Below are 57671 nucleotides of genomic sequence, written 5' to 3'. Positions count from 1 at the left end.
GGCGGTGTACCATTTGATAAAATTGAGAAAAATATTGAATTAATTGCTACTGAAATATTACCAGCCGTTAGAAAACATACAGCAAAATAAATAAAAAAACTGGGAGTCTAATTGACTCTCAGTTTTTTATTTGTTATGGAAAAAATGACAAAAAAATGAACTTTTAGTCGAGGGAGAGGGAAGTTATTTTCTATTTTTGAATAACATTATTTCGAGTTTGAATTTTGAAAATACATTTTTCTCTTGACAAAAAATAAGCATTTATCGAGGGTAGTTTCGAGGACATTTTTTCGGTTGAAAGTCAAGTGTATGAAGAAAAAATGATTGTTTTATAGATATAAAAGTAAGCCGTATATTGAAAAAACACATTTTGCTAATGAAAAAAATCTGATTCAAAAAAATGACAAAAGACATATTTCAGACAAAATGATGTCAATAATACGTCAAAAATAACCTGAATTTACTATGCAGGTATATTATACAATTCGATTAACGAATAAAACACTACAGAAATAGTGAAAAGGTAAAAAATAGCATTACAATAGTTTGAAAAACTGAAACTTCATATTTTTCGACAATACATACAAAATGTTTTTGTCTTTTCGTATTTCTTAATAATTGAGTTTGATAAGATTGCTCAATTAACTTTTATTATAAAAACTATGAAGGAAGTGATTTTAGTATGGAAACGCTCGAATTGGCACGAATACAGTTCGCATCAACAACGATTTTCCATTACTTTTTTGTTCCGCTGTCAATTGGTTTAGCTTTTATTATTGCGATCATGCAAACGTTGTATGTGGTAAAAGGGCAAGAAGTATATAAGAAGATGGCAAAGTTTTGGACGCAATTATTCCTTATTAACTTTGCAGTAGGTGTAGTAACAGGTATTTTACAAGAATTTCAGTTTGGTATGAACTGGTCAACGTATTCACGTTTTGTAGGTGATGTATTTGGTCCCTCGCTTGCAATTGAAGGATTACTGGCATTTTTCATTGAGTCTACATTCCTAGGTTTATGGGTATTCGGTGAGGATAAATTACCGAAGCGAATTCACTTAATGTGTATTTGGCTCCTTTCAATTGGAACGATGTTATCAGCATTCTGGATTTTAACTGCAAGTGCATTTATGCAGTCACCTGTCGGGTATGAAATGGCAGCTGATGGTCGTGCACAAATGAATGATTTCTTAGCCATTATTCAAAACCCACAACTATGGGTACAATTCCCGCATACAATTACAGCAGCAATTGCAACAGGTGCATTCTTTATTGCGGGTGTAAGTGCATGGAAAATTACAAAAGGACAAGAAACTGTAGTATTTAAAAAATCTTTCCGCATTTCTATCATTGTTGGAACAATTACAACGGCGCTTGTATTATTCTTCGGTCATGCACAAGCGCAACAATTAATTAAGACACATCCAATGAAGATGGCGGCAGCTGAAGCGCTATGGAATACAAGTGAGGATCCAGCGCCATTTACAGTATTTTCGAAAATTGATACAGAGAAGAAAGAAAATTCGTTTGAAATTCAAATCCCTTATATGCTAAGTCTATTATCGTATGATAAGTTTAGCGGTCAAGTTGAAGGGATGAATCAAATTCAAAAACAATATGAAGAAAAATATGGACCTGGAGATTATATTCCTCCAGTGCATACAATGTTTTGGAGTTTTAGAGCGATGGTAATGAGTGGAACATTCATGCTTCTTCTAGGAGCTTACGGATGGTTCTTATCAAGAAAAGATCGTTTAGCTGAAAAAACGTGGTATTTAAAATTAATGGTGTATGCAATTTCTCTTCCATTCATCGGTAATACAGTAGGGTGGATTATGACTGAAATGGGTCGTCAACCTTGGGTTGTATTTGGTGTAATGAAAACAGAAGATGCTGTATCACCAAATGTAACATTCGGTGAAGTATTATTCTCACTTATTTCATTCACATCAATGTATTTAATTATGGGTGGAATTTGTGTGTACTTATTTGTTCGTACCATTAAGGGCCACAAGAATAAGAAAACGAAAAAGGATTATCAAAGCCATGATCCATTTGATAAGGAGGAAGAGTATGTTATCTCTTAATGAGTTATGGTTTTTAGTTATTGCAATCTTATTTGTTGGATTCTTTGTACTGGAAGGTTTCGACTTTGGGGTAGGAATGGTTTCGAGGTTTTTAGGAAAGAATGATTTTGAAAAACGAGTTTACTTAAATACAATAGGACCGTTCTGGCACGCGAATGAAGTATGGCTTGTTTGTGCTGGTGGAGCCATGTTTGCGGCATTTCCGCACTGGTATGCAACTTTATTTAGTGGTTTTTATATTCCGTTTGTATTTATGCTTCTTGCTTTAATTTTAAGAGGTGTTTCCTTTAAATTTCGTGCGAAAATAGATAATCATAAATGGAAGAGTGCGTGGGATTGGGGGATGTTTATTGGAAGTATGTTACCTCCTATCCTTTGGGGAGTTGCGATTGCAAACTTTATGATAGGTGTACCTATTGATGAGAGTAAAAATGTTGTAGGTGGATTCCTGCAATTACTTCATCCATTTGCGTTACTTGGGGGAGTAATGTTTCTCCTACTATGTATTGTTCACGGATTACAATTTCTTACGATACGTACAACTGGTAAATTGAGAGAACGTGCACGAATTGCTGCAATAAAAATTGCACCATTTTCATTAATTACACTTCTTGTTTTTGCTGGTGTGGGGTTATGGAAAACCGACATTTTCACTGCTCATGGAACAGAATGGATTATGGTACCAATCGGAGCTTTTGTAGCACTATTAGTGTCCACGTTATTAAATAAAAGAAGAAGAGATGGTTGGGCTTTCTTTATGACGAGTTTAACAATCATTTTACTAAGTGCGAGTGTATTTATCGGTATGTTCCCACGTGTTATGATTAGCTCTTTAGGAGCAATGAATGATTTGACAATTTACAACGCAGCATCAGGAGCTTATGCATTAAAACTTATGACTTACTTTGCGATTGCTATTTTGCCTTTCGTTATCGGAAGTCAAATATGGAGTTATTATGTATTTAGACAACCTGTTAAGTCAGACAACGATTTGGAGTACTAATGAAAAGAAAAAGAGGACTTCCGTCTTATCCCGGTAGCCGTATTTTATATGTAGCGTTAACTATTATTAGTATTTTAGAAGCTTTTAGTATTATTGCGCAAACAATCTTTTTAGCACGAGCTATTACGTTTTTATTTCATGGAGAGACAGTACAAACAATATTAAGTGAAATTGTTTATTTTGGTATCGCGTTTGCAGCGCGTAACATAGTAGTTCGAACATCACAAATATTAGTGGAACGTTTTGCCGAAAAAACAGGGTCGTTACTAAGAAAACAATTGATAGAGGCATATTTCACATTAGGTCCAAGGTATGTTCAAACTGTTGGAACGGGTCATCTGGTTACCTTATCAATTGAGGGGATTGAGAAATTTAAAACATATATTGAATTAACGATTCCTAAAATGATTAGAAGTAGTATCGTTCCAGGTCTAATTGTACTATATGTTTTTACGCTAGATATTGAGTCTGGAATCATTTTAGTTGTAACGATTCCTATCGTGATTATATTTATGATTCTTCTCGGATTAGCAGCGCAAAAAATGGCAGATAGTCAGTATGAGATATATCGTGTACTTTCGAACCATTTTGTAGATACGTTAAAAGGTTTAGAAACATTAAAGTATTTAGGGAAAAGTGAACAGCACGAAGGAAAGATTGAAAAAGTAAGTAAAAGATATAGAAAAGCAACGATGCGTACTTTGCGAGTTGCTTTTCTTTCTTCTTTTGCATTAGATTTCTTTACGAGTTTATCAATCGCGTTTGTGGCAGTTGGATTAGGGATACGTTTAATAGATGGAACGATTATACTATTACCAGCCCTTACAATTTTGATTTTAGCTCCGGAATATTTTCTGCCGATTAAACAAGTGGGAGCAAATTATCATGCGACATTAGATGGACAAATTGCGATGGAGCAAATAGAAGAGATTTTGCAACAACAAAAAGGAATACAAAAGAAAGATTTAAATGAAGATATAGTATGGAATGCCTCTAGTAGCTTGAAATTACAAGATATCAAAGTTAATAATGCTGAATCTGAAAAGGCTATATTAGAAGGGATTAATTTTACTTGGGAAGGTAACGGTGCTATTGGTGTTATTGGTGAAAGTGGTGCAGGGAAATCGACGTTAATCGACGTATTAGCAGGTTTTTTATCTTCTTCGAGTGGAAAGATGTTAGTAAATGGTGTAGAAGTTGATGGATCTACTCGTGAAGATTGGCAAAAAAATATTGCTTATATTCCGCAGCAACCCTATATATTTCCGCTTTCATTAAAGGATAATATTCGTTTTTATGAAACAAATGCAACAGATGAAGAAGTTGAAAGAGTTATTAATGAAGTCGGCCTTCGTTCACTCGTTACATCACTTCCAAATGGGATACACGAAAGAATTGGAGAAGGTGGACGTATGCTAAGTGGCGGACAAGAACAGCGTGTTGCTATGGCGCGTGCGCTTTTAAGTAAAAAACCAATCATTTTATTAGATGAGCCTACGGCACATCTTGATATTGAAACCGAATTTGAAATAAAGCAAGCGATGTTACGTCTATTTAATGGAAAGTTAGTATTTTTAGCAACTCACCGTCTACATTGGATGAAACAAATGGACCATATCCTTATTTTAAATAAAGGGGAAATGAAAGAAAGTGGGACGTATGAAGAACTTTTAGAGAATGAGACATTACATTTCCATAGGGAAGAGAGGGGAGAGAAATGAGTAACTGGGTTAAACCTTATATAAAACAAAATAAAGGTAGAATGACTTTAACTATTTTCCTTGGTCTTCTTGGAGTTAGTTCAGGAGCGATGTTACTTTTTATTTCAGGTTATTTAATCTCAAAATCTGCCCTTAGACCAGAAAATGTAATGGCTGTATATGTTCCTATTGTTGCAACAAGAGCGTTTAGTATAGGGCAAGCTGTGTTTCATTATATAGAGCGCTTAGTCGGACATGATGTCGTACTACGTATATTAGAAAAAATGAGAACGAAGCTATATAGAATAGTAGAACCACAGGCGTTATTTTTCCGTTCTCGATTTCAAACGGGTGATATGTTAGGAGTGTTATCCGAAGATATAGAGCATTTGCAAAACCTATATTTACGTACAATATTTCCTAGTATATTAGCGCTAGTTGTTTATAGTATCTTCGTACTTGTTATCGGTGCATTTGACCTTGTGTTTGCACTTATTGTAGGTTGTATGTTAGCTATTATCGTGTTTCTTCTTCCATTTGTATCATTACTTTTGATGAAGAAACATCATGTTACTTTAAAGCAAGGCAGAAGCCGTTTGTATCAACAACTGACAGATGCTGTTTTTGGATTATCTGATTGGCAAGCAAGTGGTCGTAAAGATGAATTTATTAATGAGTATGTAAAACAAAATGATCAGTTGTTAAAAATCGAAAAGAGAGTGAAACGCTGGTATCATATTCGGGACAGTATCATTCAATTAGTAGTAGGTATTGTAGTTATTTCGATGATCATATGGACTGGGAATGGAGCGGCAAGTGAACAAATTGCTCCTACAGTTATCGCAGCTTTCGTATTAATGACTTTATCTGTAACGAACGCGCTTATTCCTATTGCAGATGCCATCGATCGAATACCGTCGTACGTAGAATCTACCCATCGTCTTAATGGCGTAGAAAGTGATAGTGTTTTACATGATGAAACGGATTTGCATGGAGAGAAAGATTATATTGAACCAAAACATGTAGATATTGAACTGAATCACGTATCGTATAGTTATCCAGATAGTAATGAGATTGTATTAAAAGATGTATCATTACAAATAAAAGCAGGGAAGAAAATTGCTATTTTAGGGAGAAGTGGGACAGGGAAATCTACTTTACTAAAATTGTTAACAGGGGCGTTAAGCCCAGTAAATGGCCAAGTTGTATTGAATGGTGAACGAGCTCATACGAATCTTTTATCTAAATATATTTCTGTATTAAATCAAAAGCCGCATTTGTTTGATACGACAATTGGAAATAATGTACGAATTGGCAAACCAGAGGCGACGGATGAAGAGATATGGAAAGCTTTAGAGAAAGCACAACTAGCTTCACATGTTACTTCTCTTCCAGACGGATTACAAACAAAAATGCATGAAATGGGAAAGCGGTTTTCTGGTGGGGAAAGACAAAGAGTTGCTTTTGCTAGAACTCTTATGCAAGAAACACCAATTATTGTACTTGATGAACCGACTATCGGTTTAGATCCAAAAACAGAATTGTCTTTAATTGAAACAATGTTTTCTGCAACGGAAGAAAAGACGGTTATTTGGATTACGCATCATCTTGTAGGAATAGAACATGTAGACGAAGTTATATTCCTTGATCGTGGCCAAATTGTCATGCAAGGTAGTCATAAACAACTTCTGAAAGAAAATGAAAAGTATCGTAAACTTTATGAGTTAGATAAAGGAATATGATTTGAATAAGCAATAATTGTAAAAATAGCTACGCCTAATGGTGGAGCTATTTTTTTGTTAGATTGAAGGTGTATATGATTGTTACGAATTAAAAATGAATTTCATATTATACATATAATGGAGGGGATGTACATGAAGGAGCAATATAAAATCATTGTTTTAAGTGATGAATTATCAGGGGATAGGATTCGAAATACATTAGACAAAAATAAATGTAAAACAATAGTTCATGTTGTAGACGTTTCAGATGTTGTTCGTATAGAAAGTTCTTTTCAATATATAGTCATTTGGAGAGTGGACGCAGAAAAACTTACAAATGACTTGATAAATAGGGGCGTGCAAAGTTCAAAAATTATTAATTTAACAAAATACATGTATGAATGGAAGGATAAATTAATTTCTATCTATCAAATAAATCCGGATCTTATGTCTTTATACATTTCTATGAAAAAAGCAAAGAGTGATCCGACGTATGAATTGTTTGCTACCGGTTTGTCTTATCCACATTGTGGCATAAGTACGGAGCTTCTCTCAAAAAAGTCAATAAAATTAACACTTCCATCGCAAGATCTATACTATGATTATTTAATAGCGTCACAACTTTTATCAAACAATCATTCATTTCAATATTGTTTAATAGGAATAGCCTATTTCTCGTTTTACTTTGATATGTCGTTATCATCTGAATCATATAGAATTCACAAAGTATATTATCCATTGTTTCAAGATGGTCATCATACTGTAGTTCACTCTCCTCTACCCACTGATGGATTCTCACATCTAAATACTCCGAAACCACTTCTTTCTATTTTTAATTTGCATTTTGAATATATTTTATTAGACGAACTAAAAGATGAATCATTGATACTGCCTTGGATAAATGCTGAATGGAATACTACTTCTCTTCATATTCCTTTTGAAGAACACGGGAAAATAAGAGCAGCTTCACATACTAAATTGGTGTATCCTCATACTTTAGTTGAAAATAAAATGATTTTTAAGAAATATTTAGAATTACTGTTGAAAAACGATATAAAGCCATTAATTGTTGTATTCCCTGTTACTTTACATTATTTCAATTGTAGTAGTAAGAAATTAAAAGAAGATTTTTATAAAGTTATAAATGAGTTTCAAACTCAATATTCTTTTCAAATCATAGACCTATTTGATTCGCCATTATTTTGTGAGGCTGATTTTTATGATAGTGATCATATGAATAAAAAAGGTGCAAATAAAATGTCCGCTTTATTAAATATGTTTATTCAGGAACGAAAAGTATGATATTTTGTTTCATGTTTGCATAAAAGTATATAGGCTCCATACAGTTAAAGTAATGTGATTTTTGTGTCGCGTATATAAATAATATGCGAAGAGGTGAGAGAGTTAAAATGAGAACTCGTATTGAAAGAACTGAAGAGGTGGTAGAGCAACTTCCATTGGTAAGTGTATTAATTCCTACGTATAATCGTCCTCACTACTTTGAAAAGGCTTTATGTAGTGTGTTAGAACAAACGTACCCTAATATAGAAATTATAGTTGGAGATGACAGCACGAATGACGAAACAGAAAAGATGTTACAAAAATATTTATGTAATCATTCAAATATTATTTATATAAAAAACAGATCAACTCTCGGACAGTTTGAAAATGCGTTAATGTTATTTCATGAAGCGAATGGTGAGTATATAAATTTTTTAATGGATGATGATATATTTCATGTGAATAAAATTGAAAAGATGATGAAGTACTTTTTCAATGATCTAGATAATGAAATTAAGCTAGTAACATCTCATCGTCAAGTAATTGATGATAAAGGGAAAGAACTACGACATATTTATTCAACTGTCCGTTTATTTGAAGAGGATACGATTATAGAGGGGACAGAATTAGGAAATAAGGTAATTGTGGAGCAAAAAAATTATATTGGAGAACCGACAACAGTTTTATTTCGTAAAAATGATTTGCAAGAACCGTATGGGATTTTTGATAAGAGGCGGTATTTATGTAACGTAGATATAGCTTCATGGTTATCTTTATTAAGTAAAGGAAAAGCAGTATATATAGCAGAGACACTTAGTTACTTTCGATTACATCCAGATCAACAGTTAAATGAATCTAATAAAATGATGGATGGGTTAGAAGATTTTTCACACAGTATTATAGCAGGAGAACAATATGGTTTCTTATCCACCGAAAAAGAGTTAGACAAAGCGATAACTAATTTTCTAGATTATGCAAGAAGGATAGTTCCATCATCCATATTATATACATTAGATTATTACCAAAAAATTAGAGAGAGGAAAATAAACATAGAAAAGAAAAAACAACATATAAATAATAATTCTTCTTTACCGAAAGTAAGTATACTTATTCCTGCGTACAATAGACCTTATTACTTGGAATTAGCACTCAACAGTGCTCTGAATCAAACATATGAAAATATAGAAATTATTATTTCTGACGACAGTACAAATAATGAAGTCAATGCTATGATTCAACCGTACTTACGTGAATATGAGTGTATTACATATGTTAAAAATGAAACGCCGTTAGTTGCCGAAAACTTTAATAAGTGTGTAGAACTTGCGGATGGGGACTATATAAACTTTTTATTAGATGATGATTTATTTCATCATGAAAAGATCGAGAGAATGATGCAATACTTTTTGACGTTAGAAAATATTTCATTTGTGACGTCATATCGTGAACTGATTGATGAGAATGGAGAGATATTACCACCTTCAACATTGAATATGAAAATCGCGAAAGAAACTACACTTTTTGAAGGAAAAGAATTAGGGAATTATATGTTAAAAAACTTAAAAAATGTAGTTGGTGAGCCGACAACTGTTTTATTTAATCGTGATTTGTTTGACGGGAAGTTTGGGTATTTTAAAGGAAAGGCTTATTCTGCTATTAATGACATTGCAACTTGGCTAGATATGATGAGGAAAGGAAAAGTAGTTTATATACAAGAACCTCTTAGTTATTTTAGACAACATAGTGGCCAAAATCAAAAACAAATGCATTTTATTTTAATGACAATTGAAGAGTGGATTGAATTAATTATAGATGCATATAATAGTGGATTTTTAAGCTCCGAAAGTGAGTATAAAGAGAGTTTATCTTATTGTTTAGAAAATGCGGGATTTATAGTTAAGGATGCAGTAAGAAATGGCGAACTAGATCAAATTTATAATGAAAAGATAAAAAAAGGATTAAACAAGTTAGTTGCTCATATGTTCGAGAAAGAATCTTGTTATTGTCAATATTGCAATAAACAATTTGAAAAATTTTCACCTTGGCCAGCGCATTATGATTTTCCAAAATACAAATTTGAGATGTGGAATAAAGATACAGGGATATGTCCAGTTTGTAATTCGATGGATCGTGAAAGATTGTATCGTGCGTACATTGAAACGGAAACGGACTTGTTAAATAGAAACTATACAATGCTTCATATTGCACCTGAAGCGAAGTTAAGAGATTGGTTTAACGAGTATAAAAATATTACGTATGTATGTGGTGACTTAGAACCAAAGGATCCATTAATGAAGGAAATTGATGTTACAAGGATTACATATGATAGTAATACTTTTGATGTAATATTATGTAGTCATGTGTTAGAACACGTTCCTGATGATGACAAAGCAATGCGAGAGTTATATAGAGTGTTAAAGCCAAATGGATGGGGAATTATTCAAGTACCAATCGTAATGAATGTAGATTTTATTGTAGAGAATGAATTAATTGTAACACCACAATTGAGGAAACTAGCTTTTGGTCAAGAAGATCATGTGAGAATTTATAATCAATCGGGATTTATTCAACGATTAATGAATGCAGGATTTAAGGTAGAATTATATAACATAGCAGAAAAACAAGGAATGAAAAGTGCTAGGAAATTTGGATTATCTGAAACAGATATGCTCTATATTGTCCGAAAATGATAGGAAGGAATAGATAGATATGGAGAATATTCCTTTTTTACGTGCTTCAACTGTACCTGTAAGTGAGTATTTGGACGAATTGAAGGAAATTGATACATCTCACATATATACGAATTATGGACCTATAAATCAACGTTTTGAGGAAACAATTATGTCGTCATTTTTTCAAAACAGGGGAGCTGTTACAACAGTAGCAAACGCAACGTTAGGGTTAATGGCGGCTATTCAACTAAAGAAAAGAAGAAAGGGAAAGTATGCTCTCATGCCTAGCTTTACATTCCCTGCGACTGCCTTAGCCGCTATTTGGTGTGGATTGGAACCTTACTTTATTGATATTTCAATAGATGATTGGTATATGGATAAAACGGTACTTTTGGATAAGATAGAAGAATTAAAAGAAGAGGTTGCGATTGTTGTCCCATACGCCACCTTTGGATCATGGATGAACTTAGAAGAATATGAAGAATTAGAGAAGAAGGGGATTCCGGTTGTCGTAGATGCGGCGCCGGGATTTGGATTAATGAATGGAGGGGTGCATTACGGTCAAGATTTTAGTGGAATGATCGTATATAGCTTTCATGCAACAAAGCCGTTCGGAATTGGTGAAGGAGGGCTCATATATAGTAAAAACGAAGAAGATATACAACGTATTAAAAGAATGGGGAATTTCGGATTTGATAAAAATCGTGAATGCACGATGATGGGGTTTAATTGTAAAATGTCTGAATACGCAGCAGCTATTGGGATTGCGACTGTAAAAAAGTGGGATCAAAAATTAAAAGAACGCACCCGTATTTCTGAATGGTATAAACAGTTGTTACAAAATACTGGGTTAATGAAAAAAGGGTGGGAAGTCCAAAAGACAGAAGCAGTTATTCACCAATTTATGCCTATCATCTGTCCAGAAGAAGTTCGCAACATACAAGTAATAGAAGAACTGAAAAAACAGAAAATAGAAGCTAGATTATACTTTTCACCATCTTGCCACCAACAAGTTCTTTTTAAAAACTATAAGTCTACAGATTTAACAAAAACGAATAAAATAGCAAAACGAATCGTAAGTTTACCTTTATGGGAAGGAATGACGAAAGAACTAGTAGAGCAAATTGTAATCTGTTTAGAGCAGAAGGTGGTGTCGGTAGATGAATAGTTTTTATAGTCAAGAAGAACTAAAGAAAATTGGATTTTTATCTGTTGGGAAAAATGTATTGGTTAGTAAAAAAGCAAGTATATATAATCCGAGTGCTATATCAGTTGGCAATCATGTAAGAATTGATGATTTTTGCATTTTAAGTGGTAAAATCACAATTGGAAGTTATTCGCACATATCAGCGTATACAGCGTTATATGGAGGGGAAGTTGGGATTGAAATGCATGATTTTGCAAACATCTCAGCTAAAACAATCGTATATGCAGTACTTGATGATTTCAGTGGAAATACATTAATGGGGCCAACCGTCCCGAATCAATATAGGAATGTGAAAGCAGAAAAAGTTATTTTAAAAAAACATGTGATTATTGGTGCTAATTCTATTATTTTTCCAAATGTAACGGTAGGAGAAGGAACGGCAGTCGGCGCGATGAGTATGGTAAAAGAGAGTTTAGATGATTGGTATATTTACGCTGGAGTTCCCGTAAGGAAAGTAAAACCTCGTCAAAAAAAGATGCTAGAGTTAGAAATTGATTTTTTAAAAAGCATTCATTCTTAACAAAAAAGAATGAATGCTTTTTATTTTTATCCCGCTATTTGCTGGTAAAGATTCGACTGGTGAGGGCTAATTAAAGTTTCACTTTATGATAGAGCGGAGTGTATCTTAACTTATTATGTTTTAAATTTTGCTGACCAAGGCAATACTGAGCCATAGTGAATGTAAAGTTGGAGGGCGAGCGTATATGTTTGATGAGGATGGGATTGTTTTAATTATGGAACCAGCTGATGAAAGAAACTTGAGGAGATTTATTTTTTCAGTGCCAAAGTCAGTGTATGAAAAGAAGGGGCTTACATTACACTATGGAACAGCTATAGGACAAGGATATATGGATATAATTGAAGATATTATAAGCGTACATATAGAAATAGATGTTGTAACGATAATAGGGCATGTAAGAGGATAAATAGCTATTTGAAAAAGGTTATAAACAATTTAGCTAGAAGTTATGTATAGAGAAAATTACAGACAATGATAAAGACGAAGGGAGTCTAAAATGAAAATAAAATCAATTTTATTAGTATTTATAGTTTCAATTGGTTTAATGGGATGTTCAATAGTGGAAGAAGGAAAGAACTCCATAGATTATGCTCAAAAGGCGACAGACTATGTAAATGAAATAAGTGCATTTGCAAACGATGCACCAGCATTAGCAGAAAAGGCCGTTAATGATAGCGAGGCTCGAAAAGAATTAGAAACGAAGCTTAGTGAAATTAAACAAGATATACCCGCATTCAATGAATTAACGCCACCTGATGTAGCAAAGGATCTTCATCAACAAATCGTCGGATATAACGAAAAGTTAAATACGTTAATTGATACGGCGATGACAAAGATAGAAGAAGGAAAAGTGGATGTAGAGCAATTTAAAAACTCAGAGCTTATGCAGACGGTAGATCAAGTTCGAGATTTGAAAGATAAGGTGCAAAATTTAGGTCAATAGTAAAAAGCTCCGTTTGTGATAAACGGAGCTTTTTATTATTGGATACAATAAACGATTACACCAACGATAATAATAGCTGCACCAAGTAAATGATTCCACTAAATCGTATCTCCAAATAGAAATACTGACCAAAGCATTGACCATAGTATAATAATCCCGCGATGTGAATATGCTTTTGAAATTTCGAAATGTTTAATTACTTGTTGCCATAAAATTGCATATCCGAATAAAAGTACAACTAGTCCGAAATAAGCAACAAAAAATGAGATGGAAGCAATGGGAAACTTAGCTGCATGGATTTTATTGTAAAACAATAGAAGCCATGCATTCATTTTTTCCAAGGTTCTACAATATGTATTGTTTTATTTGTTGCATCCAACTCTACTTGAACACCGATAGGTATAGTAATCATTGGATGTGTATGACAACAATCGAAGTCAGCTAGAAAAGGAATTTTTTGATTTTGAAGTACTTCTAACAGTATTTCAAAAGGTTTTCGATTTGTACCACAATCATCAAATTGCTCATGTTTTCCAAGAATGATAGCTGAAATTTTATCGAATACACCGTTAATTTTAAGGAATGAAAAGCTTCTTTCGATAGTAGCTGCATCTTTTGAACTGTCCTCAATAAAGAGAATATCGCCTTCTTGAATATGTGGCATATAGGGGCTAGCCCAAATTCCTTGTATCGTGTTTAAATTCCCGCCAATAATACGACCAGTAGCTTTTCCGTCAATTACTGAAATCCAATTGTTTGGTCGAAGTTCTTTCTCCTTAGTCTTTTCTTCCCAATTAATAAATTCATCTGACCAAAATAATGGTTGTTTTATATGATAAGGAAGAGATTGATGATGTAGTAAAGTTTCTGCAAAATATTTGTATGTACAATTAACAAAAGGTTCAAATTCGCCAAAGGAAGGGACGAGAGCTGGCCCATAAAATGTAGGGATTCCTGTTTTAGCATAAATTCCTAGTAATAAAGCAGTTGCATCTGAATATCCAATCATTATTTTAGGGTTATTTAGAAAAGCATCATAATCAATATAAGGTAATATTGAATTTGAATTCATCCCACCAATTGTTGACATAATACAAGAAATATTAGGGTTTCTTATCAAGGCATTTAGTTCATCAGCACGCTCCTGTATACTACCAGAACGATAAAAATCATATCGACCTGTTAATGAACCTTCTAATATATGAAACCCTTTCTGTTGTAAGTAAGATTTTGCTCGTTCAAATCTATTTGGGGAAGTGTAGGTTACTGGTGAAGAAGGGGAGTAGATCCCAATTGTGTCTCCATATTTTAATGATTTTGGAAGTAGCATTTGTATGAATCCCTTCTATTAAATAGTTTATTTACAAGATTTTATTGTTGAATATTCTTATATTTCAGTATTATTAGTGTAACATAAACAAATTAAAATAATAATTACTGTATATGAATAAATATACTTTTTACCTTGACTGTATAAAGGAATTGTTGTTAAGGTTAAATGTGAGTGTATAAAAGGTTTGCTAAAGGAGTTTTGAAATGAATCGGTTAAAATGGGGAAGGATGACAGTCCTATTAGTCATTATTTTAGGGATATGTTGGTTCTTATTCCAAGGAAATCAAAAGAGCGTAGCGAATGTAGAAGGACAACTTTTGCAAGTGGCAGAACTACCTAAAGCAGGATTTACTGAAAAAGTAGTCCCGCCAAAGTACATCCCACCAGAAATTAACGCAAAAGCGGCTATGATTATCGATGCGAGTGATGGAGATATTATTTATCAATATAATGAAAATGAAGCTTTTGCACCGGCTAGTATGTCTAAGATGATGACAGCGTATCTCCTACTAGAGAGTATACATAACGGGAAAGTTCGCTGGGAAGATCCAGTTAAAATGAGTGCGAAGGCGGCACAAACAGAGGGAGCGAGAATCCCAGTACAAGTTAATGACACATTAACTGTTAAAGATTTATATCATGCATTAATGATTGAGTCAGCTAATAATTCAGCTGTGGCTTTAGCAGAACATATGGCAAAATCGGAGAAAGATTTCGTTCAGCTTATGGATGCAAAAGCGAAACAGTTAAAAATGTCGGAACATGCTAAATTTGCAAATGCTTCTGGATTACAAGAGCCAGATGGAAGTGAAACAAAAATGACGGCTGGTGATGTAGCACAATTGGCGTATCATCTTATAAAAGATTATCCGGAAATATTAGAAGTGACTCACTTACGTCAAAGTCAGCTAGCATTTAATAATATTAATGTTATAAGCACAAACGACATGTTAAATAAAAATAATAAAAGTTTATATATAGAAGGAATGGACGGACTAAAGACTGGATTTACAGATAGCGCAGGATACTGTTTTACGGGGACTGCAAAGCAAGGTGATAATCGAATTATTACAGTGGTCATGGGGACATCAAGTAAAACAAAACGTTTTACAGAGACAAATAAGTTAATGTCGTATGCATTTGGATTAGTTAATTAAGTAAGTAAAATACGAATCTAGATCGCTACATAAGTAAGACTGTTTGTTGTTACTAATTTTAGATAACAACAAACGGTCTTTTTATTTTAACTTTAAAAAGGAAAAAGATTCTAAATACAAGTGTTATCATTTGAGTTTATTTGTTGCTGTGATATTATAAAGTTATAAGCTTATTAATAATAAGTTTGAGGGGCGTAATATGACATATACATATGAAATAGCCTCAATTGAAAATTGGAGGGAATTATGATGGCAAAAGATTTTTACTCAGCAATTGAAGACAGAAGATCTATTTATGCAATTAGTAAAGAGCAAGTAGTTTCTGATGAAAAAATTCAAGAAGTGATTTATCATGCTGTAAAACATACACCTTCAGCTTTTAATTCTCAAAGTGCTCGCGTTGTTGTTTTATTAGGAGAACAACATGATAAATTATGGGATATTACGAAAGAAACATTAAGAAAAATTGTACCTGAAAATAACTTTGCACCTACTGAAGAAAAAATGAATGCATTTAAAAGTGGTTATGGAACGGTTTTATATTTTGAAGACAGTGAAGTTGTGGAAGGCCTTCAAGCAAACTTTGCATTATATAAAGATAATTTCCCAACTTGGTCTCAGCAATCATCAGGAATGTTACAATTTGCAATTTGGACAGCTTTAGAAATTGAAGGGTTTGGTGCTACGTTGCAGCATTACAATCCGCTAATTGATGAAGAAGTGAGAAAAGAGTGGGATGTTCCAGCAAATTGGAAGCTCACTGCGCAAATGCCATTTGGTAAACCGGTAGTACATGCTGGTGAAAAAGAATTCCAACCGTTAGAAAACCGTGTGAAAATTTATAAATAAAATAATTTGATAAAAGGTGAACAGGAATATAACCTGTTCACCTTTTTTATACGTAATAAGGGTTTTTTTGTCCAGCATTTTTCATCTGATTTTTTAATTCATTTTTACGTATTTCAATAGCTGATACTTTTTGTAATGTTATCATTGAAACGAATTGAATAAAAGCATAGTATGGCTCTATATTTTTTTGTATTGGATCATCTATTATATTTCTCACAAATATGCCTCCTCTTTTTATTCCAATAAAATTCCGCATTAATGGGTAGCCCGAGTAGTGAGGGTTAATAATTAGCGGGGGGATAAAACCTTTACTAATTAAAGTTTTATTATGATATATAATACTATGATTATCCTATAAATTCCATTATCGGAAAAGAAAACAGTTGGTATAGTGTGTGTTTTCTTTAAAGGAGAAATGGTTTTTGTGAAATAAATCTTACAATTCGTCAAATTATTTCAAAATTGTAGATAGTATAGAAATTTAGTTTTCTAAAAATATTATACTATTGATAAATAGAGTGATTTTTGTCATGATGAAAGTATACTTCATGTAAGGAGCTTTATAAGGAAATACATAATGTGGTTTGTATTAGGTTAATAGAATTTTTTATAGAAGATAGAAAAGGGATGTTTTATATTGAGATATTAAATGAAATGTCGAATTTTTATGCGATATATAAGAAATTTGAAAAAATCATTGCAAAAACACTATAATTAATGATAAAGTTCACATGAAGTTCACACGGATTTCACTTTGTTCATTTAAAATGAACTCTGTGTGAAAAATAAAACTCTTGCTAAAAAATGGAACTGGATGAATATTTTACTTTGATAATATTGTAAAGTATTAAAGTTTTAAGTTTTTTTTAAGAGGATAGTAGGGAAAGGAAGTAAAGACAACTTATGAAAAAAGTAATTGCAGGTTTAGCAGCAGCTTCTGTAGCTGGCGTTGCAGTTCCAGGAATGGATTCTGCTCATGCACAAGTTTCAAATGAAGCGCTAAAAGAAATTAATGGACAAACTCAAACTCAAACTCAAACGACTGTAACTGAAACAAAAACTGTAGAAACAACTTCTGAATTAAAATACACAGTAACTGCTGATGTATTAAATGTTCGTTCAGGTGCTGGTACAGGACATAACGTTATTTCTAAAGTGAAATCAGGTCAAGTGCTACAAGTAGTTGGACAAGAAAACGGTTGGTTCAAAGTAAACGTAAATGGTCAAACAGGTTATGTAAGTGGTGACTTCGTAACGACTGGTGGCAAAACAGGAACGACTGTTCAACAAGGAACAGGTACTTACACAGTAAACGTTTCTTCACTTAACGTACGTACAGGCCCAAGTACATCTCATACAGTATTAGGTTCTGTAAACAAAGGTAAAACAGTACAAGTTGTAGGTGAAGTACAAGATTGGTTTAAAATCAACTTCAATGGTGGAACTGGATACGTAAGCAAAGACTTCGTAACAAAAGGTGGTTCTGCTGTATCTAACCAAACACAACAACCAACTACAAACAACAATACTACAACAGTTCAAACTGGTGGTTCTTATGTTGTTAACACTGGTGCTTTAAAAGTACGTACAGGCCCAGCTACATACAACGCTGTAATCGGTGGAGTAACAAATGGTAAAGTACTAAACGTTACTGGCGCTGAAAATGGCTGGTACAAAATTAACCATAACGGCCGCACGGGTTACGTAAGTGCAGACTTCGTTAAGTTTGTAAAAGGCGGAGTAAACAACGTTACAAATAACAATAACAATAACGTTACAAATAACGTTCAACAACCAGGTAAAGACGTACAAAAACCAACAACAGGTGGAGATACATCTTCAATCGCTGGATTCGCTAGATCTTTAAATGGTTCACCATACAGAACTGCTGGTACAACACCTGCTGGTTTTGACTGCAGTGGATTCATTCACTACGTATTAAATCAAACTGGTCATAAAGGCGCTCGTCAAACAGTTGCTGGATACTGGAGCTCTAAAACAAAAACTAGCAATCCACAACCAGGTGATTTAGTATACTTCCAAAATACTTATAAATCAGGTCCTTCTCACATGGGTGTTTACTTAGGAAACGGTCAGTTCATTAGTGCAGAAACAGATGCAACTGGTGTACGTATTAGTTCTGTAAGTAACTCTTACTGGAGCAAGCACCTATTAGGTTACACAAAAGCATACTAAGAAAAAGTAGTTTTATATACTTTTCGTATAGAGAAAAGGCTTTCCAAGGAAACTTGGGAAGCCTTTTTATAGTTGTATAAATTGGAAGTTTAATAGTTTTTATTTTAAATTTCCATTTAAAAATCGATCATATAAGTCATGGAAATAGTTAGGACGAAATAAGTTCGCTGCATGTCCTGCTAAAGGTATTTCCTTATATAGAACGTTAGGTAAAATAGATTTCAAATCAAATAGACAAGATTTATAGAGATGATCATGCTCTCCCATTACCCATAGTATAGGGTGAGGAAGTGATTTTAATTTAGACTTTAAATCGAATTCTAACCGATGTCGTAATGACTGGGCAATAATGGATGAATGTAATTGTAATCCGAAACGGTAGTAAATATTTCTTGAAATGACTGCAAACGGATTTGCTTTTAGTATACCACTTGGAAAAATAGTATTTGCGTATTGAGAGAGCCATTTAGAGTATTCATCCCCTCGCTTCTCCCAAAAATTTTGGAATACGCTATATAAGCGAGAAGGGTTATTGTAATGTCCTCCAATATGACAAATACTTAATACTTTTTCTGGATGCATTTGTGCAAAAATTGTAGAGATGTAACAGCCGTAACTTAGCGCACAAATATGAGCTTTTTTAATACCTTCTTGTTCATATAAGTTTAATAATTGATCTACGAGACGCTGTAATGAAAAGTCGATTGCTTCTCCTTTATCATCACCGTGACCTAATAAGTCATAAGTTATAATGTTGTAGGAGGCAGAAAATCGTTTTTGCTCCTTTTTGAAGGCGCGACGATTGCCAACTAATCCATGAATAAAAATAATTGTTTCCTTTTCAGAATGTATATTTGTTTGCAAAAAGGATACTCCTTTCACTAACTGGAGATTTATATCGTGTTTTAAATTATTTATCTATAATTCACATAGAATAATATTAAGTACCAGGTAATAATATCAGATGTTTATATCTGTTGTAAAGATGAGTTTTTATGTATATTTTGTAAAAATAGAAAAAGTGTGTTTACATTCAGTTTACATTTGTATCGTATTCTAATTTTAGAAAGAATAGTTTGGTTTAACATGAGGAGATGAACAGGAATGGAAGTTAGAAATGAAATGAAGAAAAAAGGGAGCTGGAGGCAGTTTTTACGCCTTATTCAAGATACAAATCCTCCGAAAGGAATTTTAATTTTTGCGTTATTAATGAGTTTGCTTTCTACGGGAGCGAGTTTATTTATTCCTATGCTAACAAAAGGATTAGTAGATAATTTTTCGCTTTCTTCAATTAGTGCAGGACAAATTGTTGGGTTAGTTGCTTTCTTTGTAATGCAAACTATTGCGGCAGGGTTGTCTATATATTTACTAAATTATATTGGGCAGAAGATTGTAGCGGGACTAAGAGAACGTTTGTGGAAAAAGGTACTTATCTTGCCGGTATCTTATTACGATCAAAATAGAACAGGTGATACCATTAGCCGTATGACGAATGATACAGGTGTTGTGAAAACGTTAATTTCTGAGCATTTGTCAAACTTATTAACAGGTGGTATTTCAATTGTTGGATCGTTAATTGTATTATTTGTGTTAGATTGGAAAATGACTGCTTTACTTTTAACGGTTATTCCGTTGTCTGTATTAATTTTAGTTCCACTTGGACGAAAAATGTATAAGATTTCAAAAGCGCTTCAAGATGAAACGGCATCTTTTACAAGTGTGTTAACGCAAGTGTTATCAGAAATTCGTTTAGTGAAATCTTCAAATACAGAAAAAAGAGAATATGAAACGGGTAATACAGGCATACAAAAGTTATTACAATTTGGTTTGAAAGAAGGAAAAGTGCAAGCATTAATTTCGCCAGTTATGTCGTTTGTTTTAATGGCACTACTTGTTATTATCGTAGGATATGGCGGGATGAGAGTTTCTAGCGGTGCATTAACAACTGGTGAACTTGTAGCGTTTATTTTGTATTTAGTTCAAATTGTAATGCCGATGAGTCAATTATCTATGTTCTTTACACAATTCCAAAAGGCAATTGGTGCAACGGAAAGAATTAGTACGATTTTAGAATATAAAGTAGAAGATCATGAAACTGGTGTGAAAGTGACAAATGCTAAGCAACCGATCGTTCTTGAAAATGTACATTTTGAGTATAACGAAGAAGAGCAAGTTTTGAAAAATATTGATTTCACAATTGAATCTGGAAAAGTGACAGCGATTGTAGGACCAAGTGGTAGTGGGAAAACAACGTTATTCTCATTACTGGAACGTTTTTATGAGCCAACTAGTGGTGCTATTAAATTAGGAAAAGAATCAATTACGAGTTATTCATTACAGTCATGGCGACGTCAAATCGGTTACGTATCACAAGATAGTCCGTTAATCGATGGAACGATTCGTGATAATATTTGTTACGGCGTTGAAGGTGAAGTAACGGATGAAGAAATTGAAAAAGTAGCAGCAATGGCATATGTTGATGCATTTATTCATGACTTACCAAACGGTTATGCAACAGAAGTTGGAGAACGCGGTGTGAAGCTTTCTGGTGGACAAAGACAGCGAATTGCCATTGCCCGAGCGTTACTTCGAAATCCGCAAATTCTTATGCTCGATGAGGCAACTTCAAGCTTAGATAGTAAATCTGAGTCTGTCGTTCAAAAAGCGTTAAATAACTTAATGAAAGGCAGAACAACGTTAGTGATTGCGCATAGACTTTCTACTGTTGTAGATGCAGATAAAATTATCTTTATTGAAAAAGGAAATCTTACAGGTAGTGGTACGCATGATGAATTATTACAGACGCATGATATGTATCGTGAGTTTGCAACGCAACAATTGAAAATTAAAGAGGGTGCATTTTAAAAAAATATATTAGATGCTAAGTAGAAAGGAAATGGTTCCTTTGATACCTAAAATTTTAATAGTAGACGACGATCCACACATTAGGGAACTCGTTTCTGTATTTTTAGAACGAGAAGGTTTTCAAACATATGAGGCAATTGATGGAGTAGATGCACTTCGGAAAATGGATGACGTAAAAGTCGATATGGTTATTCTTGATATCATGATGCCAAATATGGATGGATTTGATGTATGTTTTGAATTAAGAAAATACTATGATATCCCGGTTCTGATGCTAACTGCCAAAGGGGAAACATCACAAAAAGTAAAAGGATTTCACCTTGGGACAGATGATTATCTTGTAAAGCCATTTGACCCTATAGAACTAGTAGTGAGAGTAAAGGCATTATTGAAACGTTACCAAATTACAGTTTCACAATCGATTCAAGTTGGAAATGTATTATTAAATCGTAAAACATTCGAAGTTACATCTGGAGAACAAACGGTTATGTTACGGTTAAAAGAATTTGAGCTGCTTTTTACTTTAGGGTCTAAATCGGGAAGAACTTGTTCGAGAGAGCAATTAATTGAAGAAATATGGGGATATGATTTTGAAGGGAATGAACGTACACTAGACGTTCATATTAATCGGTTACGTGAGAAGTTTCAAGAAGAGCAGTCGAAATTTAGTATTAAAACAATAAGAGGATTAGGGTATCGCTTAGAGGTAAGTAAATGAGAAAAAGAAAACGAATGAGTAAGTTGAAGATGCTGAAAGTATTTGGAGCGGTATTAGCGCTCTTTTCTTTTCTTACTATCATTTGGTCTATCGCATTTTATGTAGCAACTAGTATATTGAATGCTTTTGACGTAAACGTATCGCCATTTGTTGCCTTTCTAATTAGTGATATGGTCGGTTTTGTATTTATTATTCTTATTTGGACATTAATTGGAATATTAATGAGGCCAAAACGAGAGGCAATGATTTGGACTATTATTGAACCGATACAAAAAATTGCAAAAGGAGACTTCTCCGTAAAAATACGAAATGAAGAAAAGTATGATGGAGAAATTGGTGTGCTCGTAAAAAGTATAAATGATATGACAGATGAACTGAATACGATGGAGAAAATGAGACAAGAATTTGTATCGAATGTTTCTCATGAAATACAGTCACCATTAACTTCTATAAAAGGGTTTGCTAGAGCACTACAAGACGATAATCTTTCTGAGGAAAAAAGAAAACATTATCTTACCATTATTGAAACTGAAACAACGAGATTATCTAAACTAAGTCAAAACTTATTGAAGCTAACTCTTTTAGAATCAGAAGAGTATATACCAGAAAGAGTGAGTTATCGATTAGATCAGCAGTTAAAGCAAATTGTGTTAAATAGTGAACCACTCTGGGCTGAAAAAGAAATCGAGTTAGAACTAGATTTAGAAAAAGTACATGTTATTGCTGACCAAGAAAGTATGAGTCAAGTGTGGATTAATTTAATTCATAATAGTATTAAATTTACTCCAAGCGGTGGCACGATTACTATTCAGTTAAAGGAACATGAAACAGTAGTGGAAGTGCGCATCCGTGATTCGGGAATCGGTATATCAGAAGAACAGAAACAACATATTTTTGAGCGTTTTTATAAAGCGGATTCTTCACGAAATCGTGCCTATGGAGGAAGTGGCTTAGGTTTAGCTATTGTAAAAAAAGTACTCGACCTTCATCAAGGAGAGATAAAAGTAGAGAGTGAAGAAGGAAATGGAACAGAATTTATTGTGTGTATTCCTAATTATGAAGAAAAATAGTGTTAGAAGGAGAACCTTCTAACACTATTTCTCTTTAAAAATGCATTTACCGTTACTGCAATTATATTGAAAAGCTTTTCCTTCGCTTTTCATACTCATACACTCCCCTATGCTGGATTTGTTTTTATTTTACATGAATAATGGTAAAAAAATGAAACTTATAAATAAAAACTTTCTATAGTTACCTACAAGTAACCTACGCACATGAAAGTGCATCATTGCCTTTTTACATAAACATAGATACAATTTTAATATAATACATAACTGAGATGATTAAGGAGTGTTATACTTGGCAGAATTATTACAAGGCAAAAATGCTTTAATTACAGGAGCAGGTAGAGGGATTGGTCGCGCTGTCGCAATCGCATTAGCGAAAGAAGGCGTAAATGTAGGACTATTAGCTCGTTCAGAAGAAAACTTAAAAGCTGTAGCGAAAGAAGTAGAAGCAGAAGGTGTAAAAGCTGTTATTGCAACTGCTGATGTTTCTTCATACGAAGAAGTGACTACTGCGATTGAAACGTTAAAAAATGGTTTAGGATCTATCGATATTTTAATTAATAACGCTGGTATTTCTAAGTTCGGTAAGTTTTTAGAATTAGATGTTGCTGATTGGGAAAAAATCATTCAAGTAAACTTAATGGGTGTATATTATGCAACTCGTGCTGCTTTACCGAGCATGATTGAACAACAATCTGGTGATATCATTAACATTTCATCTACAGCAGGACAAAAAGGTGCACCTGTAACAAGTGCATATAGTGCTTCTAAATTTGGTGTCCTTGGCCTAACAGAATCGTTAGCGATGGAAGTTCGCAAACATAACATTCGTGTAACAGCTTTAACTCCAAGTACAGTAGCGACTGATATGGCTGTAGATTTAGGATTAACTGATGGAAACCCTGATAAAGTAATGCAAGCAGAAGATATTGCAGAATTTATCGTAGCGCAGCTGAAATTAAATAAACGTACATTTATTAAATCTGCTGGGCTTTGGTCTACTAATCCATAGGAAGTAAATTTAACTTTAAAAGAAGGGATATCTATTCTGTAAGGGGTAGATGTACCTTCTTTATTTTTTGTATTGGAGACAGAATTTTCGGTATAATTAAAAGTGAATGGTAGAAAGCATTGGGAAATTGAAAGGGATGGTATTTACATGAGTACAATTGAGAAATGGACGGCTGTTGATCAATATATGAGTGATGTATTAATACCGAAAGATTCTACATTAGAAGGGGTTCTTCAAACTAATGTTGCAGCTAATTTGCCAGCACATGATGTATCACCAATGCAAGGGAAGTTTTTACAACTGTTAGTACAAATTCAAGGGGCTCGTAATGTTTTAGAAATTGGCACGCTAGGCGGGTATAGCACGATATGGCTTGCTAGAGCATTGCCATCTGGAGGCCGAGTTGTTACATTGGAAGCAAGTGAAAAACATGCTGAAATTGCACGTAGCAATATTGAGCGTGCTAATTTGACTGATAAAATTGAAATACGAACAGGATTAGCGTTAGATTCTTTACAACAAATAGAAAACGAGAAGTATGAACCGTTTGATTTTATTTTTATAGATGCTGATAAACAAAATAACCCTGCTTATTTTGAATGGGCACTAAAACTATCACGACCGGGTACTGTAATTATTGGGGATAACGTAGTACGTGAAGGAGAAGTTATTGACAATACTAGTACCGATCCTCGTGTACAAGGGATACGTCGTTTCTATGAATTAATAGCTGCTGAGCCACGTGTTAGTGCTACAGCGCTTCAAACTGTCGGAAGTAAGGGATACGATGGATTTGTAATGGCAATCGTAAAAGAATGAGGTAAGGAGATAGATAGAATGAAAAAGATGTTTGAAAAATTATAACATGTATCTTGTATAACGAGATTAGCTCGTGGGCCTCCGACATACATAACGCTATATTATATATCAAAAAATTGGAGGCTATAAGTAGATGAGAACTGAAAAAGAAATGCTAGACTTAATTATTAATACAGCAAAAGAGGATGGAAGAATTCGAGCAGTTATCATGAATGGATCGCGTGTAAATCCAAATGTGAAAAGAGATTGTTTTCAAGACTATGATATTATGTATGTTGTAAATGATATACAATCTTTTACGTCTAATCATAATTGGGTTCATAGATTTGGAGAAATAATGATAGTACAAATGCCAGAAGAAATGTCGTTAGTTCAACCAGATGAAGATGGGAAGTTTCCGTATTTAATGCAGTTCATGGATGGGAATCGGATTGATTTAACGCTAGTTCCAGTTGAGTTAATAAAAAAGTTCGTTGGACAAGATAGTTTAAGTAAATTACTTCTCGATAAAGATAATTGTATGGAAGGATTCCCGCCAGCAAGCGATAAAGATTACTTAATAAAAAAGCCTACAGAAAAAGAGTTTTTGGATTGTTGTAATGAATTTTGGTGGTGTAGTACGAATGTGGCAAAAGGGCTATGGAGAGAAGAGCTTTCTTATGCAAAAGGAATGCTGGAGGGACCAGTGCGAGATATGTTCATCGTAATGCTAGAATGGTATATTGGTATGAAAACAGATTTTACAGTTAATGCAGGGAAGTTTGGAAAGCATTTCGAGCAATATATTGAAAAAGATATGTGGGTGCAATTTAAAAGAACATTTTCTAATGCAGAATATGAAAACATATGGGAGTCATTCTTTGTCATGGGTGATTTATTTAGGGAAGTGGCGAACGAAATCGCTAACAAATATGAATATCAATATCCGCAAGATGATGATGATAAAGTGACGAACTATTTAAAACATGTGAAAGCTTTGCCAAAAGATAGTACATCGATTTATTAATAATAGTAAGCAGTAAGACTGTCCTAATTAAGGACAGTCTTATTTTTGTTTATGAATAACAATTTCTCTAACAAAGTGCAGATGAATCACATATGAAAATTTAGGGAGGTTTTTTATCATGTATTATTTTTATTCGCCAGAAATGTTTGCTCCATATCAATGGGGACTAGAACGAGATGTTTCGTATGCTTATATGCCATATAACTCATTTTATTATGGAGACTATATAAGCGCATTGCCATACGCATATATCCCTCAAAGCTATGAAGTACAAATGAAAGTAGATGATCGTGGATCGTGGACACCATTTACATGGGTTGAAAAATATGCGTACGCATTTTCAGGACCGTATAATAAAGCGGAAGTAGCTCTTACATTTGATGATGGACCAGATTCAGAATTCACGCCAAAAATATTAGATAAGTTAAAACAACATAATGTAAAAGCTACTTTTTTCTTACTTGGTGAAAACGCAGAAAAATTTCCGAATGTAGTAAAGCGTATTGCAAATGAAGGGCATGTAATTGGTAATCATACGTACAGTCATCCGAATTTAGCGAAAGTAAATGACGCTGAGTATCGTAATCAAATTATAAAAACGGAAGAAATATTAAAACGTTTAGCCGGCTATGCTCCTAAATTTATACGTCCACCGTATGGTGAAATACTTGAAAATCAATTGAATTGGGCAACTGAGCAAAATTTTATGATTGTACAGTGGAGTGTTGATACAGTTGATTGGAAAGGTGTAAGTGCCGATACGATTACAAATAATGTGTTAGGGAATTCATTTCCAGGTAGTGTCATACTGCAGCATTCTACTCCAGGTGGGCATTTACAAGGATCTGTTGATGCACTAGACAAAATCATTCCGCAGTTAAAAACGAAAGGGGCACGTTTTGTAACACTTCCAAGTATGTTCCAGACATCGAAAGAAAGAAAGTGAATGTGTTATAAATTGGAAAAAATAAGGGTTGTGTCGTATAATGAAAGTGTAAGTTAGGGGGGATATAATTGATTGATGCACTAGTAAACATAGGAATAAGCATATTGATTGGTATTATTTTTATACTTGCGGCAATTATTCTTCAAAAAAATCCACCGACCGATATTAATGCGGCATATGGTTATCGTACGAAACGATCTATGAAAAATAAGGAATTATGGGATGCGGGTAACAGGTATAGTGCAGAAGTGATGAAGCAAAACGGATTTATCATGCTGTTAATTGGAAGTGTTATTAGTATACTGTTTAGATATCCACATACAATAATAGCGATTATAGTGGTTATGCTGTTATTAATCATTCGTTTATTTATACAAGTAGAGAGTAGATTAAAAATACTTGAACAATAATAAAAAAATAGGACTCTACGCAATATTTTGCTAGGAGTCCTATTTTATTTATTAACTATTATTTTTTAATAATTCTTTTCCTTGCTCTATAACAAATTCATAGTATGCAAGATCATACGGATAAATATCTTCAAATGTTATCGTAATCGGTGTATTGTTTAAGACTGAAATAGTCGTTAAAGATGAAATCTCTCCTTTTAATAGTTGTAGAAAAGAAGTTGCATGTACTTTCATCACATCGTCTACTTCTTCACCTGGTGCGAATGGAAGTGGATTGATGACGTTGTGAAAATACATATGACAAAACTCGCGATCAGTAAGATTTGAAATTTCATAATCTATTTTAAAGATTCCCTTGTATGTTAAATCATTAGTTTGAAAGGAAAGCCCTAATTCTTCCTCAATTTCACGAAGGCCACCAATTTGTACATCTTCATCATGCATAATATGTCCAGCTGAAGTAATATCCCATATACATGGAGCTTCTTTTTTATTTTTAGAGCGTAATTGGAAATATAAAAACATATCTTCATTATCTTTTTCTACAAACCAGCAATGAAATGTTTCGTGCCAATCGCCGTCACGATGCACTTCATCACGTAATTTCTTCCCAAGTGTATTTCTTTCAGGATCAAATATTCTTAACCACTCTGTCATTTTAATTCCCCTTTCCTCAAATTTTATTATACAATATTTGTATTGAATTTTGGGAAAATAAAGAAAAAGGAGTGGTTATAAGTGGGGATAGAGCGTACGGAAATAAAATCGATTATTTCAACAGAGGAAGAGTTACGGAAAATATTGGGGCAACCAAGTGAGCGAGCATTGAAAAAAGTTATTTCATCATTAGACCACCATTGTGTAGATTTTCTTTCTAAATCTCCTTTTCTAGTATTATCTACTGCAAATAAGTTGGGGGAGTGTGATGCCTCGCCGCGAGGAGACGCACCTGGATTTGTATACGTACTCAATAATAATAAAATTATCATTCCAGAAAGACCAGGAAATCGTCGTATAGACTCCATTTTGAATATTATTTCAAATCCACGTGTAGGACTAATCTTTTTTATTCCAGGTCTTGGGGAGACACTCAGAATAAATGGCCGAGCGTATATTATAAACGACGAAGAAATTTTGAAAGAAATGCAGGCGAATGGACGCAATCCGTTGCTTGGAATTGTTGTTGAAATAGAAGAGTGTTATATTCATTGTGCAAAAGCTTTTATTCGTTCTAAGATGTGGGATCCAGAATCTTGGTTAAATAAAAAAGAGTTACCTTCAGCAGCAAAAATGTTGCTGGAGCATGCGAAAGTGAATACTTCAGAAGAAGATGTTGCACGTTCTTTAGAAGAAAGTTATACAAAAAGATTGTATTAGAAATTTTATTAATATAGTTTTGTAGAGCGGATATGTACGGGTTTTAGAATGGGGAATTTATATATGAACCGTTGATTTATAAAATGGAGAAATAACAAAATAGGTAAATTGAGTGGCGGTTGCATAATGCTATTGTAAAATATTATAAAAAAAATTCTTGAAAATAGTTAGTAAAAATAGGCTTGCTTTTTAAAAAGTTGATAACTATAATAAGTTAACAAATAGACATGAACGAAAAAGTAACGATAAGGACAAGAAATCATTTTTACGGTTTACAGAGAGGGAAGTCTAGGGTGTGAGCTTCCTAACACGAGAAATGGTTTTACCACCTTTGAACTTCAATAGTGAACGAGTAATCTAGTAATTATTGACGGTATCAGCCGTTATCTGAACTTGAGCAATCTAGGAAGAAATACGTCTAGGTTGGAACAAGGGTGGAACCACGAAAACACATTCGTCCCTTTCCTAGGGATGAGTGTGTTTTTTTACGGTTTTAGGGATTGAAAATTTAAAATAATTAAAAAATAGTGTTGATTTTGTTTTTTATGCGAGTATAATGAGTTAACAAATAAACATGAACGAAAAAGTAACGATAAGGACAAGAAATCATTTTTACGGTTTACAGAGAGGGAAGCCAAGGGTGTGAGCTTCCTAACACGAGAAATGATTTTACCACCTTTGAACTTCAATAGTGAACGAGTAATCTAGTAATTATTGACGGTATCAGCCGTTATCTGAACTTGAGCAATCTAGGGAGAAATACGTCTAGATTGGAACAAGGGTGGAACCACGAAAACACATTCGTCCCTTTCCTAGGGATGGGTGTGTTTTTTTATTACTTTGAAGGGAGGTGCGGTAACATGAAACTATTTATAAGTACGGAAATAACCACCACCTGCATGACAAAAAAGCAGAGTAAGGTGATTTATAGGTGTAACAATTAAACTTTTAGGAGGAGATTAGAAGATGAATAACGTTATAAATGTTGGGGTATTAGGTTTAGGCACGGTCGGAAGTGGTGTTGTTCATATTTTGAAAGAACATTATAAAAAAATCGCTCTTGATACAGGATACGAAGTGAAAGTGAAAACAGTCGTTGTACGTGATTTGGAAAAAGAACGCGATGTTTGTATTGACGGAATTGCAGTCACAAGTCATGCAGATGAAGTTCTAAATGATTCAAATATTGATATTGTAGTAGAGGTAATGGGCGGAATTGAAGAAGCAAAACAGCATATTGTTAAGGCTTTAGAAAATAAAAAACATGTCGTAACAGCAAATAAAGATTTAATGGCTGTATATGGTGCAGAGCTTCTTCAACTGGCAAACGATAATGATTGTGATTTATGTTATGAAGCGAGCGTAGCAGGCGGTATTCCAGTGTTAAGAGGACTAACTGACGGGCTAGCATCAGATCAAATTGAAAAAATAATGGGAATTGTAAATGGTACAACAAATTATATGTTAACAAAAATGAGTCAAAATGGGTGGTCTTATGAAGAGGCTTTACAGGAAGCACAAAAATTAGGTTTTGCAGAATCGGATCCGACAGCAGATGTAGATGGACTAGATGCGGCGCGAAAGGTAGCAATTCTTGCAAACTTAGGTTTTTCGATGAATGTTTCATTAGATGATGTGCAAGTAAGAGGGATTCGAAAGGTTGAAAAAGAAGATTTACAAATGGCTGAAAAGTTAGGATTTACTATGAAGTTAATTGGGAAAGCAGAAAAACAAGGATCAGCCATTCATTTAAGTGTAGAACCGACACTTTTACCAAGTCGTCATCCATTATCGAATGTAAATAATGAATTTAATGCAGTATATGTTCACGGTCAAGCGGTAGGAGAAGTAATGTTTTACGGACCTGGAGCTGGAAAGTTGCCAACTGGTTCTGCTGTAGTAAGTGATATTATTTCCATCGTTAAAAATATGAATCAAGTGCCGAAAAATAAAAGTGCGTTAAAAGAACCAGTTCCTTATGAATTACAAGGTGATGAAGAAGTAGTTTCGAAATATTTCTTGCGTATTTCATTACGAGATGAGCCTGGGATGTTACAAAAAATAACAGAATGTTTCGTTAATTACTCTGTAAGTTTAAAAGAAGTTATTCAATTACCTTTAAACCGTGAACTGGCAGAAGTTGTTGTTGTGACACATCGAACTTCCAAGTATCAATTCGAACGAGTTTTAGGAGCGATAGAAGCTGTTGCAAGTGAAATAAACAGTTACTACATTATTGAGGAGGAAAAACAATATGTATAAAGGACTATTAAAACAATATGCTTCTTATTTACCGGTGAATGAAAACACACCTGATGTCAGTTTAATGGAAGGAAACACACCTCTTATTCCGTTATTAAATATATCAAAGCAATTAGGGATTCAGCTATATGGTAAGTACGAAGGAGCGAATCCGACAGGTTCTTTTAAAGATCGTGGTATGGTGATGGCAGTTGCTAAGGCGAAAGAAGAAGGTTCAGAAGCAATCATTTGTGCATCAACAGGTAATACATCAGCATCAGCTGCAGCATATGCGGCACGTCTTGGGATGAAATGTATAATCGTAATCCCTGAAGGAAAGATTGCGCATGGAAAATTAGCGCAAGCGGTCGCTTATGGAGCTGAAATTATTTCAATAGAAGGGAATTTCGATGATGCACTTAAGGCTGTAAGAAATATTGCTGCAGAAGAGCCGATTACATTAGTAAATTCAGTGAATCCTTATCGAATTGAAGGACAAAAAACAGCAGCATTTGAAATTTGTGACCAATTGCAAAATGCACCAGATGTTCTAGCTATCCCTGTTGGGAACGCAGGGAATATTACAGCATATTGGAAAGGCTTCTGTGAATATGAGAAAGAAAAAGGTTATAAGAAGCCAAGAATTCATGGCTTTGAAGCAGAAGGAGCAGCGGCAATTGTAAAAGGGCATGTAATTGAAGAGCCTGAAACAATTGCAACAGCAATTCGCATTGGTAACCCAGCAAGTTGGTCGTATGCAGTAGAGGCTGCCGAGCAGTCTTGTGGTGAAATAGATATGGTATCAGATGAAGAAATTTTACATGCGTATAGGTTATTGGCAAAAACTGAAGGAGTTTTCGCTGAACCAGGATCAAATGCTTCATTAGCCGGCGTAATTAAACATGTTAAATCTGGAAAAATCAAAAAGGGAGAAACAGTTGTTGCAGTATTAACTGGAAATGGTTTGAAGGATCCTGATATCGCTATTTCTTCAAATCAACTAGACATCGCAAGTGTGTCAAATGATATAGAACAAATTAAAGATCATATTAAAGGGGTGATTATGTCGTGATACCATTAAGTGTTCGTGTCCCTGCTAGTACGGCGAATGTTGGTCCTGGATTTGATTCAGTTGGAATAGCTTTGTCATTGTATTTAGATGTGGTGGTTAAAGAAAAAGCTGATAAATGGCAAGTAATCCATTCCTTTGAAGAATCAATTCCGACAGACGATAAAAATTTAATCGTTAGCACGGCATGTAAAGTATGTCCTTCTATATCACCCCATATAATAGAAGTTACTAGTAATATCCCATTAACAAGAGGGCTAGGAAGTAGTGCATCAGCGATTGTAGCTGGGATAGAGCTTGCGAATCAACTAGGCAATTTGAACTTAACTGCTGATCAAAAAGTTCAAATTGCTACAAATTTTGAAGGACATCCTGATAATGTTGCTGCTTCTATATTAGGTGGAACTGTAATCGGAGCACTTGATGGAAAGGATATTTCCGTCGTAAGAATTGAGAGCAAGGAATTAGGGGTAATTTCTCTTATTCCGAATGAAGAATTAAATACAGATGAAAGTCGCTCTGTATTACCAAAGATGTTTCCGTTTCATGAGGCAGTTAAAGCTAGTGCGATAAGTAACGTATTAGTAGCTGCATTATGTCAAAAGCGGTGGGAAGTTGTAGGTGAAATGATGGAGAGAGACCATTTTCACGAGCCATATCGTTTAGAACTCGTACCGTTATTACCATCTATTCGTAAATGCGCAAAAGAATTTGGTGCGTACGGTACAGCACTTAGCGGTGCGGGACCATCTATTTTTATATTAACGCCATATGAGAAACGTCAAGAAATCGCTGAGCAATTAGCGAGAGTATTTACAGATATGAAAGTATGTGAGCTTGAAATCGACCATAAAGGTATTATTGTAAATAAGGAAGAGCATATTGGATCGTAAAGAAAGCTGGCATGGCTAGCTTTCTTTACGTTGCAAACCTATTTTAAATTAGGTTTTTTCGGAAAAAAATATAAAACAAATGTTGATTTTGAATAATGTAAGTAAAGAGTGCATTCATTTTGGAGGTGATTAAATGAATAAAGAGTCACCAGAAGAAAAAAGAGAGCGTATGAGACAAAGTGAATTAAAAAGTAATCCTACGGGTTCTTTACATGACGGACTCAATAGAGCGGAAACAGGTAGTCCAGTTGTTATAGCAGGCGGTATGAATTGGAAAGGTACAGGGATAATCATTTTAGTACTACTTTTAGGATACATTGTATACACTTATTTTTTCAGTTAAAGAATGCTTGTTAAAATTTTGATTTGTTTAGTTTCATAATTGTTGAGAAAAAATGCAGTTACTGTATTACATATCTTCTAAGCGAATTATAGTTGTTCATATCAATTTTTAATACTCCAAATAGAGCTAGCAAAATGCTAGCTCTATTATTTTTTGCCACATTCCTGTAACAAACCACCTGTATATTCATTGGTGGAGGTGCAGAGGATGAAAAAAATGATAGCGATATGTCTTCTAACAACTATGCCATTTTCGACTTTAGTCGGTTGTGACGTAAAAGGTAGTAATGCTGTACAAGAGTCTAAAATAAAGAAATCGACGTATAAAGATTTTACTTATGATGTAAATCCAGAAACATTCACATTAACTGTAGAACATGAGGGGGTAAAGGAACAGGCATCACAACCCCTACCGAAAATGAAGGTATCGAATGTAAAAAAAGAAAAGGATCGTACATCGTGGGAATATCCAGATCAAAAAGTAAAAATAAAATTAGAAAAGAAAAAAGACCACTTAAACATTGAAGTGGAATCGACTGGTGCAGAAAGCTTTACATGGCCGAAAGTAGAAGCTGAAAATTATACACTTCCGTTATGGGAGGGTAAGCAAATTCCGAGCAATGATGAGAATTGGAAGAAGTTTTTAAAGGATGATGCATATTCATTTGCTGAATCATTTTCTATGAAGTTTTTCGCTTTAAATGGTTCGAAATATTCAATTGTATATATTGCAAACAATATGTTTAATAATGAATTGAAATTTCATTCGGATCCGAAAATAGGATTTGATTTTACACATGAATTTCCGAGCATAAATAAAAATAAAACATATGGATTTCAATTATATGTGACAAATAATGATGCGGTAAGCATTGCTAAACTGTATAAGGATGATATTGTTCGAAAAGGTGAATTTAAAACATTACAAGAAAAGGCTAGAAAAAATAAAGAAATCGAAAAGTTATATGGAGCGGCGCATTTTTATTTTTGGAATCAAAATGGTTTATCAGAAAATAATATAAATTGGCCAAAACTAAGGGAGCAAATAAATAGCCCGCTGTTTAGTCATATAAGAGAACTTATTCAAAAGAATAGTTCAGAGCCTGGGGAACTGAATGTATTAGATCAAGTAAGTAAACAAGATTTCATTGATAAGTATCAAAAAAATGTTATTTTACGTTATATAAACGAAGTATTATCCATGAAGGAATTTTATAAAGAGGATATTTTTCAAAACGTTGATCAGGAAGCTAGTGTGCTATTAAAGAAAGGTGTAGGTCACTTAACGAACACAGAATTGTATAGCTTAAATAAGCATTTATTAAAGTCGCTACTTGGTGATGCGGTTGAAGAGGTAAGTAAATGGGGTAATGCAGATGGAACGGACATACTAAAGGAAATGAAAGAGGTAGGAATAGAAAAAGCGTGGATTGGTCTGCCGAATTGGGAACAAGGATTTATGCAACCTAATTTCGTGACAAAAGCGAAGGAAATGGGGTATTTAGTTGGTCCGTATGATTCATATCATTCCATTCACGAAAAAAGTGATAAAAATTGGAACACAGCATCCTTTAATGACCCATCATTATATGAAGAGGCTACTGTAACGAAGAAAAACGGAGAAAAGGTGCAAGGCTTTTTAGGCAGAGGTCGCAAGTTAAACCCGACTTTATCGCTGCCTAGTGTAAAGGAACGCATGAATGATATATTACAAAATGGTCCTAAATATAATTCATGGTTTATTGATTGTGATGCGACAGGTGAAATTTACGATGACTATTCAGCGAAACATATAACGACACAAGAGCAAGATTTAAAAGCACGTTTAAAACGAATGGACTACATTGCACAAGAAAAGGGTATGGTCGTTGGTTCTGAAGGTGGAAATGATTTTGCTAGTAGTACGATTGCATTTGCACACGGAATTGAAACACCTGTTATTAAATGGGACGATGAAGATATGCGGAAAAATAAAACAAGTCCGTATTATGTCGGTGGATATTGGTCACCAAATCAAAATGTTCCCGAAAAATATGCAAAACAAGTACCATTGAAAGAAGAATATAAACAAGTGTATTTAAACCCAGTATATTCGGTACCATTATATAAATTAGTATACAATGATTCCGTTATTACAACGCATCATTGGGAATGGGGAAGTTTAAAGGTAAAAGATGAAGTTGGAAATCGAATGCTGTCTGAATTATTGTATAATGTTCCTCCGTTGTACCATTTAGATGAAGTAGAGTGGAATAAACATAAAAAAGAAATTACAGAGCATCTAAAAGTTTGGAATGAAGTTCATGAAAAAGCAGTAAAAGAAGAGATGACGAATTTTGCGTATTTGTCAGAAGATAAGCTAGTACAATCTGTTTCTTATGGAAAAAATATTAAAATCATTGTGAACTTCTCAAATGAAGACATGGAAGTAGAAAAAACGAAAATAAAAGCAAAGTCGGCTTTTATTGATAATCAGGGGAAGAAAAGCATGTATACGCCGTTTGAGAAATAATAACGTGAAATATACTGTACTCATAGAGGTTTTATCATTAGCTGGACTCTTTATTCATATCGTTTATCTGGAAAAAGATATCCTAATTTAAAATGAAAGAGTTAATGAATTTATAAATTTGCATGTTGCGAAGTGCTAAATTTTTGAAATTGGTAAATAGTGACTTGCCAAAAATAAGTACGAGAGTATAATGTGAAATGGAATACATATTGGGTTTTAGTAGTAACCTTACAAAATTGTAAGGTTAATGAAAGGAAATTCAATATGAAGATAAATAGACTTACATTATACTTGGTAAAGAGAAAGAGAGGCGAATGGGTATGAGCTCTGAATTAGAACAAAATACGAGAAGTAATAAAAAGCGTTCTAAAAGAAAGTCAATAAAATGGTTCATATTAATTCCATTTTTCCTACTTATTTTTGGAGGAGTAGGATATGGTTCGTTTATATATAATAAAGCAAAAGCTGTTGTAAATGATGCGTATGCGAAAATTGAAAAGTCATCAAAGCGTGATAAAGAAGTTGAACCTTTAAAGGATAATATTTCAATATTAATCATGGGTGTAGATGGAAGTGAAATGAGAAAAAGCCAATATGGCGAAGCAGTTCGAACAGATGCACTTTTATTAGCAACAATTAATAAAGATGATAAGTCTGTTAAGCTAGTAAGTATTCCACGTGATTCACGTGTTTATATTCCAACTAGAAAAAAATTAGATAAAATTACTCATGCTCACGTATTTGGTGGCGTAGAAAGCACACGCGATACGGTGGAAAGATTTTTAAATGTCCCTGTTGATTATTATGTGAAGTTTAACTTTGAATCATTCGTACAAATTGTCGATTCAATTGGTGGTATTGATATTGATGTACCAGTTACTTTCACTGAACAAGATAGTAAAGACCAAGCTGGTATGATCCATTTAGAAAAAGGTTACCAACATTTAAATGGAGAACAAGCACTTGCACTTGCAAGAACGCGTAAAATTGATAGTGACGCAATGCGTGGACAGAGACAGCAACTTGTAATAGAAGCAATTGCCAAAAAAGCGATGTCTGTTCAATCAATTAGCAAAATGGGCTCTTTACTAGATGCGGTTGATAAAAACATGAAAACGAACTTAACATTTGACGATATGCTTGCCATTACAAAAAATATGGCAGGATCTAATTTGGAAATGGAAAAAATGCAAATAGAAGGTACAGATAAACGTATCGGTGGTATTTATTATTACATTCCAAATGAAAAAAATGTAAAAGATATTTCAAAAAAATTAAATGATCATTTAGGTGTAACGCCAAAACCAGTTCGAAACGAATAATAAAAAAAGATTGGCTTTTGCCAATCTTTTTTTTGAAGTGGATTAGCAACTTTTTAATAACGTTTTTTTGTTGCGGAAAAATTATACTAAAATCATTTTAATTTATATAAACAAAAGGTGTAATTATACGATATACTAGAGGGGACTATTTGGAAATTAGCTCCTAAAGTTGAAGGGAAGGAAATTCAATTTATCACTATTTATAGAACAATTGAATTGGTGGAAATTGAAACAGGTTAAAGAAAGACTGTTCAAAATGCAATTACATATTCATACACAATGAAGCGATTAAGGTGAAAGACGAAGAGATAGTAATTGCGAAAGATCATGTATCATATATTGACCAGCTATTTTAGCAGATAAATAATCATACAATAGGTGCTTAGCTATCGTCAAAAAAATGGTGGACCTTCATGGAGATATGTTTAGTCGTATAAACACATGGAACAATACTTTTGATAAAACTCCCATTATAATACAAAAAAATCTGTTTACATGGTGAAATAAAAATAAATAGATGTATAATTATATTGGGCGATTTATATATAAGATTAATAGGGAGAGGAATTCGATAGAATGGAAAAAGCTTTAAAAATTAAACAAATAGTAGTCGTTTTAATAGCGATTGCCGCAGTAGCTATTGGGTATTACATGTTTCAATCAATTACTTCACCAGCAAAAGCTGTTGCGAAACAAGAAAATGTAGTGCAGCTTGCAAGTGAACAGCCGAAAGTTGAAATGAATAAAACGGCACCAAGTCGTTTTAATGGAAAAGAAAGAAAAGTTGCTTATCTTACATTTGACGATGGGCCAGGGAAATATACGGCTGAATTATTAAATACGCTAAAACAACATGATGCGAAGGCGACGTTCTTTTTAATTGGAGCGAATGTCAAAGAATTTCCTGATTTAGTGAAACGTGAAAATGCTGAGGGTCATTATGTAGGCATGCATAGTATGACACATAATTTCGCAAAGTTATATAAAAATGGCGAGTATGTAAATGAGATGAAAGAAGATCAAGGTTTAATCGCTAATATTATTGGGAAATCACCTAAATTAACACGTCCTCCATATGGTTCGATGCCTGGATTGAATGAAGGTCTTCGAAATAAAGTGGTAGAAGGCGGATTTAAAGTATGGGATTGGACAATTGATTCATTAGATTGGAAATACAATAAAATGCCAGTTGATGCAGCTGCAGCACAAATTGCTCAAAACGTATTAACAAATGCAACAAAACCGCAGGAAGTAATTTTAATGCATGATATTCACCCGCAATCAGTTGCTGCTGTGCCAGCAATTTTAAAGGGGCTAAAAGAAAAGGGTTATGAGTTTGAAGCTTATCATGAAGAGAGTCACTTCCCAGTGAACTTCTGGCATGATAACCGTATGTAATGGAGGAATGAACGTTGAAGTATGGAAAAGTAGCAGTAGTTGGAGCATTATCAGTAGGACTTTTAACAGGTTGTTTCGGTGAAAAGCCAGAAGAAAATCTATATACAGCTTTTGAAACAGCAGCAACACAAGAAAAATCTTTAGTGGATGAAGCAAAAAAATTAGAGCAGTTAGAGAAACAAGGGCAAGAATTATATGCTCAAATTTTGCAAGAAGGTAAAGATCATAATGAAGCAGTTGTGAAGAAAATAGAGCAAGCTACTGCAAATGTAGATGATCGTGAAAAAGTATTGAAAAGTGAAAAAGAAATGCTAGAAAAAGCACAGAAGGAAACGAAATCTGTTCAAAGTAATATAGAGAAGATTGAAGATAAGAAGTTACAAAAACAAGCAAAAGCAGTAGAAGAGTCGTATAAAAATCGTTATGATGCATTCAAAAAGATGAATGAAAATTACACGAAAGTGTTAGCGACTGAAAAAGAACTGTATGAAAAATTAAAAGTAAAAGAAACGAAATTAAAAGAAATCGGTGAAAAAGTTAAAACTGTTAATGAATTAAATGTGGAAGCACAAAAGTCCAAAGAGCAGTTTAACAAATTTACAAAAGAGTATAATGACAGTAAATTAGCATTCTACAAAGATGCAGAAATTAAGATTAAAGATCAGAAATAAAGAAGAATCTAAAGTGTAATAAAAAGCCGGAGAAACATCGTTATAAATGTTTTTTCGGTTTTTTACGTTAAATGAATAGAAAAGACTGGAATTGATATCATAAAAGAGTTATAGTGAGTTATTCTAAGGGAAACATTGTAAAGTAAGGAGAATGGAAATATGTCATATGAATTTTTACTCAAATTAGGTTTAGCACTCTTTTTAGGATTATTCATCGGGATAGATAGGCAGCTAAAGAATAAACCACTTGGTGTGAAAACAAGTATGGTTATTTCTGTAGCAAGTTGTTTAATTACGATGGTTTCAATTGAATCTGTGCATGTATATTCTGTTCCAGGACATACAAATATGGATCCGATGCGACTGGCCGCTCAAATTGTTAGTGGAATTGGTTTTCTTGGCGCAGGTGTCATTTTACGAAGAAGTAATGATGTTATTTCTGGATTAACAACAGCTTCTATGGTGTGGGCTGCTTCAGCTTTAGGGATCGCAATTGGTGCGGGATTCTATTTACAAGCGACAGTTGCTATGGTTTTAATTATTTTAGCGATTAATGTACTTCCGCAACTTGTGAAAATTGCAGGACCGTATTCATTAAGACAAAAGGATTTATCTATAAAAATTACTGTTAAAGAGCATCATGAGTTAGATGGTATATTTAAGCAAATTAAAAATTTAGGCATGCATGTGAAACGCGTGAAAATTAAAGATATAGATAGTGGAGCATTTCAGCAACTGGAGATGGTTATTTTAGCTCCAGAAGATTTATATACAACAGAGTTATATAGTTCCCTGAAAGAGATTGATCGAGTAGTTTCAGTTGAAGTGGAAAGTAGATAATTGTGATAAAAAAGAGTGAAGTGAATTCACTCTTTTTTATTTGGATTTTTAAGGAATGAAATTGATATAATGATGAGTAACAAGGGGGAGAAATGATGGGAATACATATTAGAAGAGCAATAAAGGATGATATACCAGGTATAGCAAAGGTGCATGTTGATAGTTGGAAAACAACGTATAAAGGGATATTTGCTGACGAAATTCTAGATAATGTAGCATATGAGAAACGAGAAAAACAATGGGAAGATATTTTTCAAAAAGAAGGTAATCATCAATTTAGATTTGTAGCAGAGAGTTTAAATGGAGACATAGTTGGATTCGTCGATGGGGGAGTAGAAAGAACTGGTACATATAATTGTGATGGAGAATTATATGCAATCTACCTTTTACAAGAGTATCAAGGAATGAAAATAGGACAAAAGTTATTTCAAGCTTTATTATCGGATTGTATAAACAATGATATGCAATCACTTTTAGTTTGGGTTGTTACGAATAATCCTTCTAAAAAGTTTTATGAAAAATTTAACCCTGAAAAAATTGATACGAAATTTTTAGAGAGAGTAAGGGTAGAAGAAACAGCGTATTGTTGGAGAGATTTGAATTTGTTATACAAAAAGTTATATAGATTTGCTTAAATAATATTATTATGTAAACTTTATGTTTGAAAGAGGTATACCAATTAAGGTATACCTCTTTTGTTTAATCATTTTGGATAGATTACTAATGAAAAATAGTAAGTATGTAGTTTGAAACTGAGTATTTTTTTCGTGTATTTTTAACTAGATTAAAGAAAAGAGAGAAAACAAGAAAAATTAAATCAGATAAAAAAATTCTGAAATATACTCTTGAATTGAATATCATTATCAATTAGAATCATAATTGATAACGACATTCAATTATCGTTTATTATATAAAATTTCGATAGCTTTAATATAAAGAGGAGGACCAACATGCAGCATGCGAAACAAATCGCAGAACATGCAACATTACAAAGCTTTTTAAACTGTTATTTAAGAGAAACAGGGAGTGGAGAATGGATTACAGAGGATGAAAGAATGAAGATTATCTTCAGTAATACGTTGAATAGAGATACAGTCCCCACATATTTATGTTGTCGGCTATCGGCACAGAACGTTACTTTGTATGGAGAAGTTATATATAAATCATCAACAGATCGTCATTTGTTTGGAGAACAATTTTATTATCAAATTGGAGATAGTAATTCTGTTATTAAAGCAGATTACGTTACAGTTATTACATTTTTAATAAAAGAGATGTCTATCAACTACGGAGAAGGGACGAATCCTGCGGAACTTATGCTTCGAGTTATCCGTAGTTGTCAAAATATTGAGGAATTTACAAAAGAGAGAATAGAAGATACGTCCGCATTATACGGTTTCCATACAACTTTTATAGAAGCGGAGCAGTCTTTATTATTTGGGCATTTAACTCATCCTACACCAAAGAGTAGACAGGGGATATTGGATTGGAAAAATGCAATGTATTCTCCAGAATTAAAAGGAGAATGTCAGCTTCATTATTTTCGGGCCCATAAAAGTATAGTAAATGAAAAATCATTATTATCAGATTCTACAACAACGATTATAAAAGAAGAATTAAGTAATGATGAGATGGTTAGTAAGGAATTTATAGAGAAGTACTGTAAGGAAGATCAATATGCATTAATTCCAATTCATCCGCTTCAGGCAGAATGGCTCTTGCATCAAGCTTACGTACAAGATTGGATAGTTCAAGAATTGCTTGAGTATATTGGACCTGTAGGTAAGTATTATATGGCAACATCATCACTAAGGACACTGTATCATCCCGATTCGAAGTATATGCTTAAGTTTTCATTTCCGGTGAAAGTAACGAATTCAATGCGTATTAATAAACTGAAAGAACTTGAGAGTGGTCTTGAAGGGAAGGAAATGTTAAAGACGGCTATTGGTGAAGTACGAGAAAGATTTCCAGGCTTTGATTTTATTTGTGATCCAGCCTATATTACATTAAATTATGGAACACAAGAATCTGGATTTGAAGTGATTATTCGCGAGAACCCTTTTTATAGTGAACATGCAAACGACGCAACATTAATTGCTGGGCTAGTTCAAGACGCTATACCTGGGGAACGTACGCGGTTATCGAATATTATTCATCGCCTAGCAGATTTAGAAAGTAAAAGCTGTGAAGAAGTAAGCTTAGAGTGGTTTAGACGATATATGAATATTTCTTTAAAGCCAATGGTATGGATGTATTTACAGTATGGTGTTGCATTAGAAGCTCATCAGCAAAATAGCGTTGTTCAGCTAAAAGATGGTTATCCGGTCAAATATTATTTCCGTGATAATCAAGGATTTTATTTCTGTAATTCAATGAAAGAGATGCTTAATAATGAATTAGTTGGTATTGGAGAACGTACTGGAAATTTATATGACGACTATATTGTGGATGAGAGATTTCGTTACTACTTAATTTTCAATCATATGTTTGGTCTCATTAATGGTTTTGGCACAGCAGGATTAATTAAGGAGGAAATTCTTCTCTCGGAATTAAGGTCTGTACTTGAATCATTCCTTCCGTATAACCGGGAACCTTCAACATTTTTAAGAGAATTATTGGACGAAGATAAGTTAGCGTGTAAAGCAAATTTACTAACGAGATTTTTCGATGTCGATGAGTTAAGTAATCCATTAGAGCAAGCAATTTATGTGCAAGTACATAATCCGCTCGTTAGAGAAGTGGCTGTTCGTTCATAAATAGCGTTAAAATTTCACGTAATACAAATAATGGTATTTTGTCATAAGGTGGAGGGTTTTATGAGAGTGGACATGTATCATACGAAAGTATTGAAGGCGCTCGAATCAGAAGATTACATTTCAGTACGAAGAAGAGTGCTACGTCAATTAGTAGAATCGTTAATTTATGAGGGGATTATTACACCGGTTCGCATAGAAAAAGAAGAACAAATTCTTTTTATAATACAAGGACTTGATGAAGAAGACAAAAGTGTCACGTACAAATGCTATGGCAGGGAACGGATGACATTTGGACGTATTTCGTTAGACTCATTAATAGTAAGAGTCCAAGATGAACAGCAAGAAATACAATCTGTCTCGCAATTTCTAGAAGAAGTTTTTCGGGTTGCTAGTGTAGAACAAGCTAAATTAGATTCTTTTATGCACGAATTAGAACAAACAATATTTAAAGACACGATTGCACAATATGAAAGAAATAATAAGAAAGAATATACTCAAAAATCTTACGATGAGTTTGAAAGCCATTTAATAGACGGCCATCCATATCACCCTAGTTATAAAGCACGTGTTGGATTTCAATATCGTGACAATTTTCAATATGGATATGAATTTATGCAGCCAATAAAACTCATATGGATTGCAGCGCATAAGAATTATGCGACTGTAGGTTATGAGAATGAAGTGATGTATAACGACCTTTTAAAAGAGGAGATTGGCGATCGTAAATTAGAAGAGTTTATGGAACGAATTCGTAATAGGGGATGTTATCCAAAACAGTACGTGTTTATACCTGTTCACCCATGGCAGTGGGAGAATTTCATCATTTCAAATTATGGGGATCATATACAGGGTAATTTTATTATTTATTTAGGAACATCAGAGGACGATTATTGCGCGCAACAGTCAATGAGAACGTTAAGAAATATTACGAGTCAAAAGAAACCGTACGTTAAATTATCGATGAATTTACTCAACACTTCAACACTCCGTACACTGAAACCATACTCTGTTGTAAGTGCACCAGTAATATCAAATTGGTTAAATGATGTTGTAAGTAATGACGCCTATTTAATGGATGAAGCACGTTTAATCTTGTTAAGTGAGTTTTCAAGTGTAACGTATGACACGAATAAGAAAGCTATATATGGTTCATTAGGATGTATTTGGCGCGAAAGCGTTCACAAGTATTTAGATGCACAAGAGGATGCAATTCCTTTTAATGGTTTATACGCTAAAGAGAAAGATGGTACACCAATTATTGATGCGTGGTTGAATAAATATGGAATGAAGGATTGGCTACAATTACTTATTCAAAAAGCGATAATACCAGTTATACATCTTGTTGTAGAGCATGGCATCGCACTAGAATCACATGGACAAAATATGATTCTAGTCCATAAAGAAGGGGTGCCTGTTCGTATTGCGTTAAAGGATTTTCATGAAGGGCTTGAGTTTTATCGTCCATATTTGAAAGAAGTTGACAAATGTCCCGACTTTACTAAAATGCATAAAACATATGCGAATGGAAAAATGAATGATTTCTTTGAAATGGATCGCATTGAATGTTTGCAAGAGATGGTGTTAGATGCACTATTTCTGTTTAATTTAGGAGAATTAGCATTCGTACTTGCGGATGAGTATGGATTGAAAGAAGAACATTTTTGGATGATGGTTGTTGAAGAAATTGAAAATCATTTAAGAATATATCCACATTTGAAAGGTAGATTTGAAAATATTCAATTATATGCACCTACATTCTATGCTGAACAATTAACGAAACGTCGATTATATATGGATGTGGAATCGCTTGTTCATGAAGTTCCAAATCCATTGTATAGAGTAAGACAACTTATGAAACAAAAATCAGCTGTTACAGGGGGAAATTATGCTAATCGTTAATAAACAAGAGTATAGCAAAAGTGATTTTGAATTGAGATTACAAGTTTATGAGGAAATGGAACAATTTCAAAAAGCAGAAGGAAATAGATTTGCACTTTGTCTGAAAGATCCATTCGATATTATTACGCTTGTGTTTTTCTTAAAAGAAAAGAAATCATCAGTATTACTTATACATGAAGATACGCCAAAAGAAACGGCTATTGAAATGGCAAAGCGTGCAAATTGTGTAGGGATTTTATATGGAGAATATGGCGATTTTACAAAATTAGAAGTAGGGAACTTTTTACTAGAAGAGCCTTCTTTATTGCAATATAGTTCGGGAACTACGGGAGAACCGAAACTGATTCGTAGAGCATGGACGGAAGTTGATACAGAAATTACTGCCTATAATGAAGCTTTAAACTGTGAAGTAGATGAAGTGCCAATCGTTATGGCTCCTGTTTCACATTCATACGGACTAATATGTGGTACGTTATCAGCAATTACGAGGGGGAGCAAGCCTGTAATCATTACGAACAAAAATCCTAAATTCGCATTAAATATAGTTCGCAATACAGAAAAACATATTATATATGCAGTACCACTTATGTTACACATTATGGGGAGTTTTCCATTAGGAACGTTCCAGTTTCATAAAATTATGACATCAGGATCGCCTTTGCCAGAAGCACTATTTTATAAACTAAAAAAAATGACAACATATATGATGCAGCAATACGGTTGTTCTGAAGCAGGTTGTATTAGTATATGTCATGATATGAAGAGCCATTTAGATTTAGGAAACCCTCTACCTCATGCGAGTATAAGCATAGGTTCAGATGAAAATGCACCGGAAGAAATCGTCGTGAAAATGAATGATAAGGAAATTTTCACGAAAGATTTAGGGTATAAATCTGAGCGTGGCATTCATTTTATGGGGCGTATGGACGATGTAATTAATGTTTCAGGATTAAAAGTCTTTCCTATAGAGGTAGAAGAAACGATGCTTCAATTGGAAGGTGTGCAAGAGGTAATTGTATATCGAGGGAAACATCCTGTGATGGGCGAAATAGTTAAAGCGAAAGTGATCTCTCATGTTGATCCAGTGAAAATAAGAGAATGGTGTATTCAGCACTTACCTTCTTATAAAGTTCCGTATGAAATTGAAAGTGTAAATGAAATTCCTAAAAATAAAACTGGAAAAGTAAGTAGAAAGTTACTAGAGATGGGAGAGGTTACAACATGAGACGGGAAGCGTTAAAGAATGCCGTGTTAAAAATTATGATAGAAAAAATGGAACTGAAAAATGTAACGCATTTAGAAGAAACGATGCGCTTAAATCAAGATTTATATATAGATTCGGTAATGATGTTACAGCTTATTGTATACATAGAAATGGATGTAAAGCTATGCGTTCCAGAGGATGAGGTAGACCCAAAGGCATTTCTTACTGTAGGATCTTTGCTTGATTTTATGGAGGAGTTAGAGCCGTTACAGGAAGTAAATGTGAATAACTAACCTTTAGGAAAGTGGATGAGAGTATGACTTCAATTAAAGTGCACTGTTTAGTGAGTTGTTTTTGTGAAATTATAAAAAGGCGTAGCGACATTGATTTTCGTCCATTTTATTTTGGACTATGGGATGGAGATTTTGATATAACAGAAGGCGGAATTATTTCATATCACTCTGAAAACATTAACCATGATCATTATTTACTTTGGTTTGAAAAATTGTACGGTATTAAAGTAAACGAATGGTATGATCATGCAAAAGATAAAGATAGCAATGTAGAAACGTTTTTAGAATTAGTAGAAAACAAGCCGGAAAATCGTTATGTCATTGTAATGGTTGATATGTCTCTATTACCAGAGAGGGAAAATAAATTTCATCAAAAACCGTTTCCACATTATTTAATGATATCAAAAACAGAGAAAGAAGAAGAGTGGTTCATGCTAGATCCCGATTTTCGTTGGGAAGGAAATATGGAAAGAGAAAAAGTACTTCACTCTATTCAAGATAACCCATTTGGTGGAGGTTATTTCATTGATATAGAAGGAATTGGAGAGCCAACGCAAGAAACAGTAGCTAGTTATTTCACAGAAACATTCAAAAAGAACGACAATGAACTGACTATGGAACTGAAAAATTTAATTGTAAAAATGGCAAATGAGGAAGAAGGATATGCGCTTTCTGGACTTGTAGCAGCAGTAAAACAAATACCAGTACTTGCAATTCGTAAATATAGTTATGAGCATGCCTTTGCATACTTCCGTGAAACGTTGCAATATTCGGAGCAAGAATTTGATTATTGGTGTGATCGGGTAGAGGATATTGTACAAGGATTTACAAATGTACAGTATCGTGCAATTAAAATGGCAATGACGAATAATAAAGGTATGCTAGTATCGATTATTGAAAAACTGGATGAAATGAATGCAATTGAACTGCAAATTAAGAAGGAATTAGAGAGACAGTTTCTATCATGGAAAGGTATGAAAACAAATCAATCTGTCGCAACTCTTTAATAAGTTAACTGAATTTAAGATAGGGGAGTTTAATACTATGAAATATTCGCTATGTACCATTTCATTTCGTCATCAATTAATTTCATTTACTGATATTGTTCAATTTGCATATGAAAACGGTTTTGAAGGAATTGAATTATGGGGGACGCATGCACAAAATTTGTACATGCAAGAACGTGAAACGACAGAACGAGAATTGAATTTTCTAAAGGATAAAAACTTAGAAATTACGATGATAAGTGATTACTTAGATATATCATTATCAGCAGATTTTGAAAAAACGATAGAGAAAAGTGAACAACTTGTAGTACTAGCTAATTGGTTTAATACGAATAAAATTCGCACGTTTGCTGGGCAAAAAGGGAGCAAGGACTTCTCGGAACAAGAGAGAAAAGAGTATGTGAAGCGAATACGTAAGATTTGTGATGTGTTTGCTCAGAACAATATGTATGTGCTGTTAGAAACACATCCCAATACACTAACGGACACATTGCCTTCTACTATAGAGTTATTAGAAGAAGTAAACCATCCGAATTTAAAAATAAATCTTGATTTTCTTCATATATGGGAGTCTGGCGCAGATCCAATAGACAGTTTCCATCGATTAAAGCCGTGGACACTACATTACCATTTTAAGAATATATCTTCAGCGGATTATTTGCATGTGTTTGAACCTAATAATGTATATGCTGCAGCAGGAAGTCGTATAGGTATGGTTCCGTTATTTGAAGGTATTGTAAATTATGATGAGATTATTCAGGAAGTGAGAAATACGGACCTTTTTGCTTCCTTAGAATGGTTTGGACATAATTCAAAAGAGATATTAAAAGAAGAAATGAAAGTATTAATAAATAGAAAATTAGAAGTAGTAACTTCGTAATGTGAAATGATGTGAGAGTCTCGTTTAGAGGCTCTTTTTTTATGGTAAAAAATAACCAAAAATTTCCATGTATTTTAATTTGAATTTAACACAATTTATATATAAATAAGGAGGTGATTGGTAATGGCTAGAAATCGTAATTCTAATCAATTAGCATCACATGGAGCACAAGCAGCTTTAGATCAAATGAAGTATGAAATTGCACAAGAGTTCGGTGTACAACTTGGAGCTGATACTTCTTCACGTGCAAACGGTTCTGTAGGCGGTGAAATCACAAAACGCCTAGTAGCGATGGCAGAACAACAGCTTGGTGGCGGATATACTCGCTAAATGTAGAAGGTTATAGGAGAAAGGAAGGATTCTTCCTTTCTTTTTTTTTCAATTAATTGGTATGGATATATAGTGAACAGAATTCAAAGAATAGAAGTAATACTATATTTTACCCAATTTCTTTTGTTGTGAATGGGAAGTATTAAAGATGTAATAGCCCTGGTGGAATGAAAATTATGTTCCAGCAGGGCTATTATATGGTAAGAAATATATGATGAAAGGTTCCGAAATCAACATGTTAAAAAAAGAAAACTGTTGTTTAATTGCGCTTGCATCAGTTCCACTTGTCATGACATTAGGGAATTCAATGCTCATTCCAATCTTGCCGACAATTGAAAAGAAATTACATATTTCATCGTTTCAAGTATCCATGATTATTACAATTTACTCTATCGTAGCCATTTTACTTATACCGATTGCTGGTTATTTATCAGATAGATGGGGACGAAAGATGGTAATGGTTCCGAGTTTGCTGATTGCGGCTATAGGAGGAGCGATAACTGGTTGGGTATCATGGAAAGTTGATAATCCCTACATTTGGATACTAATCGGTAGAGCGATTCAAGGTATTGGTGCTGCTGGTGCAATGCCGGTTGTTATACCGTGTGTTGGTGATTTATACAAAGATGAAAAACAAGTTAGTACAGGTTTGGGAATCATTGAGACATCCAATACATTTGGAAAAGTGCTGAGCCCTATTTTAGGATCTGCTCTTGCTGCCATTGTATGGTTCTTACCATTTTGGGCGATTCCAGTTTTATGTGTCGTAGCAATTGTTTTATTGCTGGTATTAGTAAAGGCAAAAAAACAAGAAGGGGAAGTACCGCCACTAAAAGAGTTTATTCGATCTATTATCTCTACGTTTCGAGAAAAGGGAAGATGGTTAATTGCCATTTTTGCATTAGGTGCAATTATTATGCTTATTTTATTCGGAATTCTCTTTTATTTGTCGACTATACTGGAATCAAAGTATGACATTCATGGTATATGGAAAGGGTGTGTGCTTGCTATCCCGTTACTTGTACTGTCACTTAGTTCCTATATGGCCGGTAAAAAAATTGGAGATAATCAAAATGTTATGAAGAAGTGTATTTATATTGGTTTTTTAATGGCAGCTGCATCAGTCATCATTCCTTTATTTATAAAAGGGATTTACTTACTACTTCTTTGTCTCGTTATTATGGGGATAGGAATTGGTATGGCACTCCCATGTTTAGATGCTCTCATTACACAAGGGATTGAAAAGGAGCAAAGGGGAACGGTTACGTCCTTTTATAGTTCAATGCGATTTATCGGTGTAGCAGCTGGACCACCTTTATATTCTTTTTTTATGAAAGGGGCGGACCATGAAGTGTTTTATTTGACAAGTATTTTCGCTGCCATTGGTGCTGTTATAGCAATCATTTGGATTAAACCAGCAAAAGATGCAAAGACGGTAAAACAGAAACCGGAACCTACTTCATAATTTGAAAGAGAATTGCATGATGTTTTCAGTAACATGCAATTCTCTTTCGTTCATTAAGAATAAATAACTTGTTTTAACATATAAAGCGCGACACCCCATATGATGAGACCAGAAAATTTATTTAATAATAAGATTGTCTTTCCGGTTGAGTCTAGTCTTTTTAGAAATTTCCCCGCTAAAGCTAAGCTTATAAACCAAATCCAAGAAACGATAATAGTTGCAAGTGTAAAAGCCCATTTTTCACTTCCTATGTATTGAATAGAATTTGTTCCAATTACACCGATTGTGTCTAAAATTGCATGTGGATTTAATAACGAAACTGATGCTGCGAAAAGGATTTGCTTTTTTAAGGGCATACTTTTTTCTTGTTTTACATCGTTGGAAGGGTTACTTCTCCAAATAACAAAGCCCATATATAGGAGAAAGAAAAATCCAATTATATATAACGAGTTAGTTAGCCAAGAAAAAGTAAGGAGTACAAGGGAGACACCTTGCACCGCAATCAATATGAGTAACGTATCACATATAGAGGCAGTTAATACTACAGGGGCTGCCCTCCAAATGTTTGGTTGGCTAGCGCCTTGGTTAAAGACAAAAACATTTTGTACACCTAATGGAATGATAAGTCCAAATGCAAGAATGATACCATGAATAATTGCTTCACTCATCATATTACCTCCTATTTTAATTCATTATGATAGTGTATATTGTATAGAAGAAATGAAAATTTGTATCCATCCATATGGTTGGGGAGGTTACCAACCAAAAAGAATATAAGGTGATATGATGGAAAGATTCGTTTGGAAACCGAATATGTCTCTAGCGACGCCGCTGTATAAACAAATAGAAACGTATATAAAAGAAAGGATTGTTAATGGAGAATGGACCGTTGGAACAAAATTACCTTCACAAAGAGATTTGGCCCATACATTTGGTGTGAATCGAAGCACAATTGTAATGGCTTTCGATGAACTAGTTGCGAAGGGATATATTGAAGGGAATGGCAGGAAAGGAACAATTGTTGTAAATAATAATGAGAATGCTTCAACTTACGCACCCCCGCCTAATTGGCAGTCTTATGTAGAAACAGGAGTTCATTATCCGAATCTCCCAGCTATTCAAGAGATTAATCAAGCTGAATTTTATCCACATGTAATTCGGTTAGGAACAGGTGAGCTAGCGCCGAGTCTCTTACCTGAGAAAAAGATGAAAGAAATTATGAATAAGCTTTTAAAGTCAAATGTGACGCTTGGGTATGAAGAGCCGAAAGGAAATCTGTATTTAAGGGAAAAGATTTCCGAATACTTAAAGGAGCATGGCGTATATGTATCTCCTGCCTCTATATTAATTGTTTCAGGAGCAATTCAAGCGCTGCAACTTATTTCTATGGGGCTTCTTTCGAAAGGGGCATCCATCTTATTAGAGAAACCATCCTATTTATATTCGCTTAATGTTTTTCAATCAGCAGGAGTACGTTTAATTGGAATCCCAATGGATGAGAGCGGGTTACATACATCATATATTAAGAAATATAAGAAGCAGTTCAATGCCTCTATTTTATATACAATCCCGTCTTTTCATAATCCGACGAATTTTAGTATGAATACTAAGAAGCGAAAAGAAATAATGGAAGTATGTAATGAAATTGGATTACCTATTATAGAGGACGCAGTGTATCAAGACTTATGGTTTGATGCACCTAGTTCGAAACCTTTAAAAGCCTATGATAAAAATGGAATTGTACTACATATTGGAAGCATGTCCAAAGTAATTAGTCCAGGTTTAAGAATTGGATGGATTGTTGGACCCGAGCCAGTAATTCAAAGATTGTCAGACATAAAAATGCAAACAGATTATGGTTCAAGCACTATATCCCAGCAAATTGCAGCAGAGTGGTTTACAAATGGTCTATATGATGAGCATTTGCGATTTGTAAGAAGTGAATTGAAAAAACGAAGAGATTTTATGTTACTAATGTTAGATAAATATCTTCGTGAAATAGCAACTTGGCATGAACCAACAGGCGGGTTTTATATATGGGTACATATAAAAATACCCATTTCATATCGCAGTTTATTTGATAAAGCTCTGCAAGAAAAGGTTTTATTAAACCCAGGTACTTTATATGATAGAAGTGCAAATCAATTTTTGCGCCTATCGTATTCATACGCAACGTTAGAAGAAATTGAAATAGGTATAAAAAAACTTGCACAACTAATGAAAAAGTAAGAGGAGAAAGTAATGAAACAATATGTAATTTGCCAAATGATCAATGGAGAAAAATATTTAGCTGCTTATGCGGAGACGCAGCAAGAAGCAATTGAAAAAGCAGAACTGTTAGGATTAAGAACGGGAAATCGTTACATAGTTATTACTGCAGAAGAAGCCGAAGGGTTATCGTACCCTTAAACAATGTACGAGATTGTATAGGAAGTAAATAAGCCTAGTAATATAAGAAATTACTAGGCTTATTTACTATTAATTTGTCAAACGTTTTTGTATGCAAAATAATAATATTATGAGTCAAGTTGACGAAAAAATCGATTTGTCTTTCGGTCTTGATTTCCTTTTCTATATTCATCAATATATTGCCTAAAGTTCCAAGCTTGTAAAAATTTATTAGCAGAGTTATAACCAGAATTGTAAAGCCATTCTTTTTCTTCCTTTGTCAGTTCAAAATTAGTACTTGTAATCGTTCCTGTTGGAATTGTAATGGTTCTTGCTTTTGATTCCTTATCTAAATGACGTAAATCGTGAGCTTGCATCATTGTTTTAAATAGTCCTTTGAACATAGAAATAGGCTCGTTATAGTGAGCAGGGTCAGCTTGAATCTCATCTTTTACAAAATGAAATCCGAAAGTCGGCCAGCGAGGAGCGGTAGGTGAATCGAAGATCCAAATTGGATAATTACTTAGAATTCCTCCATCAACCATATAACAAGGCTGCTTCCATTTTGGAGTTCTCCATTTTACGGGTTCAAAGAAGAAGGGGATTGTACTACTCATTCTTACCGCTTTAGCGATAGAGAAGCGATAATTTAAAAATCCGTAGTTTGGTAAGTCGTCAGGAAAGACAACCATTTTACCATTACTAATATCAGAGGCGATGATTTTGAGTTTGTTTAGATCTGGTAAATCAGTAAATAAATGAACACCTTTTTTCCGAAGTAATTCTTCAATCCATTCTTCTATAAATACATTAGAGTATATACCTAGAGTAGTCCATGCACTTAGTCCCTTACCGATAAAAGGAATTCTATCAATAAAAGTTCTTTTCGTAAATTTATTATAATCAATATCAGTTATAATCGTTTTTAACTCTGAACAAGAATATCCTGCCGCTAGGAGCGCTGCAATAATCGAACCAGCCGATGTACCAGCTACACGTTCCCATTCATAACCTTTTTCGGCTAACGCGCAAATTGCCCCGACATGCGCAATACCGCGCACACCGCCTCCTTCAAAAACACCATCAATCTTCATTAAACATACTTCCTTTCGAATAAAAGATTTGGAAATGGCAAAAAAGCACGTATTGTACGTGCTTTTTTTTAATAGTTTTTAAGTTTACTAGCAGCCTACAAAGCCGCCCCAACAGCTAGCTCCGATGATGATTAGAAGGATAAATAAAACGATTAATAAAGCGAAACCTCCGTAACCACAACCGCCGCCACCGTATCCGTAACCACAGCAACTATATCCGTAACCCATGTGGAATTCCTCCTTATATTTAAAAATGAACGAGGGGAAAATGTACTGGAAGAAATAAAGAATTATCGTGTTTGTAGGAACAATGTATAGTATGCTTTTTTAAACTTGTTCGCGTACGAAGGATAAGCCCGTTTTTTAGAGGCTTGTTGATTTTGTAAAGAATGAAGTATAATCTTTGTACTATGATATAAATAAGTATATAAATGTAAGGAGAATTTATGAATAAAAAAATTGAAGTATTAATTGATAAATATGAACTAACACACTTGAAAGAAGAACTTATTAATACTGTATTTCCTTGTATAAAAGTTGTGCCAAAGCAGCAGGAAACTGTTGCGATAGGTAGTTCGAAAATGGGAGGAGTTCCTGATTTACCAGCTTTATTTGAATATCCAAAGTATAAGGGAAATCCACTACAATTTATCGCGCAATTTAACTTAACTGATTTACAAAACGTTGGTATGGATCACAATCTTCCTAAGACGGGGATGCTGTATTTCTTTTGCATTGAAAATTATTTTGAAGAAAATGTGAATCTAACAGAAGCTGGGCGTGTACTTTATTATGATGTTACTGTAGAGCAATTACGAAGAGAAAATGAAATACAAGCGAAATATAACCAGTGTGCAATTACTTTTGAACTGACATACAAATTACCAGAACTTTTCATTGAAGATGAGGCTGATTCAGATCGTTTCTTGCAATTACTTGAAGAGCTAATTCCAGATAACTACGATAACCATCAAATGTTTGGTGAGCCATTCTCTGTACAAGAAGAAGTGTTATATGAGACAGGAGAATATATGGGAGTAGACCCGCAGCAAATGACTCTTTTATTCCAAATTGATTCAGATCATAAAAATTGTAATATGGTTTGGGGAGAACTAGGGATGCTATATTTCTGTATTAGTAATGAAGATTTGAAAAATCAACGTTTTGAAAATACATGCTGTGTATTACAAACATGCTAATGAAAAAAGGTTGTTCTTTTAAAAAGAACAACCTTTTTATGTGAATTAGTTAATATGCATAATCTCATATGACCTATACGAAAAAGTATTGTATACTCTGAAACTATACGATACTTTTTCGTATAGTTATAGAATATAAGGAGTGACAAGATGGGAAAGACAAGTAAGTATGTGACAGCTGCCGCACTTTGTTCAACTATAGTAATGGGAGGCTTACAAGCGTCATCTGTATCTTATGCAGCTACAAATCCGACTACGGTGACAGCACAATCAGATGTAAAGTTATTAGATGATTTCAGAAAAGAATTAAAAAAACAGATTGATAATCGAGAAGAAAATATTACAATCACATATAAAACAAAAGATAGAAATGCTAGAAATATTATGGATCAATTGTATGGTGAGTTTAATAAAATTGTAGATGCTGATGAGTATGTAAAATATAATGTAGCGTCTACTAGATATTCTATTAAAGGAATGCCAGGGGACTATACGTTTACACTGCAAGTAAAATACCGTGAATCAAAAGAACAAACTCAATATGTAAAAGCTCAGGCGAAATCAATTGTTGGATCAATTGTAAAACCAGGGATGGATGAGCATGAGAAAGTAAAAGCTATTCACGATTACGTTGTGAAGCATGTGTCTTATGATACGTCTTATCAAGCGTATACAGCATATGAAGCATTAGCGAATCGTTCTGCCGTTTGCCAAGGATATACATTATTAACGTATGAGTTGTTAAAAGAGGCAGGTATTCAAAATCATATTGTAACAGGCACAGGAAATGGACAAGCTCACGCGTGGAATTTAGTGAACATTGAAAACAAATGGTATCACCTAGATACTACATTTGATGATCCAGTACCAGATAAAGCAGGGCGTGTAACTTACTCATATTTTAATATGTCTGACGAACAGTTAAGTAAAGATCATGAATGGGATCGTAGCAAATATCCAGCGGCAACTACAAGTTATTTTGGTGAATTAACAAATAAAATAAAAGCTGGTAGCTCAAAAACTGTTGTATATGAGCAGATGTTAAAAGAAACAAATTTACAATACTTATCTGCAGAATACGGAGCAGAAAATTATAATGAATTTAAGCAAAAGTTGCAGCAACAGTTTGCAGCCAAACCAGAAAAAGTAGAAGTACGATATAAGCAGTCCATGGATGGAACGATGCAAGATATAAAGAAAGTATTAAATGAAATAAATTGGCCAAAAGGTGCAAAGCGTGTGTCTTATCAAGTAGCACCTTATAGTGCATTGGCTGGTTATTCATTGGCGACAATTACATTTACGTATTAAGCAATGAGAAAGAGCATCTGTAAAAGATGCTCTTTTTATATTTGTTGATCACTTTAAAATATTGGGAATTATGTGATAAAATAAAAAGGAGAGGATGTGAATGCTGAATGAACTTGTTCGAAAGTAATATTTTCACATTGATATATACTTGTTTAGTAATCGGACTTATCGTTTTGTTTTTCATATCATTTACTTTGTTTATTAGAAGAGTATTACAAAGCAGCGTTGCAAAGAAACACCACGTGATTAATATGAACCAGAAGCTAGATCGAATTATTGAATTGCTTGAAAAAGATAAGAAATAGCGATAGAAGAAGTATGAAAAGGGGAAAGAGAATGGCGAATTATATAAAAGAATTACGTGAAAAAGTAGGACATGATTATGTTTTCTTAAACTTTGCCGGTGGTTGTGTATTTAATAAAGAAGGAGAAGTATTACTGCAAAAAAGAGGAGACTTTAACGCTTGGGGCTTTCCAGGTGGCGCAATGGAGATAGGAGAATCGGCTGCGGAAACTGCAATCCGAGAAATAAAAGAAGAAACCGGGTATGATGTAGAAATAAATGAGCTTATTGGAGTGTATACAAAATATTTTCAATCATATCCAAATGGAGACAAGGCACAGTCAATTGTGATGTGTTTTTCATGCTCAATAGTTGGGGGCGACAAAAAAGTAGATGGTGATGAAACGTTGGATTTGAAGTTTTTCCCGTTAGATGACATGCCACCGTTATTTTGTAAACAGCATGAAGATTGCCTGCAAGATTTATTGGAGAAAAGAGTAGGGGTATATCGTTAACATATAAAAAAGAAGCTAAATGAGATTAGCTTCTTTTTTATGTTTTATTTCCACCAATCATCAAACATTGACGCTGGTACTTGTCTTTTATGCTCACTCACTGTGTAACGTTTTTCAATTTTCTCTGCAACGTCAGCTGGAACTGCTTTACCTTCTAAATAATCATCTAATTGATCATAAGTAATACCTAACTCTGTTTCGTCAGCTTGACCTGGTTTTTCATCTAATAAATCAGCTGTTGGCATTTTTAAGTAAAGTCGCTCGTCTGCACCTAACTCTTGTAATAATGCACGTCCTTGGCGCTTCGTTAATCCCGTTAATGGTAATAAATCTGCACCACCATCTCCGAATTTTGTAAAGAACCCTGTTACAGCTTCTGCAGCGTGATCTGTTCCGATAACAAGAAGCCCTTTTTGTCCACCAATTGCATATTGAGTAACCATACGGATACGTGCTTTCACGTTACCTTTATTGAAATCTGTTAATGATTCACCCAATAAGTTTTCATATTGATTTGAAAAAGCATCAACAGTTGAAGCAATATCAAATGCAACAGATTGATCTGCTTGAATGAATTGTAATGCTAATTGTGCATCATCTTCATCTTTTTGTACTTTATAAGGAAGACGTACGGCGATAAACGTTACATTACCACCTTCGTTACGAATTTCTTCAACTGCAAGTTGTGCTAAGCGTCCTGCTAATGTAGAGTCTTGGCCGCCGCTAATACCAAGTACAAATCCTTTTGCACCTGTTTTTTTTACATAATCTTTTAAGAAATCAACTCGTTTACGAATTTCAACTTTTGGATCAATTACAGGCTGAACATGTAATGCTTTCATAATCTGTTCTTGTAATGTCATTATGT

The 57671-nt window shown here is 34.0% G+C and carries 55 protein-coding genes, 2 pseudogenes and 2 other annotated features (1 of these 59 running past the window's edge); of the genes and pseudogenes, 47 read left to right on the top strand and 10 right to left on the bottom strand.

The window, feature by feature from the left end; genetic code table 11:
- The 11 genes from MRP26_RS02360 to MRP26_RS02310 all read left to right on the top strand — a co-directional run.
- Positions 1–90, top strand: partial view of an LLM class flavin-dependent oxidoreductase gene (locus MRP26_RS02360; RefSeq protein WP_242805941.1) — the 3' end only. The gene continues 966 nt to the left of window position 1, outside the view; 90 of the gene's 1056 nt are visible here — the last part of the coding sequence; the start codon falls outside the window, past its left edge; the stop codon is at positions 88–90.
- Positions 91–682: 592 nt separating this feature from the next.
- Entirely contained in the window at positions 683–2086 is a 1404-nt protein-coding gene (gene cydA, locus MRP26_RS02355; protein WP_000448869.1) for a cytochrome ubiquinol oxidase subunit I, read from the top strand.
- Positions 2073–3089 carry a cytochrome d ubiquinol oxidase subunit II gene (gene cydB / locus MRP26_RS02350; protein WP_069355425.1) on the top strand — a complete coding sequence of 339 codons (1017 nt, stop codon included), beginning with the start codon at positions 2073–2075 and terminating at the stop codon, positions 3087–3089. The genes cydA and cydB overlap by 14 nt, the downstream gene beginning before the upstream one ends.
- A complete protein-coding gene (gene cydD / locus MRP26_RS02345; RefSeq protein WP_242805939.1) occupies positions 3089–4810 on the top strand; it encodes a thiol reductant ABC exporter subunit CydD in 1722 nt (573 codons plus the stop codon). Before cydB ends, cydD begins: the two co-directional genes overlap by 1 nt.
- On the top strand, positions 4807–6531 hold the full coding sequence (cydC, locus tag MRP26_RS02340) for a thiol reductant ABC exporter subunit CydC (RefSeq protein WP_000073638.1): 1725 nt from the start codon (positions 4807–4809) through the stop codon (positions 6529–6531). Before cydD ends, cydC begins: the two co-directional genes overlap by 4 nt.
- 132 nt (positions 6532–6663) lie before the next feature.
- Positions 6664–7812: a hypothetical protein gene (locus tag MRP26_RS02335; RefSeq protein WP_069355428.1), complete on the top strand. Its 1149-nt coding sequence runs from the start codon at positions 6664–6666 to the stop codon at positions 7810–7812.
- A 107-nt stretch (positions 7813–7919) separates the two neighbouring features.
- A complete protein-coding gene (locus MRP26_RS02330) occupies positions 7920–10481 on the top strand; it encodes a glycosyltransferase (RefSeq protein ID WP_197241797.1) in 2562 nt (853 codons plus the stop codon).
- 19 nt (positions 10482–10500) lie between these two features.
- Positions 10501–11631 carry an aminotransferase class I/II-fold pyridoxal phosphate-dependent enzyme gene (locus tag MRP26_RS02325; RefSeq protein WP_197241795.1) on the top strand — a complete coding sequence of 377 codons (1131 nt, stop codon included), beginning with the start codon at positions 10501–10503 and terminating at the stop codon, positions 11629–11631.
- Complete coding sequence (locus MRP26_RS02320; RefSeq protein WP_001084185.1) at positions 11624–12190, top strand: acyltransferase; 567 nt, start codon at positions 11624–11626, stop codon at positions 12188–12190. The genes MRP26_RS02325 and MRP26_RS02320 overlap by 8 nt, the downstream gene beginning before the upstream one ends.
- 184 nt (positions 12191–12374) lie before the next feature.
- The gene (locus MRP26_RS02315; RefSeq protein ID WP_000459099.1) at positions 12375–12596 is read left to right on the top strand and encodes a hypothetical protein; all 222 of its coding nucleotides are present in this window, start codon (positions 12375–12377) and stop codon (positions 12594–12596) included.
- A 90-nt stretch (positions 12597–12686) separates the two neighbouring features.
- On the top strand, positions 12687–13133 hold the full coding sequence (locus tag MRP26_RS02310) for a DUF6376 family protein (protein WP_000695203.1): 447 nt from the start codon (positions 12687–12689) through the stop codon (positions 13131–13133).
- Between the two features lie 101 nt (positions 13134–13234).
- On the opposite strand, the pseudogene MRP26_RS02305 reads toward MRP26_RS02310, so the two are convergent.
- Positions 13235–13465, bottom strand: a pseudogene (locus MRP26_RS02305) (hypothetical protein); the annotation flags it as partial.
- A complete protein-coding gene (locus MRP26_RS02300) occupies positions 13462–14463 on the bottom strand; it encodes a S66 family peptidase (protein WP_069355431.1) in 1002 nt (333 codons plus the stop codon). The pseudogene MRP26_RS02305 and the gene MRP26_RS02300, both read right to left, overlap by 4 nt.
- Positions 14464–14669: 206 nt before the next feature.
- Here MRP26_RS02300 and MRP26_RS02295 point away from each other — a divergent pair, with 206 nt between their 5' ends.
- Together MRP26_RS02295 and MRP26_RS02290 are read left to right on the top strand one after the other, a co-directional pair.
- Positions 14670–15623: a D-alanyl-D-alanine carboxypeptidase family protein gene (locus MRP26_RS02295; protein WP_053564729.1), complete on the top strand. Its 954-nt coding sequence runs from the start codon at positions 14670–14672 to the stop codon at positions 15621–15623.
- Positions 15624–15869: 246 nt separating this feature from the next.
- Positions 15870–16472 carry a nitroreductase family protein gene (locus MRP26_RS02290; protein WP_002093949.1) on the top strand — a complete coding sequence of 201 codons (603 nt, stop codon included), beginning with the start codon at positions 15870–15872 and terminating at the stop codon, positions 16470–16472.
- A 46-nt stretch (positions 16473–16518) separates the two neighbouring features.
- Here MRP26_RS02290 and MRP26_RS02285 read toward each other — a convergent pair whose 3' ends face one another.
- Entirely contained in the window at positions 16519–16689 is a 171-nt protein-coding gene (locus MRP26_RS02285; protein WP_001244281.1) for a hypothetical protein, read from the bottom strand.
- Between the two features lie 686 nt (positions 16690–17375).
- Here MRP26_RS02285 and entFM point away from each other — a divergent pair.
- Complete coding sequence (gene entFM, locus MRP26_RS02280) at positions 17376–18668, top strand: enterotoxin EntFM (RefSeq protein WP_098289385.1); 1293 nt, start codon at positions 17376–17378, stop codon at positions 18666–18668.
- A gap of 99 nt (positions 18669–18767) precedes the next feature.
- On the opposite strand, the gene MRP26_RS02275 is transcribed toward entFM, so the two are convergent.
- Entirely contained in the window at positions 18768–19532 is a 765-nt protein-coding gene (locus MRP26_RS02275) for an alpha/beta fold hydrolase (protein ID WP_023521720.1), read from the bottom strand.
- Positions 19533–19772: 240 nt separating this feature from the next.
- Between MRP26_RS02275 and MRP26_RS02270 the strand changes: the two genes are divergently transcribed.
- From MRP26_RS02270 to hitS, 3 genes are read left to right on the top strand one after another with little or no spacing between them, the layout of a single operon-like run.
- The gene (locus MRP26_RS02270; RefSeq protein WP_053564725.1) at positions 19773–21533 is read left to right on the top strand and encodes an ABC transporter ATP-binding protein; all 1761 of its coding nucleotides are present in this window, start codon (positions 19773–19775) and stop codon (positions 21531–21533) included.
- A gap of 40 nt (positions 21534–21573) precedes the next feature.
- On the top strand, positions 21574–22251 hold the full coding sequence (gene hitR / locus MRP26_RS02265) for an envelope stress response regulator transcription factor HitR (protein WP_053565515.1): 678 nt from the start codon (positions 21574–21576) through the stop codon (positions 22249–22251).
- Positions 22248–23321, top strand: a complete 1074-nt coding sequence (gene hitS, locus MRP26_RS02260; RefSeq protein ID WP_053564724.1) for an envelope stress sensor histidine kinase HitS — start codon at positions 22248–22250, stop codon at positions 23319–23321. The genes hitR and hitS overlap by 4 nt, the downstream gene beginning before the upstream one ends.
- A 24-nt stretch (positions 23322–23345) precedes the next feature.
- Here the strand turns inward: hitS and MRP26_RS31010 are convergent.
- Positions 23346–23414: pseudogene (locus MRP26_RS31010) on the bottom strand (DUF3139 domain-containing protein); the annotation flags it as partial.
- Positions 23415–23610: 196 nt separating this feature from the next.
- On the opposite strand from MRP26_RS31010, the gene MRP26_RS02255 reads away from it, so the two are divergent.
- The 5 genes from MRP26_RS02255 to MRP26_RS02235 all read left to right on the top strand — a co-directional run bounded on the left by MRP26_RS02255 (position 23611) and on the right by MRP26_RS02235 (position 27511).
- Positions 23611–24330: a 3-ketoacyl-ACP reductase gene (locus MRP26_RS02255; RefSeq protein ID WP_000818985.1), complete on the top strand. Its 720-nt coding sequence runs from the start codon at positions 23611–23613 to the stop codon at positions 24328–24330.
- Between the two features lie 147 nt (positions 24331–24477).
- The gene (locus tag MRP26_RS02250) at positions 24478–25149 is read left to right on the top strand and encodes an O-methyltransferase (RefSeq protein WP_053565514.1); all 672 of its coding nucleotides are present in this window, start codon (positions 24478–24480) and stop codon (positions 25147–25149) included.
- Positions 25150–25282: 133 nt separating this feature from the next.
- Entirely contained in the window at positions 25283–26155 is an 873-nt protein-coding gene (locus tag MRP26_RS02245) for an aminoglycoside 6-adenylyltransferase (protein ID WP_001258527.1), read from the top strand.
- Positions 26156–26273: 118 nt separating this feature from the next.
- Positions 26274–27101, top strand: a complete 828-nt coding sequence (locus tag MRP26_RS02240; RefSeq protein ID WP_053564721.1) for a peptidoglycan-N-acetylglucosamine deacetylase — start codon at positions 26274–26276, stop codon at positions 27099–27101.
- A 71-nt stretch (positions 27102–27172) separates the two neighbouring features.
- Positions 27173–27511 carry an SdpI family protein gene (locus MRP26_RS02235; protein WP_140155565.1) on the top strand — a complete coding sequence of 113 codons (339 nt, stop codon included), beginning with the start codon at positions 27173–27175 and terminating at the stop codon, positions 27509–27511.
- Positions 27512–27562: 51 nt separating this feature from the next.
- Here MRP26_RS02235 and MRP26_RS02230 read toward each other — a convergent pair whose 3' ends face one another.
- A complete protein-coding gene (locus MRP26_RS02230) occupies positions 27563–28168 on the bottom strand; it encodes an NUDIX hydrolase (protein WP_088025285.1) in 606 nt (201 codons plus the stop codon).
- An 81-nt stretch (positions 28169–28249) separates the two neighbouring features.
- Between MRP26_RS02230 and MRP26_RS02225 the strand changes: the two genes are divergently transcribed.
- From MRP26_RS02225 to bcbE, 19 genes are all read left to right on the top strand, one after another.
- The gene (locus MRP26_RS02225) at positions 28250–28888 is read left to right on the top strand and encodes a pyridoxamine 5'-phosphate oxidase family protein (RefSeq protein ID WP_053564719.1); all 639 of its coding nucleotides are present in this window, start codon (positions 28250–28252) and stop codon (positions 28886–28888) included.
- A gap of 233 nt (positions 28889–29121) precedes the next feature.
- Positions 29122–29353: a binding site (T-box leader), on the top strand.
- 115 nt (positions 29354–29468) lie between these two features.
- Positions 29469–29700: a binding site (T-box leader), on the top strand.
- Positions 29701–29854: 154 nt separating this feature from the next.
- Positions 29855–31150, top strand: a complete 1296-nt coding sequence (locus MRP26_RS02220) for a homoserine dehydrogenase (RefSeq protein ID WP_001066894.1) — start codon at positions 29855–29857, stop codon at positions 31148–31150.
- The gene (gene thrC, locus MRP26_RS02215) at positions 31143–32201 is read left to right on the top strand and encodes a threonine synthase (RefSeq protein ID WP_053564718.1); all 1059 of its coding nucleotides are present in this window, start codon (positions 31143–31145) and stop codon (positions 32199–32201) included. The genes MRP26_RS02220 and thrC overlap by 8 nt, the downstream gene beginning before the upstream one ends.
- Entirely contained in the window at positions 32198–33091 is an 894-nt protein-coding gene (thrB, locus tag MRP26_RS02210) for a homoserine kinase (protein WP_000612682.1), read from the top strand. The genes thrC and thrB overlap by 4 nt, the downstream gene beginning before the upstream one ends.
- A 133-nt stretch (positions 33092–33224) precedes the next feature.
- Positions 33225–33434: a DUF6366 family protein gene (locus tag MRP26_RS02205; RefSeq protein WP_197241792.1), complete on the top strand. Its 210-nt coding sequence runs from the start codon at positions 33225–33227 to the stop codon at positions 33432–33434.
- 207 nt (positions 33435–33641) lie between these two features.
- A complete protein-coding gene (locus MRP26_RS02200) occupies positions 33642–35945 on the top strand; it encodes a glycoside hydrolase (RefSeq protein ID WP_161114599.1) in 2304 nt (767 codons plus the stop codon).
- A 320-nt stretch (positions 35946–36265) separates the two neighbouring features.
- Positions 36266–37267, top strand: a complete 1002-nt coding sequence (locus MRP26_RS02195; protein ID WP_002093954.1) for an LCP family protein — start codon at positions 36266–36268, stop codon at positions 37265–37267.
- 576 nt (positions 37268–37843) lie between these two features.
- Entirely contained in the window at positions 37844–38665 is an 822-nt protein-coding gene (locus MRP26_RS02190; protein ID WP_000409482.1) for a peptidoglycan-N-acetylglucosamine deacetylase, read from the top strand.
- Between the two features lie 14 nt (positions 38666–38679).
- Positions 38680–39336, top strand: coding sequence for a YkyA family protein (locus MRP26_RS02185; protein WP_000873563.1), 657 nt, complete (start codon positions 38680–38682; stop codon positions 39334–39336).
- Between the two features lie 159 nt (positions 39337–39495).
- Positions 39496–40176 carry an MgtC/SapB family protein gene (locus tag MRP26_RS02180; protein WP_000119510.1) on the top strand — a complete coding sequence of 227 codons (681 nt, stop codon included), beginning with the start codon at positions 39496–39498 and terminating at the stop codon, positions 40174–40176.
- A gap of 92 nt (positions 40177–40268) precedes the next feature.
- The gene (locus tag MRP26_RS02175) at positions 40269–40811 is read left to right on the top strand and encodes a GNAT family N-acetyltransferase (protein ID WP_053564715.1); all 543 of its coding nucleotides are present in this window, start codon (positions 40269–40271) and stop codon (positions 40809–40811) included.
- A gap of 315 nt (positions 40812–41126) precedes the next feature.
- Positions 41127–42935: an IucA/IucC family protein gene (locus MRP26_RS02170; RefSeq protein WP_001163337.1), complete on the top strand. Its 1809-nt coding sequence runs from the start codon at positions 41127–41129 to the stop codon at positions 42933–42935.
- A 60-nt stretch (positions 42936–42995) separates the two neighbouring features.
- Complete coding sequence (locus MRP26_RS02165) at positions 42996–44834, top strand: IucA/IucC family protein (RefSeq protein WP_053564713.1); 1839 nt, start codon at positions 42996–42998, stop codon at positions 44832–44834.
- Entirely contained in the window at positions 44821–46059 is a 1239-nt protein-coding gene (locus tag MRP26_RS02160) for an AMP-binding protein (RefSeq protein ID WP_197241790.1), read from the top strand. Before MRP26_RS02165 ends, MRP26_RS02160 begins: the two co-directional genes overlap by 14 nt.
- Positions 46056–46331 carry a petrobactin biosynthesis protein AsbD gene (gene asbD / locus MRP26_RS02155; RefSeq protein WP_001250560.1) on the top strand — a complete coding sequence of 92 codons (276 nt, stop codon included), beginning with the start codon at positions 46056–46058 and terminating at the stop codon, positions 46329–46331. The genes MRP26_RS02160 and asbD overlap by 4 nt, the downstream gene beginning before the upstream one ends.
- A 23-nt stretch (positions 46332–46354) precedes the next feature.
- Positions 46355–47338, top strand: a complete 984-nt coding sequence (locus MRP26_RS02150) for a DUF6005 family protein (protein WP_000200705.1) — start codon at positions 46355–46357, stop codon at positions 47336–47338.
- 37 nt (positions 47339–47375) lie between these two features.
- Positions 47376–48218: a sugar phosphate isomerase/epimerase family protein gene (locus tag MRP26_RS02145; RefSeq protein ID WP_000877687.1), complete on the top strand. Its 843-nt coding sequence runs from the start codon at positions 47376–47378 to the stop codon at positions 48216–48218.
- A gap of 123 nt (positions 48219–48341) precedes the next feature.
- Positions 48342–48548 carry an alpha/beta-type small acid-soluble spore protein gene (locus tag MRP26_RS02140; protein ID WP_000113545.1) on the top strand — a complete coding sequence of 69 codons (207 nt, stop codon included), beginning with the start codon at positions 48342–48344 and terminating at the stop codon, positions 48546–48548.
- Positions 48549–48783: 235 nt separating this feature from the next.
- Complete coding sequence (bcbE, locus tag MRP26_RS02135) at positions 48784–50013, top strand: bacillibactin exporter BcbE (RefSeq protein WP_141241086.1); 1230 nt, start codon at positions 48784–48786, stop codon at positions 50011–50013.
- A 53-nt stretch (positions 50014–50066) separates the two neighbouring features.
- Here the strand turns inward: bcbE and MRP26_RS02130 are convergent, their stop codons facing one another.
- Entirely contained in the window at positions 50067–50681 is a 615-nt protein-coding gene (locus MRP26_RS02130; protein WP_001287303.1) for a LysE/ArgO family amino acid transporter, read from the bottom strand.
- Between the two features lie 118 nt (positions 50682–50799).
- Between MRP26_RS02130 and MRP26_RS02125 the strand changes: the two genes are divergently transcribed.
- Positions 50800–52242 carry an aminotransferase-like domain-containing protein gene (locus MRP26_RS02125; protein WP_069355447.1) on the top strand — a complete coding sequence of 481 codons (1443 nt, stop codon included), beginning with the start codon at positions 50800–50802 and terminating at the stop codon, positions 52240–52242.
- 12 nt (positions 52243–52254) lie between these two features.
- Positions 52255–52422, top strand: a complete 168-nt coding sequence (locus MRP26_RS02120) for a DUF3933 family protein (RefSeq protein ID WP_000816390.1) — start codon at positions 52255–52257, stop codon at positions 52420–52422.
- Between the two features lie 107 nt (positions 52423–52529).
- Here MRP26_RS02120 and MRP26_RS02115 read toward each other — a convergent pair whose 3' ends face one another.
- Both MRP26_RS02115 and MRP26_RS02110 read right to left on the bottom strand, forming a co-directional pair.
- A complete protein-coding gene (locus MRP26_RS02115) occupies positions 52530–53495 on the bottom strand; it encodes a patatin-like phospholipase family protein (RefSeq protein ID WP_000686807.1) in 966 nt (321 codons plus the stop codon).
- 87 nt (positions 53496–53582) lie between these two features.
- Positions 53583–53723: a YjcZ family sporulation protein gene (locus MRP26_RS02110; protein WP_000540419.1), complete on the bottom strand. Its 141-nt coding sequence runs from the start codon at positions 53721–53723 to the stop codon at positions 53583–53585.
- 218 nt (positions 53724–53941) lie between these two features.
- Here MRP26_RS02110 and MRP26_RS02105 point away from each other — a divergent pair, with 218 nt between their 5' ends.
- The 4 genes from MRP26_RS02105 (at position 53942) to MRP26_RS02090 (ending at position 56803) form a co-directional block, all read left to right on the top strand.
- The gene (locus MRP26_RS02105) at positions 53942–54694 is read left to right on the top strand and encodes a YwqG family protein (protein WP_242805938.1); all 753 of its coding nucleotides are present in this window, start codon (positions 53942–53944) and stop codon (positions 54692–54694) included.
- Between the two features lie 150 nt (positions 54695–54844).
- A complete protein-coding gene (locus MRP26_RS02100; protein WP_000520865.1) occupies positions 54845–56005 on the top strand; it encodes a transglutaminase domain-containing protein in 1161 nt (386 codons plus the stop codon).
- A 107-nt stretch (positions 56006–56112) separates the two neighbouring features.
- The gene (locus MRP26_RS02095) at positions 56113–56310 is read left to right on the top strand and encodes a DUF4083 domain-containing protein (protein WP_001048104.1); all 198 of its coding nucleotides are present in this window, start codon (positions 56113–56115) and stop codon (positions 56308–56310) included.
- Positions 56311–56341: 31 nt separating this feature from the next.
- On the top strand, positions 56342–56803 hold the full coding sequence (locus MRP26_RS02090; protein WP_000024996.1) for an NUDIX hydrolase: 462 nt from the start codon (positions 56342–56344) through the stop codon (positions 56801–56803).
- A 44-nt stretch (positions 56804–56847) separates the two neighbouring features.
- Here MRP26_RS02090 and nadE read toward each other — a convergent pair whose 3' ends face one another.
- On the bottom strand, positions 56848–57666 hold the full coding sequence (gene nadE, locus MRP26_RS02085) for an ammonia-dependent NAD(+) synthetase (RefSeq protein ID WP_000174904.1): 819 nt from the start codon (positions 57664–57666) through the stop codon (positions 56848–56850).
- Between the last annotated feature and the right edge of the window lie 5 nt (positions 57667–57671).

This window comes from Bacillus sp. CCB-MMP212, assembly GCF_022748145.1.
Lineage (GTDB): Bacteria > Bacillota > Bacilli > Bacillales > Bacillaceae_G > Bacillus_A > Bacillus_A cereus.
The sequence above is the reverse complement of the archived record's forward strand: the minus strand, read 5'-3'. Positions and strand labels throughout refer to the sequence as shown.

Coding starts and splice junctions, on each gene's coding strand:
- cydA (WP_000448869.1), top strand. CDS start 683: ATGGAAACGCTCGAATTGGCACGAATACAGTTCGCATCAACAACGATT.
- cydB (WP_069355425.1), top strand. CDS start 2,073: ATGTTATCTCTTAATGAGTTATGGTTTTTAGTTATTGCAATCTTATTT.
- cydD (WP_242805939.1), top strand. CDS start 3,089: ATGAAAAGAAAAAGAGGACTTCCGTCTTATCCCGGTAGCCGTATTTTA.
- cydC (WP_000073638.1), top strand. CDS start 4,807: ATGAGTAACTGGGTTAAACCTTATATAAAACAAAATAAAGGTAGAATG.
- MRP26_RS02335 (WP_069355428.1), top strand. CDS start 6,664: ATGAAGGAGCAATATAAAATCATTGTTTTAAGTGATGAATTATCAGGG.
- MRP26_RS02330 (WP_197241797.1), top strand. CDS start 7,920: ATGAGAACTCGTATTGAAAGAACTGAAGAGGTGGTAGAGCAACTTCCA.
- MRP26_RS02325 (WP_197241795.1), top strand. CDS start 10,501: ATGGAGAATATTCCTTTTTTACGTGCTTCAACTGTACCTGTAAGTGAG.
- MRP26_RS02320 (WP_001084185.1), top strand. CDS start 11,624: ATGAATAGTTTTTATAGTCAAGAAGAACTAAAGAAAATTGGATTTTTA.
- MRP26_RS02315 (WP_000459099.1), top strand. CDS start 12,375: ATGTTTGATGAGGATGGGATTGTTTTAATTATGGAACCAGCTGATGAA.
- MRP26_RS02310 (WP_000695203.1), top strand. CDS start 12,687: ATGAAAATAAAATCAATTTTATTAGTATTTATAGTTTCAATTGGTTTA.
- MRP26_RS02300 (WP_069355431.1), bottom strand. CDS start 14,463: ATGCTACTTCCAAAATCATTAAAATATGGAGACACAATTGGGATCTAC.
- MRP26_RS02295 (WP_053564729.1), top strand. CDS start 14,670: ATGAATCGGTTAAAATGGGGAAGGATGACAGTCCTATTAGTCATTATT.
- MRP26_RS02290 (WP_002093949.1), top strand. CDS start 15,870: ATGATGGCAAAAGATTTTTACTCAGCAATTGAAGACAGAAGATCTATT.
- entFM (WP_098289385.1), top strand. CDS start 17,376: ATGAAAAAAGTAATTGCAGGTTTAGCAGCAGCTTCTGTAGCTGGCGTT.
- MRP26_RS02270 (WP_053564725.1), top strand. CDS start 19,773: ATGGAAGTTAGAAATGAAATGAAGAAAAAAGGGAGCTGGAGGCAGTTT.
- hitS (WP_053564724.1), top strand. CDS start 22,248: ATGAGAAAAAGAAAACGAATGAGTAAGTTGAAGATGCTGAAAGTATTT.
- MRP26_RS02250 (WP_053565514.1), top strand. CDS start 24,478: ATGAGTACAATTGAGAAATGGACGGCTGTTGATCAATATATGAGTGAT.
- MRP26_RS02245 (WP_001258527.1), top strand. CDS start 25,283: ATGAGAACTGAAAAAGAAATGCTAGACTTAATTATTAATACAGCAAAA.
- MRP26_RS02240 (WP_053564721.1), top strand. CDS start 26,274: ATGTATTATTTTTATTCGCCAGAAATGTTTGCTCCATATCAATGGGGA.
- MRP26_RS02230 (WP_088025285.1), bottom strand. CDS start 28,168: ATGACAGAGTGGTTAAGAATATTTGATCCTGAAAGAAATACACTTGGG.
- MRP26_RS02220 (WP_001066894.1), top strand. CDS start 29,855: ATGAATAACGTTATAAATGTTGGGGTATTAGGTTTAGGCACGGTCGGA.
- thrC (WP_053564718.1), top strand. CDS start 31,143: ATGTATAAAGGACTATTAAAACAATATGCTTCTTATTTACCGGTGAAT.
- MRP26_RS02205 (WP_197241792.1), top strand. CDS start 33,225: ATGAATAAAGAGTCACCAGAAGAAAAAAGAGAGCGTATGAGACAAAGT.
- MRP26_RS02200 (WP_161114599.1), top strand. CDS start 33,642: ATGAAAAAAATGATAGCGATATGTCTTCTAACAACTATGCCATTTTCG.
- MRP26_RS02195 (WP_002093954.1), top strand. CDS start 36,266: ATGAGCTCTGAATTAGAACAAAATACGAGAAGTAATAAAAAGCGTTCT.
- MRP26_RS02190 (WP_000409482.1), top strand. CDS start 37,844: ATGGAAAAAGCTTTAAAAATTAAACAAATAGTAGTCGTTTTAATAGCG.
- MRP26_RS02180 (WP_000119510.1), top strand. CDS start 39,496: ATGTCATATGAATTTTTACTCAAATTAGGTTTAGCACTCTTTTTAGGA.
- MRP26_RS02175 (WP_053564715.1), top strand. CDS start 40,269: ATGATGGGAATACATATTAGAAGAGCAATAAAGGATGATATACCAGGT.
- MRP26_RS02170 (WP_001163337.1), top strand. CDS start 41,127: ATGCAGCATGCGAAACAAATCGCAGAACATGCAACATTACAAAGCTTT.
- MRP26_RS02165 (WP_053564713.1), top strand. CDS start 42,996: ATGAGAGTGGACATGTATCATACGAAAGTATTGAAGGCGCTCGAATCA.
- MRP26_RS02160 (WP_197241790.1), top strand. CDS start 44,821: ATGCTAATCGTTAATAAACAAGAGTATAGCAAAAGTGATTTTGAATTG.
- asbD (WP_001250560.1), top strand. CDS start 46,056: ATGAGACGGGAAGCGTTAAAGAATGCCGTGTTAAAAATTATGATAGAA.
- MRP26_RS02150 (WP_000200705.1), top strand. CDS start 46,355: ATGACTTCAATTAAAGTGCACTGTTTAGTGAGTTGTTTTTGTGAAATT.
- MRP26_RS02145 (WP_000877687.1), top strand. CDS start 47,376: ATGAAATATTCGCTATGTACCATTTCATTTCGTCATCAATTAATTTCA.
- MRP26_RS02140 (WP_000113545.1), top strand. CDS start 48,342: ATGGCTAGAAATCGTAATTCTAATCAATTAGCATCACATGGAGCACAA.
- bcbE (WP_141241086.1), top strand. CDS start 48,784: ATGTTAAAAAAAGAAAACTGTTGTTTAATTGCGCTTGCATCAGTTCCA.
- MRP26_RS02130 (WP_001287303.1), bottom strand. CDS start 50,681: ATGAGTGAAGCAATTATTCATGGTATCATTCTTGCATTTGGACTTATC.
- MRP26_RS02125 (WP_069355447.1), top strand. CDS start 50,800: ATGGAAAGATTCGTTTGGAAACCGAATATGTCTCTAGCGACGCCGCTG.
- MRP26_RS02120 (WP_000816390.1), top strand. CDS start 52,255: ATGAAACAATATGTAATTTGCCAAATGATCAATGGAGAAAAATATTTA.
- MRP26_RS02115 (WP_000686807.1), bottom strand. CDS start 53,495: ATGAAGATTGATGGTGTTTTTGAAGGAGGCGGTGTGCGCGGTATTGCG.
- MRP26_RS02110 (WP_000540419.1), bottom strand. CDS start 53,723: ATGGGTTACGGATATAGTTGCTGTGGTTACGGATACGGTGGCGGCGGT.
- MRP26_RS02105 (WP_242805938.1), top strand. CDS start 53,942: ATGAATAAAAAAATTGAAGTATTAATTGATAAATATGAACTAACACAC.
- MRP26_RS02100 (WP_000520865.1), top strand. CDS start 54,845: ATGGGAAAGACAAGTAAGTATGTGACAGCTGCCGCACTTTGTTCAACT.
- MRP26_RS02095 (WP_001048104.1), top strand. CDS start 56,113: ATGAACTTGTTCGAAAGTAATATTTTCACATTGATATATACTTGTTTA.
- MRP26_RS02090 (WP_000024996.1), top strand. CDS start 56,342: ATGGCGAATTATATAAAAGAATTACGTGAAAAAGTAGGACATGATTAT.
- nadE (WP_000174904.1), bottom strand. CDS start 57,666: ATGACATTACAAGAACAGATTATGAAAGCATTACATGTTCAGCCTGTA.